We start from the raw sequence: 57,671 nt of genomic DNA on the forward strand, positions 1-57,671 counted from the left end.
CAATGTGGTCAAAAATTTTAGTTGATATTTTAATAGTTTCATCTTTATTAAAACCAAGTTTTTTTAAAAATATATTAAACTCTTTTTAAACTGATTTATAACTTCTTTTAAAGGTAGACTTTATTTCTGAAATAAATTTCATATTAAATTTCCTTTTTTATATAAGCAAAGTAATTTATTTTAAAAATATTATTTCTATTTTTAAAATCATCTACATCTTGATTGATTTTACAATTTTTAAAGTAAAGTGTCAATAAGGTATAATAAAAAAAATTATAATAATCTTTTATTAAATTTATTTTTAAAATCAACATATTTTAATATTAGTTTCATTAAAACACGATATAATATATATAATTTAAGGTAAATGAAAAAATGAAACAAAAAAAGTATCGACAGAATCCTAAAATTAAGCGAATGTTTCGAATTAAAGGTGTATATCATAAAAAGTCTAAGTCATTATCAACATAGTCTTTTACTAACTCTTTAACACGTGTAGCATCTTCATGGTAATCTAATTGGGTACTAATTGCAATGGTATATGTTTGATCATCATCATTACTAATATCGGTCATATAAATTTCATATTCAGTATAAATTAATTCATTTTGAATGCGTTTATTTTGAAAGGGATTGGTCATATAATGGACAAAATTTTGTGCTAATTTTGTTGCCTCATATACCATTGGTGAACAAATTGATGAAAAAGAACAAGCTTTTTTGAATCATTAGGATTTATTCAAAATGAAATTTTAGTTGGAATGGTACTTGATTTAACAAAATGAAAAAAAGTAAAATTAAAAGTTGATAAAAATCTTAAATTTCGACGTGTTAATGATAATAAACGATTAAATGATTTTAGTAAAATTCTTGAAAGTGCAATGGGACCAAAAAGTTGAGATTATGCATTTTATAAAACTTTATTAAAATGAATTATGTAAAATGAAGTGCAACAAATCAACTTTGAAAGGAGTTGATTTTTTATATAAAAATGATCTTCCTGTAGCAACTGGAAATATTTACTTTGAAAAAGATATTGCAATTATTGATGATATTTCAACTCATAAAAATTTTCGCCAACAAGGATTAGCAAAACTAATGATGAATCATTTAATTAATCGTGTTTATAATCAAGGTTACGATTTGGTTGGGTTGATTGCAACATCACAAGGATATAATGTTTATCGCAAATTAGGATTTCGTCCAATTAACTTATATTTAAGTGAATACATTACAAAAACAAAAAGCACTAATTTAAGTCAAATTGCAACCAAAATTAGTCGTGGTAAGATTAAACATCTTCAAACAATGAACCAAACAGCAATTAATAATATGATAAATAATTTTAGTTGTAAGAAATGTAATAAAGAAATTACTGATAATAAATATTTAATGGCTTTTAAAGGATTAAATGATTTTGCTATTAACAATTATCACCAAAACTGTTATAGTTTTTCAATAAAAGATAAATGAGTAATTTTAGTTAAAAGAGATGATAATAATTAATTTATCTTATAAATTTATCTTATAATTAATAACAAATAATCTTCAATAAAATAGACACATAAAATTTAATTTTATGTGTCTATTTTAGATATTCAAACCTTGTTATTTTTTTTGTTGATGTTTCACTTTTAAAACTTTTTTAGTTCGTAAATCTTCTTGATATTCATTAAAATATGGATCAGGCTCATCAACTAATTTGTTACGATATTTTCTTCAGTAGTAAACTAAAATTGGAATAATAATTGCTGCTGAAATTAAATCATTTAAACCAATAAAGACATAATAGAAAATTGGATTTCCAGTTGCTTGACTAACGCCAAAACCAATTCCAATTAATGGTAAAATTACAACAATTGAACGTAAACTACTTGTAAATGTTGCTAAAAAGGAACGATTAATTCCTTGGAACAACGTTAAAGCAATATAAGTTAATGAACAAAATGGATAAGTCATAAAGTTTAAAACAATTCATCAACGATATTTCGTTGCATATTTTTCATGAAAAGCAAATAACATCATCATATCTTTTGCAAAAATAATAAAGACAATTAACATTAAACAAAATCAAATAATAATTAATAAACTAACCCGTTTTAAAACTTCTCAAATTCGAGCATTCTTTTTTGCCCCATAATTATAAGCAATAATACTACGAGCCCCTTGTGTAACACCAACCCCTGCTGATAATACTAATGTCATTCATGGCACAATTGAAGAATAAAGTTCCTGCAAAACAGCAACCCCATTATGATATTCTTGGTTTGGTAACTGAACAACAAGGGATGTTGCAACATAAGATGTAACGACTAAAGCAGCATTATTAATAAAATTTGGTAATCCTGCTTTAGTAAAATTAGCAATATTTTTTCCTTCAATTTGGAATAAGTCATTTCAATAAAATTTTGAATAACTATTTTTTGTTTTAAAAACAATAATAAATCCTCAAATTACTTGTACTGTTCAAGAAAAAACTGTCCCCAACATTGCTCCTGACATTCCAAGATGACAAACTCTCATAAAGAAAATGGCAGATGCAGCATTAATTAATAATGAACTTAAAATCATAATTATTACTCATTTCATTCGTCCTTCACTACGAATTAAGGACATAAAATAATAACTTAAAAACATCATTGGTGCTGCTGCTAACATTGGAAATGAATATTCTCAACATAAACTTTCTGTAATTGGATTATAATGTTTTCCCATTTGAGAAGTAATAAATATAGCGTTTCATCCCGGAAATACAATACAAAAAATTGCAAATGCGACGATGATTGAAAAAAGAACTGTTAATGAAAAACCATTTCCTGCAATTCGACGCATACTTGGAATATCACGTTGCCCATAAGCAATTGAAAAATTCATTGCACAACCCATTCCAATCATAATACTAAACGACCATTGTAAGTTATATGTTTGTGAAGCATATTGAGTTGCAACATTAATAAATGACCGCATATCAGCTAAAGGAATTTCTGTAACACTAATATTTTTTAACCGATTATATGCATCAATATAAAATTGGTCATGAATTAAATCAGGTGCGGCAAATGATAATGCTAAACTTTTATCAACAATATTGTATAACCCTTGAAAAATCATTAAGAAAACAGTTGGAACACAAAAGTATGCTATTGTTTTTCAAGGTTTTTCAAACCGTAATTTTTTTTCACGACCTGTTAAAACTTCTGACAAATTAATTTCCTCCCCCCTAATAAAAAAATAAAAAAACCTTACTATGTAAAGTAATTTTAAAACTACATTAATAATCTTCGTTATAATTATAGCTCAAAAAAATTATTTTACTAAGGTTTTTTAACATTAATTACTTAATGCACTTGCTTTACCAAAATTTTTATTAACTGAAAAAAACAACACGATCGTAAATTTCGGTAATATTTGTTACAAATGGTTTAATAGTAATTAAAATTACTTTTTCTTCAAAAGCACGATAAGCAATTTCTTTAATTTGTTCATTGCCATTTTCTAAATGTAAAATTAAACCGTCTTCTAATTTTTCAATTATGGGAAGATTTAATTTTTTTAAAAAATTTTCTAAACTTCCTAACATTGGTTTTTCCATTACGGTAAATTGATAATAGTTTTGGGTTGAATTAATAACAGTACCCTAAAACACAACCTTACCATAATTTAGAATTGTAATCTCATCGGCCAAATCTTGCAATTCAGTTAAAATATGTGAACAAATTAAAATTGTCTTACCTTGGTTTTTAACTTTAATTAAATCATTGAATAATTCTTGGCGAGCAGTTGGGTCTAAATTAGCCGCTGTTTCATCTAAAATTAGGACCTTTGGATCCGCAATTAATGCTTGTGCTAATAAGACCTTTTTATTCATTCCTGATGAAAATGTATTAGGATTCTTAGTTCGAAATTTTCATAAATTTAGATTTTCTAAGATTTGCTTTGCTTTTACTTTTGCTTCTTTATACTTAACATCTCGTAAATAACTCATTTCAACTAAATATTTATAAACATTTAAATGTTTTGGAAACCTATCATTTTCAGGAATATATCCAATAATTTTTTTGCTGCTGGTGAGTTCGCTTTTAAACCATTAATACTAAAATTACCACTTGTTGGAATAATTGCTCCAACTAATGATTTAATTGTTGTGGTTTTTCCTGAACCATTTGGTCCAATAAACCCATGAATTTTTCCTTTTGCAACATTCATATTAATATCATCAACAGCGACAAATTTTTTAAATTTTTTTGTAAATCCATGAATCTCGATTGCTAAATCAGGATTTGGTGTAAAATTACTTTTTTTGTTTTCATAACTATACAAAATCCTTTCTTGTAATTCATCATAATGTTAATCCTGATAATGCAAGTGTTACTAATAAATAACCCGTATAAAAACCATATAAACTAGTTAATGTTACTGGTTTATTAAAGTCTCCCATTAAAAAATAATTTGTTTTTGCCTTAGAATCACTTGTCTGAAAAGCAACAGAATCAATGTTAACATCTAAATAATTATTAATTGGTAACAACATTGTTGCAGCATGGATTTAAGTATGCCATTAATTTATAATTTGTTTGAGCTTTTTTAATACTATTTAATTTATCTTGTGGTTGTTGCTCGTTATCATGAATAGCATTAGCATTATATGGATAATATATTCCTTGTTGTGATCAATAAGATATTTGGAAAATAAATTGAGTATACAATGACATAACTAAATCATTAATATAAACATTTTCACTATATAAATTACGATCTAAAAATTCACGAAAATCTCAAGAAAAATTATTAAATTTATTTTGAATAGTTTTTGACAATGTGTTAAAAACAAGCGATGCAATTCTACTTGGTGCAATGATTCCTTCTGAAAGATAACTATTTTTTGGATAACAAAAAATAGTTGGTGAAAAAATTGATTTATCATACATTGTTTTAATAATTTGATAAATATTTTTTGTTGTTTTACTTTTTAATTTTGTTTCATATAACACATTTATATTAATTTTAGCATCAGATGATGGTTTTGTTCTTGAAAGCGTAATTGGTTGTTGTAAACTTATATCATTATAAAAATCCGATAAAATATTAATTCCTTTATCACTATTATTTGTAAATGTAACTTCATTACCGATTCTAGGTTTAACAACATTAAATTTAATTGACTTATAACCAACAAATTCTAATACATTAGTATTAATTAATTTTGCTAATATTGGATAATCATTTGGTGTTTTTTTAACTTCTGTAACAACATCATTTCAAGAAATTGGGTTTCAAGTAGAAGGTAATTTAGTGACCACTAAATAAATATACCGCGCTAATGAAGTCACATCAAAAGCTTCCATATCTTTACTACTATACGAAAATGATATACTAAGTTTATCGTCAGATACACTTCATACTGGTCAACCAGTCGGATTTAATAAATAATCATATGTTTTTTTAAGATCAGAGTCCTTAAATTTAACATGATTCTTTGCTAAATCTGCGGTTTTAATCAAATATTGTGATGCTTGATCACCTTTACTTGCATTATAAATAAATGGAATCATCGCTCCAATTACTTTTAAAAAACCAATTGTAAATAAAATACCGATAACACCTTTTGCATTTAATCCTAAAGAAATTAAAATGCCAATTGTGGTTAAAAATAATTGTAAAATAAAATTTGTTAAAATCATAAAGTTAACTTTGCTTAAAATTACTTTTCCAAATGCTGTTCCTTTTGGCCCCATTCCGAATGATAAAATTGGTGGTAATAATAAAATAATTAGTGAATAAATTAAGCATAATAACTATAAAGCTAATCATTTTTCAATAATCATTCTTGTTCGTGAGATTGGAATTGATGAAAAAATTAATAATGTTCCATCATCAATTTCATCACGAATTAACTGTACCGCTTTAAAACCAATAAACATTGATGTTAACCCAAAGTATAACATATATCAAATCCATGAATAAATAGTAAATAATTATTTAGCAGCATCAATATAGTCTCCACTAGCAACATCTCTTATTCCTAAAGCTAATAATAAAACCCATAATTATTCCTACTACTAATGTTAAAACAAACATCACTCATGTTGATGGTGCCTTTAACATTTTAATTAAAGTATAACGAAACATTTTTAATGAAAAAAATGAACTATCTTTTTATTTAATTCCGCTTTTTTCACTTGCGTTGCTTCGACTGTTTCATTATGAGTCATAATTTCCCTCCTATTTCATTAATTTCATAATATATTTTGTAATTTTAAAAACTACAAAATAATTATACAAAAAAAGACTTTTGTTTCTTGTTTTAAAAAAAATAACATTAACAAAAAACATTAAGTTTTCTTTTTAATTTTTATTAAATAATTTATTTGCTCGTTCTTTTGCTTTTTCTTTTTTAATTTTTTTAATTGATTCTTTAATGTGACTCCGACGAACTTGTTTTTTAAATTCATCAATTTCCGCTTTTCGTTTTTTCTTATAACCAGGTTTAATTTTTTTATTATTATCTTTTGTTTTATAACGATGAATAATTTTATTAATTTCATTCTCAACTGCAAGAGAAGATTGTTTTTTAGGCTTATCATCACTAAGAACTGTTTCAACCAATTCTCCTTGTTGATTTCATTTCTTTGTTTTAAAAGTAATTCCTTTTGTCATTAATTGTTGCACTAAATTTAAATTTTTTGTATCATAAAGAACATAACTATAACCAGTATAATTTGCCCGTCCAGTACGACCACTACGATGAATATAATATTCTAAATCATTTGGTAAATCAATTGAAATAACATGACTAACACCAATAAAATCAATTCCACGCGCTGCAATATCACTGGCAATAACATACTTATATTCTAAATTTCGAATTCGTTTAACAACTTGTGTTCGTAATCGTGGTTCTAATCCAGCATGTAATTGGATAACAGAATAATTATGTTCTAATAACAAATCATAATACTTATTAATATCTGTTTTTTTACTAACAAAAATTAAACATAAATATGGATCAAATGTTTTTAAAAGTTTTAATAAAATTGTTTTTCGTTCTTGATTTTTTGTTGGAATTAAAATATGTGTAATGTTTTGATTTGTTATTTGATTGGCATTTAAATCTAAATAATGTGGATTTTTTAAATACTTGATTAAAAAAGGTTTTAACTCAGGCGGAATTGTTGCAGAAAAAACAGATACTTGAACATTAGGATTCACTTTGCTCAAAATATAATCAACATTTTCAATAAAACCTAAATCAAAAATCATATCACATTCATCAATAATAAAAGTTGTTAATTTACCTAAATTTAGACTTTGTTGTTCAAACAAATCTTTTAGTCGCGTTGGAGTGGCAATAATAATGTGGGGTTGAATTCGTTGCAATTGTTCAATTTGACGTTTAATATCTTCGCCACCAATAAAATAATTAACTTGTAAATTTAATTTAAATTTTTTAAAAAAACGAATATTATCATAAATTTGTTTTGCTAATTCACGGGTTGGGGTTACAATAATAGATTGATTTTTTGCTTGCTCATAATTTATATTATTTAAAATTGGTAAACAAAACGCAAATGTTTTTCCAGTTCCTGTATGTGCCTTACATATAACATTTTGATGTTTTAATAATAATGGCATTACTTTTTCTTGCACAATAGTTGGTTCAACAAATTTTAATTCAGCAAGGCCTAAATTTAAAAACCGCTTAAAACCAAATTGATTAAAATTACTCATAATTTAACCCCCTTTTCTCACCTTTCAAATTATAACATATTTAAAAAATGAAATTATTGCTAATTTCATTATATAACTTTTATTTTTTACCGGTAGTTACTAATTTTTTCACAACTGGTTTTTTATTATCATGAGCTTTAAAAAGTTCTTCTTCTTTAAGAAAATCTGTTTCAGCATTAACAATTAAATTAGCTCATCGTTCTTGTTCTCGTGCTAATGTTGTGGATGTTTCATGTCCCTTCCGAACAACTATATTCATTTTTTTCAGTGCTTTTCTAGCTTGTTTTATTGTTTTTTTCAATTTTTTCTGTGTGTCTAAATATTCAATTGAATAAGGATGTGTCATTGCTTTTATCATTTTTTTGTAACATATATTCCAATTAAGATTAAAACGGGAACTGCCACTAATAGCACAATTAATAGACTACCAACTACTTCTGCAAAATTTGTTCCGACTTCTAATTCATAATTTTGGGGTCATTGAATCACTCCACTATTTAATAAATTATTACTTGAATCAAACGAAAAATATTTTAAAGATTGAGAAAGTCACTATAATTTAATTATTAGTTATATTAATGATTGTTTAAATATTAATTATATTAATGTTGTTTTAAATAAAAATAATGAAATAGAAAAATATAACATTATTATAAATATTGAAAATTGCTCATATACAAATGCTAATGGTTCAAAAGTTAGAGATGACTTATTAAGATTATTAGGGGGCATTACAAAATAAATTAAATGATTTACAAATTAATTTTAATTGAGTATCACCGCGTTATACTAAATCAATTGTTAAAAATATGGAAAAATTTAAGTAAATATAATGATAGTTGTTTATGAAAATATGATAAAGATACTAATTTAACTTATCAATATGGTAAAGGTTGATTTTATAATAATGAAAAAATAAGTAATCATTTACTAGATGCAATTATTATTGCTAATTATTAATTTTTATGATTTTATTGATGAAAAAACAAGATTAGTATTAGGATATATTTATTATAAATTAAGTACTCATAATGCTATTGATGCTGTTAAAAAAGCAATTAGTGATTTTAAAAATATATTTGGTATTAGAATAATACGGATTAGAACTGATAACGGTTCTGAATTTATTAATAGTTATCGGAATAATCAAAAAATTAATGTTAAAAAAACTAATTTTACTCAATTTTTAACAGATAAAAATATTTTGTATCAAACAACACCAGTTCGCTCTCCACAGTCAAACGGTAAGATTGAAAGATTTCATCAAAATTATACTAAATTATTTGTATTTGAAGAAAAAATATTAAATGCAGTTAGTTTACAGAATAAATTAAATGATTATTATTATTTTTATAATTTTGAAAGAGTGCATAAGTCTTTAAATTTTCAGACACCATTTAACTTTTTGAATAGTTTAATTAAATAATTTTAAATTATTAAGTTTTTGTATTTAAACTAATTTTTAGTTTGTTTAATTTTATATTTTTTATTTATTTATTTTATGATATTTTTATAATTATAAATAAATATTTTTATTATTTTTGTTTTTTTCTTGTAATCTTTAAAATGTCTGTGGTACAACAAACTTTCTTTTTATTTTGCACTTCAATTGTTTTTCATTGAGTTGCTGTTTTTCCTAAACGTTCTGCAATTAGTCTTTCTGCTGTAATTGCAGTAGTAATGGCACTTCCATCTTTTGCCCGATAATCCGCTGCTTTTTTTGTATAAACATCTCCTAATGAACGATCGATTGATCTTTTCATAGCTGGAGTTGAATCAATAAATGCTTGTGATTTAATGAATAATCATTTTTCTTCTGTCGCATTTTTTGCTACTGGTTTTTTCGACTGGGGCACCTTTTTTCTTTTAGCTTTCAAGCTTACTGGCATACTCAATCTCCTTTCATAATGAAATCAAACCAATGTTGGTTGCTAATGTTAAAATAGCATTAATCATTAGTTTTTTGCATTAAATATTTTTTATCACAAATTGAATTTAGTATTTAAGATAATTGTAATATTTTAAGAAAAAGATAAAATTTTTACTTAAAATAGACGGGTTAATTATATCAAATTTAGTTTGATTAATAAATAAGTTTAAGATATTATTTTAAAATGATAAAAGAGATTTTTAATTATGATATTATATAAGTAGATAAAAATGGATTGGTGAAAAAATGAAAGTTGTAAAAGTGACACCTCGTGGTTATTGTCTTGGTGTTGTCAAGTCAATTAAATGAGCAAAAGAAGCTGCTGTCAAATATGCTGGACGGCAAATTTATATGTTAGGTTATCTTGTCCATAATAAACATGTTATTGATGAAATTGTTAATTTAGGTGTTATTCCGGTCAACGATTTTAAACTTAATCGCCTTGCGATAATGCAAACACTACCAGATAATGCTGTTGTGATTTTAAGTGCACATGGTAGTGATGACCGGATTAAAGATGTCGCAGCAAAGAAAAACATTACACTTGTTGATACTGAATGTGAATGAGTAACTGTTACGAAAAATTTAATTAAGGAATATTTAGCAAAACCTGATTATCAAATTATTTTTATTGGAAAACACTTTCATCCAGAAACAAATGCAATGTTAGCGCTTAGTCCAAGCATCAATCTTGTGACAACAGAACAAGAAGTTGATAACATTTTGCCTAATCTTGACCCAACTAAAAAGATTTTAATTACAAACCAAACAACCCTTTCTAAAATTGATATTGAAGCAATTGTGAAAAAAATTAAAACCCTTGTTCCAAATGAAATTCTTTTTAAAAATGATTTATGTAATGCAACATTAGAACGACAAAATGCTGTTCTAAATTTAGATCCAACAACAATTGACCTTTTACTTGTTGTTGGTGATGAACGAAGTAGTAACACCTTAAAGCTAGTTGCAATGGGCGAACAAATTGGGATTGAATCATATCGCATTAATGATAAAAATGATATTCAAGCAACTTGGTTGGCAAATAAAACCTGTGTTGCTGTTACTGCGGGGGCATCAACACCTAGCATCATTCAGTTAGAAGTAATTCGTTATTTAGAGCAAATATAAAAATATCATTAACGATAGTTAATAATATTTTTGATATGATATGGAATTATTGTTAAAGTTGGAAACTTTCGGGTTAAATATCCAGCAAAAGCAGCAGTAAAAAAATCTTCCATATAATGGTTGAAGCAAATAACTGCTAATTGTTTTTCATTTGCTAATACTCATTGATCTCATTTTACTTCCCCAGTAATAAACAGGTCAATATTTTGGTTAATTTTTGCAATCACATCACCTGCGGTTCCTGCTGCTAAGGCAACTGTTTTAATAGGTTGCTCTAACGTCGATAAATTGTGCTGCACTGTTGTAATTTTAAAAATTGCTTTTAATTTAGTAATAATTTCATCAGCTGTTAAACTTACATACCCAATCATTGTTAAATTATCATCAAAGGGAACAATTTTTTGAGGATTTAATTCTTGTAAAATCAATTCATTCATTAAACCATCATAATTTGTGTGTAAAGCATAAACAGTTATCTGATGTTTATTAAGAAGATCAATAATTGCTCGTTTGTAAGGAATCTGTTGAATTCTTTTTTTCTTGCCAAAACAAAAAGGATGATGAGTTATAATAACATTAATTTGCTTAGCGACTGCTGCTGTAATTACTTCGCTTGTTAAATCTAAACTAACCATAATTTTTGCTACAAAATGATTTTTGCTTCCATATTGATGACCACTATAATCTCACTTACAAGCTGCTTTTAATGAAAAATCAGTTTCAATTTCTTGATATAATTTTTTAATTAACATTATATCACCTTATTAATCATTTTTAGTTTTGCTTTAACTTCTTGATATCGCTTAGTGTTTTCAGGAATCTTGTTTAACAATGTTAAATAATAATCATTTTTTAACAATCATTTCTCTTGAAAAAGTTTACTATGTTCTTTGCGAAGATAAGGACCGAAGTATAAGTCTTTTTTATTTTTGACTTTTTGACCAGCAGTTTTATTAACAACAATAATCTCATAAATAATATCATTTTCCTTAATTAATAATTCTTTTTCAATAAAGTACTTATGTTTTTTAATTCATTCTCGTAATAAAAATGGATCATCATTAGGGCATAAAATATAACGATCAATTAAATCAGAATCTCGTTGCAAAATGGTTAAAATTGTTGTACTCCCTAATCCTGAAATAATACATGTATCAATCTTAATGTCCGAAACTCCTGTTAAACCATCTGCTAAAATTGAAGTAATAAGTTCTTCAGTATGATATTTTGCAATATTTTTTTTCGCTTGGGCTAAGGGTTGTGCTGCAATGTCGCACGCATAAGCTTTGGTAATTAAATTTCCTTTTGCTAAATAAATTGGAATCATTGCATGATCTGTCCCAATATCACAAATAATGTCTTTTTCATTAACTTGTTTGGCAATTAATAATAAACGTTCTGATAATATATCCATTTTTAAAACCCCTATCCTTTAAAAAAGTCTTTTAATACTTTTGCTTTCGAATTAGCTTGGTTTGGCTTAAACTTACGAATTGTTTTTGCTTCAATTTGGCGAATTCGTTCACGTGTTACTTTAAATTCTTTGCCTACTTCTTCTAATGTTTTTGGTGAATCATATTTTGATAAATGCTTATCAATTAAAGCATTTTTTTGACTTTGTACTTTTTCAATTGGTGTATCATAATGAATATCAAGAACTTTAACTGTTTGAACTAATTCGGGGAAAGTTTCATCTTCACATTCTTTTGCTAACCGTAATACTGTTCGTAACTTTGTTGGTAAAAGTCCAAACCGCATTCTAATTACTTTTTCTTCTCGTGCTGATAAAATTTCATGGAAAACTTCATCAATTACTTCTCGTAATGATTCTTTTTCAGCATATTCATCCGGTGTAAAAATATCTTTATCATCAACAAAATCACCAAAATGAGTATCATCCTCATCACCAATTGGTTTTTCTAATGAAACTGGTTCAATTGATAGTCTCTTAATTTCACGAACTTTTTCGCCAACCATTCCTTGCCCCATTTTTTCAGCAATTTCATTGTAACTTGGTTCGCGTCCTAACTCTTGTGTTAATTGCCGTTCAATTCTTGTTAATTTATTAATTGTTTCAACCATATGAACAGGAATCCGAATTGTTCGCGCTTGATCAGCAATTGCCCGGGTTGTTGCTTGTCTAATTCATCATGTGGCATATGTTGAAAATTTAAAACCACGCTTATAATCAAACTTATCAACAGCTTTCATTAACCCAATGTTCCCTTCTTCAATTAAATCCGAAAAATCTAATCCCCGGTTTAAATGTTTACGAGCAACTGAAACAACTAACTTCAGGTTAGAAGTAATTAATTTATCACGTCCAAAACGTCTTTCTTCTGGATCAGATGATTCTAACATTTTAGCATATTTAATTTCTTCCTCACGAGTTAAAATCTTACTTGTTCCCAAAATATTAAAGTAAGCTTTAATAATATCTTGAATTTTTGTTTCATTTGAAATCCCACCAACTTTGTAACGTAATTTTTCATCTGGTTGTTTTTTCGTTACTTTTATTGGTTCAGGAACTTCATTTTCTTCTAACTCTTCTAAATTAATATCACTAAATTCAACACCATTAGCAACTAATTCTTCGAAATATTCTTCAACATCATTATCATCAACTTCAAAATGATCATTAATTAATGTTATTAATTTTTCTTGTTCAATCTCATTGTTATTTTCTTCTAAATATTTATTAATATATTCTTTAAATTCATCAAAAGATTTCATATCTCTGACTTCTTTTTTTGATAATCCCATTTTTTCTACCCCTTTTTAAATTTTAATCGTTGATTCAACTTGTCAATTTCCATTGAAATTGCCTGTTGTTCAATTAGATTACTTGCTTTTTCTAACTTATTTCATAGCATTGCAATCTCTTTTTCATTAGCAAAATCATCAATTAAGAGCGCATAGTCTTCTAATTCTTTCTTATTATATTTAATTTTAATCGTTGATTTATTAATAATATCCATTAATATTTTTTTTAAATTTGGATCACTTATTTCTTGACACAACATATTAATTTTAACATTTTCTGCCCCCAAATGTCCATTATAATAAGTAATTATATCATTTGCTAACAAACGATAACCATCAAAATTTAAATTTCCAATTTTTCTTTGATAAAAATCTGCTGCTTTTCGAGAACCAAGTAATTGTAAAACCATATTTTGTTCTGCTAAAAGATATCGTTTTAAATTTTTAATTTTATATTTTGTATTTTTAACTACAACAGTCTTACTTTGCTGTGGTTTGAACCTTGGTGGCGACTTTTGCTGATAATTATTATCATTTGTTCCATTAGGAATTGGTTCTGACACAGCAGGTGAAAAAACTGCTTTTTGATATGTTTTAATTTGTCCAATTTTTGTTGTAATTGTTTCTTTAGATATTCCTGTTATTTTAACTAAATTATTAACTGCTAATTCTTGTTCCAATTGATTTGGACTAGCTTTAATTAAAGGTGCAACAATATTAATAAATTCTTCTAATTCATTTGCTGCTTGTAAATTAAATTTATTTTGAAAATAATCAAGAGCAAAATTAATTGGATGTTGGGCATTTGCTAACATTGTATGAATTAATTCTCCCTGACCACTATTAACTAATTCGTCAGGGTCTTGTTGCGTCTCATTCAAAACAATTTTAACTTTTAGATTATGACTTAATAATTTAATTGTTGCTTTTAAACTAGCATTAATCCCAGCCTTATCACCGTCTAAAAAAATTAAACACTCATTTGTTAATCTTTTAATTTCTTTTAAATGATATTCACTTAAATTAGTTCCCATTAAAGCAACGGTATTTTTAAGATTTAATTTTTCTAAACTAATAACATCCATATATCCTTCAAGTAAAATTAAATTATTTTGCTGGCGAATAAACGGTTTCGCCCGGTGAATATTATACATTAGTTGTTCTTTTTTAAAAACCTTAGTTTCAGGAGTATTAAGATATTTTGCTACCTGGTTATTAACCCCAATTACTCGTCCAGAAAAACCAATAATATAACTATCTTCATTTTTAATCGGAAACATTAAACGATTATTAAAATAATCATACACCTTGCCATTTTTTATTGTAATTAAACCCGCTTGTTGAATATCATTAATTGAATATTCTTTTTTAATTAAAAAATGGTACAAATGATCAAAGCCACTCTCAGCATAACCAATCTGAAATAATTCAATTTCAGTATTATTAATGTTCCGCTTTGTTAAATATTCCTTTGCATCATAAGCCTTTTTGGTTTCTAAATTATTACTAAAGTAAGCGCTTGCTAAGGCATTAATTTCAAAAATTAACTGTTCACTTTTATCATATTTTGGTTTTTCTTGATAAGTAGTCAATTCATATAAGGAAATATTGGTCATTACCGCAACTTTTTTTAAAGCTTCAATAAAACTAATATTTTCATATTCTTGTAAAAAAGTAAAAACATTGCCTCCAGCTGAACAAGCAAAACAACGGTAAATTTGCTTTTCTGGTGAAATACTCATTGAAGGATGTGAATCTTGATGAAACGGACAAACTGCTCAATAATTACGACCCCGTTTTTCAAGCGATAAATATTTTGACATTACGGTAACAATATTTACTTTTGACTTAATTAAATCAATTTTTTCATTACTAATTAATGCCATACCTTTCACTCCTTTTAATTATTTTAATGTTGCGGTAAAATAGCTTTCTAAATTAGCAATTGCCACTCGTTCTTGTTTCATTGTATCACGATTACGAACTGTAACTTTTTGGTCTTTTTGACTGTCAAAATCAACTGTTACACAAAACGGTGTTCCAATCGCATCTTGACGACGATAACGCTTTCCAATATTTCCTGTTTCATCATAAGTGCATTGAAAACGACCTAAGAGTTTTTCATATAACTGATAAGCATCGTTGTTTAATTGTTTACTTAATGGAATCAGCGCAATTTGATATGGAGCTAATAACGGGCTTAATTTTAAAACAATTCTTGTCTCATTATCAGCAACTTTTTCAACATGGTAAGCATCATATAAAATCGCTAACATCAAGCGCCCAACACCAACCGATGGTTCAATTACATGCGGGATAATTTTTTCATTTGTTTCTTGATTTAAATACGACAAATCATTTTTACTCATTTCACTGTGGCGACGTAAATCATAATTCCCCCGGTCAGCAATCCCTCATAATTCACCTATGCCAAACGGAAACTTATATTCAATATCAATAGTTCGTTTTGCATAATGGGCTAACTCATTAGCGTTATGCTCACGAAAATGATAGTTTTCTGGTTTTAAATTAATTAATTCTAAAAACTTGGTTACTTCTTTAATTCAATATTCAAATCAATCAATCTTTTCGTTAATATCATAAAAAAATTCTAATTCCATTTGTTCAAATTCACGTGTACGAAAAATAAAATTTCCTGGGGTAATTTCATTCCGAAATGACTTTCCAATTTGACCAACACCAAAAGGTAATTTTTGTCGCAAAGAACGTTGAACATTTTTAAAATTAACAAAAATTCCTTGTGCTGTTTCTGGTCGTAGATAAACAACTGATTTTTCATCTTCAATAACACCTTGGTTTGTTTTAAACATTAATTCAAACTGACGAATTTCAGTAAAATCATGCCCCCAACAATTTGGACATAAAATATTTTTTTCGGTAATAAAAGTCTCTAATTGTTCATTAGTTCAACCACCACAATTTAATTTCGGATAATTATCTTCAATCAGTTTATCTGCCCGCATTCGGCTTTTACATTTTTTACAATCTAATAATGGGTCAGCAAAATTGCCAAGATGTCCAGAAGCTTTTCAAACATTATTGTTCATTAAAATAGCACTATCAAGACCAACATTATATTTTGATTTTGTAATAAAATGTTGTCATCATAAATTTTTTAAATTTCGTTCTAATTCAACCCCCAATGGTCCAAAATCTCAGCTGTTTGCTAAACCACCATAAATTTCACTCCCTTGAAAAACAAAACCTTGTGTTTTTAAATGATTAACAACTTCTTCTAATGTATATTGCATTAATGTAACTCCTTCTTATTTCTCTATCCTCAATTATACTATGTTATTCTTTAAAATAAATTGATTTTTGTCGCATTTCATAAATACTCCACAAAAATATTCCAACTTTTATTAAATAATACTCACATAGCATTTTAAATAATATTATTAAAACTTTTATATTAATCTTAATTAATCTTATTGTAAAAATAAAAATTAGTATGAAAATTACTATTAAAAACTTTCACTAATTCAATTGGAAAAAGATAATCTCTTGGTAATAAACAATTTTTACAAAGATATCCTTCCTCAAGAAAACTAATTGTTTTAATGTGTTGTTTGCTGCCACACCGTTTACACATCGTAAAGTCTCATTCTAATCCATATCATTTTAAAGCACGAAACATAAAAGCAATTACAATACTTAAATTATCTTCTCATGCAGCTAAATTGTCTAATGTTGTTGTTAATAATTCGTACAATTCATTATCATCTTGACGGTCAACAACCGCTTGCTCAGCAATTTCACAAATTAATGTTGCTAATAAATAATCATCATAATTTTGTGCTAATTTAATTCTTGTTTTTAATAAATTTCCTGTCTTTAATTTACTTAACTTATTGTTATGATATGATAAAAATATTTCAAATTCACTTGTTGCTAAGAATTGTACTGCATACTGATTTTTTGATGTATTTTTTTGTACCCCAGGTGCAAAAAAAGCTAATTTTCCTAATTCTTGTGACAAAATCGTAATAATTGCACTGTTATCATCATAAGGTCGTTTATGCAATACCATTCCTGTTAATTTTTGAATCATTTTAATAACTTTCTTTGTTATAACCTAGACGGGCAATCATTGAAGGTTTATCCCGTCATTTATCCACTACTTTAACAAATAATTCTAAAAATATTTTTGTTCCTAAAATTTGTTCTAATTCTAAGCGGGCTTGCGTTCCAATTTGTTTAATTAAACGGCCTTGTTTCCCAATAATAATTCTTTTTTGCGAATCCCGTTCAACGCAAATTGAAGCCATAATTTTTAATAGTTGTGGTTGATCATCAATTTTATCAATTAAAATGGCAACACTATGCGGAATCTCATCTTCTGTCAACAACAAAATTTTTTCCCGAATAATTTCACGAATTAAAAACTTTTCTGGTTGATCAGTTAACATATCATCAGGATAATATTGTGGTCTTACTGCTAAATGTTTTTTTAATAAAGTTAATAATGTTTCAAGATTTTTATGTTTGACGGCTGAAACGGGAATGATAGCGGTAAACTGATGAATTTTTTCTCATTCAGCAATTTTTACAATTAAATCACCTTTGGAAACTAAATCAATTTTTGTTACAAGTAAAACAATTGGAATTGCGCGCTCTTGTAGTGCTCTGATAATATAACGATCATTATCACCAATGTATTCATTTGCTGGAGCTAAAAATAAAATAACATCGGCTGCTTTTGTTGCTGATAAAGCAACTTTATTCATAAATTTCCCCATTTCATGATGAGCTTTATGAATGCCTGGCGTATCCATAAAAACAATTTGTGATTCTTGATCATTATAAATCCCTTGAATACGGTTTCGTGTTGTTTGTGCCTTTGCTGTTACAATTGCTACTTTATTATTTAAAATTGTATTTAATAATGTTGATTTACCAACATTTGGTCGCCCAACAATTGCAACAAAACCTGATTTAATTGCCATTTTCTTCACCTCTTAATTATTATAATTATAAAGGAAAATATCATAAAAAATTATCTTATTTAAAACTCAAACGCAATTTGATCATCTAATGATAAATCTTTTAAAATTCCAAGTTCTTCAAATGATTCTAAATGAGCTTTTGTAATATTTGTTCGTTTTTGTAAATCAGCAATTGATAAAAATGGTTTTTCATGGCGAGCATTAATAATACTATCGCCAACAGCTCCGCCCAAACCATCAATTGCAGAAAATGGCGGTAAAATAATTTTTTCATTATTTTCATTTGTAATAACGGTAAAATTTTTATTTCGACTTATTTTTAAATCAATATTGCTCATTTTAATTCCTCGGGCATACATTTCTAATGCTACTTCATAAACGGGAATTAAATCTTTTTCTTTTTGTGTTGGTTTATTGGGAGCATTAAAATCTTTATTATCCAAACGAGTTTGAATATCGCGTAAAACTTGTTTGATTGTTTCTGCTCCTTTTAAAATTGTTTTAATATCAAAAACATCTGTTCGAGTTGAAAAAAATGTTGCATAATATTCAACTGGATAATTAATTTTATATCATGCTACTCGTCACGCCATTAAGACATAGGCTGTTGCATGGGCTTTTGGGAACATATACTTAATTTTATTACACGAATCAATATATCATTGTTCAACATTATTATCCCGCATTAATTGTTCATGTTCAGTTGTTAACCCCTTTCCCTTTCGAACATCTTCCATAATCTTAAAAGCACTTTGAGCAGGTAACCTTTTATAAATTAAATTAACCATAATATCATCACGACATCCAATTACTTCTGAAATACTAATATTTTGATTTCGAATTAATTCTTGGGCATTGCCAATTCAAACATCTGTTCCGTGTGACAATCCTGAAATTTGGACTAAATCTGCAAATGAAGTTGGTTTTGTATCTAATAACATCTTACGAACAAAAAAAGTACCAAATTCAGGAATACCAATTGCACCAGTATTTTCACCATTAATATCTTCTGGTTTAATGTTTAAAACATCTAAACTTCGAAAAAGACTTAAAACCGCTTCATCATTTGTTGGAATTGTTTTTGGATCCACTCCCGTTAAATCTTGCAGCATTCGCAAAGCAGTTGGGTCAACATGACCTAAAATATCTAACTTTAAAACATTATCATGAATTGCGTGGAAATCAAAATGAGTTGTTAATCAATTTGATTTGATATCATCAGCAGGAAAATTAACTGGTGTAAATGCCTCAACTTCATATTCATTTGGAATAACAACAATTCCACCTGGATGTTGTCCAGTTGTTCGTTTAACTCCCTCACAACCCTTGGCAATTCGTTCTAATTCTGCGCGACGTTTTAAATGTAAAATATTTTTACTTTCAAAATAACCTTTCACATAACCATATGCAGTTTTTTCTGCCACCGTTGAAATTGTTCCGGCACGATAAACACTACGTTCTCCAAACATTTCTTTAGTAAAGTCATGTGCAATTGGCTGATATTCTCCTGAAAAGTTTAAATCAATATCCGGAACTTTATCTGCTTCAAACCCTAAAAATGTTTCAAAGGGAATATCATGCCCTTCCCCTTTTAATGGTTTTTGACACTTTGGACAAGTACGAACTGGTAAATCATATCCACACTTAACTGAACCATCAACAATAAATTCACTATAACTACAATAAGAACATAAATAATGTGGTTGTAATGGATTTACTTCAGTAATATTACTCATTGTTGCAACAAAACTACTACCAACACTTCCCCGTGACCCGACTAAATAGCCATCTTGCAATGATTTATCAACTAATTTATGTGCAATTCAGTAAATAACAGCAAAACCATGCTTAATAATAGCATTTAATTCACGTTCTAAGCGTGATGCAACAATTTCTGGTAATGAATTACCATAAATTTTATAAGCATTTTTATAACATAATTCTTTTAATAATTGGTCACTACCCTCAATTTTAGGTGTATATAATTTATCTTTAATAATTTCAACTTTTTCAATTTGGTCAGCAATTAAATTTGGATTTGTTACTACAATTTCATAAATTAATTCATCATTATTTAAAAACTTAAATTCGTTCATCATTTCCATTGTTGTTCTTAAAAACTGATCAGGATTATCAGTTACGCGTTGCTTATAATCATATAAAGGATGGGGGCGGCCACCAATTCCTTTTGCATTAATATAAACTTCACGGAAAATTTTATCTTCTGGGTTAAGATAGTGCACATCACCAGTAGCAACAACTAATTTATTTAATTTTTTTGCTGTAAAAATAATATCTTTAATGACTGTTAATAATCGTTCTTCTGATAAATCCCCCATTTGAACTAAATGTTTATATACACTAGGAGGTTGAATTTCAACATAATCATAAAACTTAATTGTTTCTGCTAATTCCGATGCATCTTTATTTCGTGCCACTTCAAAAACATCACCATTAACACATGATGACCCAATCAATAAATTACTACGATGTTGTTCAATTACACTTCGTAATAATTTTGGTGATGAATAAAAATATTTAGTATGCGCAGCAGTTATTAGTTTAAATAATTCTAATAAACCTACCTGATTTTTTGCTAAAATTGTCATATGTTTTGGTCGCAGTTTTTTATAAACAGCAGGGTCATGAATTTTCTCAATATCATCATCAAACTCAATATTGTAAGTATTAATCATTTTCCGTAGCTGATGCTCATAGATGTCTGTTAAAACAATTGCATCATAATCGCCACGGTGAGCAACTTCTTCATTATAAATAACATTATAACAACGAGCAATTGTTCCCAACCGATAATTTTTCAAATGTGGTTCTAAAATCCGTGATAATTGTAAAGTATCAATTACTGTGTTATTAATTTCTGAGCGTCCAGCTTTTTTTAACCACGATTGAATAAAACCAAGGTCAAACTCAGCATTATGTGCAATTAAAATTGCATCCTTAAAATATTCTAAAATTTGGTCAATTGATTCAATAAAAGTTGGTTTATCGGCTAATAATTCATCTGTAATTCCTGTTAATTCAGTTGTAAATGATGATAACTTAACGGATGGTTTAAACAAATGATTAATTGTTTGACGTTCACCACTAATACCATCCATAATAACCGCACCAAATTCAATGATTTCATCATAGCTACTACTTAAGCCAGTTGTTTCTAAGTCGAAAATAACATATTTTGCAGTTCGTAAATTATGATGATGCGGGTTTTTAAAATATCAGACTTTATCATCTAAAACATCTGCTTCAACACCATAAATAACTTTAACATCAGGATATTTCTTATTAAGATTATAAATTTCTGGATAAGCTTGAACATTTAAATGGTCAGTAAAAGCAATTGCTTTATGATTCCAATGTACTAATGTTTTAAAAAGCATTGCAAGATCTGTTACTCCATCCATAACACTCATTTTAGTATGGAGATGTAACTCCACGCGTTTTTCAGGCGCATTATCTTCACGATATAAATCTTCACGCTCTAAACGAGAAATTTTTTTAATAAAAAACATTTGTTCATTAGCATAAGTATCATACCGAATATCGCCAAAAAGACTAACTCATTCATTCGTTTTTAATTCTTCAATAAAATCATCTGGTTGTTCTGTTCGAGTAAAAAATTTTGCGCCAATTGTATCACTATAATCAGTAATTGTTATTACATAAATAAATTTCTTTGTTGAAATTAACTGTCGTTCTTTACTTAAAATTTTTCCATAAATTGTCACATTCGGAGCATCTTGATCAATATCAATTAACCGTTCATAACTTGCTTCTCCATTTTTTGCTCTCTGATAACTATTTAATTCTCTTCAAACTGGATTAGTCCCATTGGTTGGTTTAGAAATTAACTGTTCTGTTTTTTGCGCTGTTTCTTTATATTTAATTAATTCTTGTTCATTAATTTCTAAAATATTATTTTCTCGTAAATGAAACACTAGGGCTAATTGTAAATCACTAAAACCATAGCGGCGAAGTTTTTTTTGATAATAATTACAATGTTCACCCACTAATTTTTGTTCACTTTCCGAATGAACAGTAATTTTTAAAATATTATCAGTTAAAGCAAAACGTTCTGGGGATAATTTACTAAAAAAACTATTTTTTAATTCCGATTTATTTAATCGAATATATTCTAAGTAACTAAAAATAGTTTCTAATTCGTATTGTTCTTTTCGAACCCGTAAAGAAATCTTTGTGGGTAATGTTTCATTTTCTAATAAAGTTTGTTCTAATTTTAGTAAAACTTCTAGTGGTAAAAAATCATTAATTTCAATCACAACACGAAAAAAACCTTCACTAGTACTATATTCTGCTTTAATGACTTTAGCATCATCAAAATAATTTCCAATAAATTCTAAATTATTTGCTGTAAATAGTTTTATCAATTGTTGGTCCATCATCTAATCCTCACCTAGCTTTTCTGCTTAAAAAAAGACATCTTTAATTGTTATTCCAATAAATAATAAAATAAAGACTATTGCTCCCGTTACATTAATAATAATCTTTGCCTTATGCGGTAACTGTCATTTTTGCTCTTTTGCTTGATATTCTCCTAATAATACTTTTTGTTGCGCTGGATCATAGCGTTTCTTTCAAATCCTTACCCGACCATTTAAGCGTTTTACTCCACCAACTATTCCTTCAATTGATGTTTCAAAAAACTTGTATCCATCTAATGGCGGGATTGGAATTAAGTTCAAAACAAATAAATTAGCAGATAACATGGCCACATAAATAAAGAAAAGAGCTGGTCCTTCTGTTAACATTGAAGAAAATGTTCTTGCAATTCCAACTGGACCAGATAATTGTCCTCACTGACCAGTAAATAATAATCCAAATGATTTTAAAATTGTCACTGATTGTCTAAATGTTTCTCCTCAACCATAGCTATATGCTTGCGCAGTTGAAGAAAACTGACGATCAGGAGCTCTAATTCCGACTGTATAAGTATTGTTGGCTTCTGTTAACTTAACTGGTTCAGTTTGAAATAAACCATCCGAAGCCGTTATAACTTCTTGTTTACTATTTACACGAGCAAAAGCAAGAGTAATATAATTAATTTTTTCATCATTATTACTATTATCATATTGTTGTTTTAAATTTTGAATAAAATCAAAAACTGTTGTTTGATAATTTGGAATCTTATCTACTGTTCCCACATGACTTGCTAAAATATGATTCTCCTTATTATCAGCTTTATCTTCCTTATTAACACGATAATATTCTTGTACTACTTTAAGTTTTTCAATATTAGGACCTAATCAATAATCTAAAATCACAATATCTTGAGCAACATTTTGGACACTCGTTTTTAGAGCAGCATATGCTGCACCATTAGAATCATACTTAGCTCCTCAATATGTCATATCAGATGGTTTATAATTTAATGCCGCAAAAGTTGTGGTAAAAATAAAAACAGCAATAAAAAAATTCATTAAAGCTCCTGCGACAATAAAAATTAAGCGTTTTCATTTTGCAATATTTTCCATTTTTTGTTCTTCAGGAACTTCTTCCTCTTCACGCCCTTTTGGTGGATCAACTAATTGACTTGCAATATAAACATATCCTCCAAAAGGAAAAAATCGGATTGAATAACGAGTTTCTTTTTTTCCTCAAGAAAAAATTTTGGGACCAAAACCAATTGCAAATTCATAGACATATGCTCCCGCTAATTTCGCAATAATAAAATGTGCAAATTCATGAATTGTAACTAACATTAATAAAATTATAATCCCAATTACAAAACCTAAAACTACCATTCCTGCTGACATTTATTTCTTAACTCCTTACTTTTTTTATTCAGAATAACATTATTTTTCTGAAAAATAATTAATAATATCTCTTTTAATGATATCATTTAATTCTTTGATTTCACGATAATTAACTAATTTTTGCGGTTTAATTTGATTCATAAAATATTCAATATAATCAACAATTTGATAAAATTTAATTATTCCGGATAAGAAAATCGAACGTAATGTTTCATTTGCTGCATTAAAAGCAATGGCTAATGAATTATTTTCATTTAAGCAACGATAGGCTAATTGTAGCGCTTTTCAACGAGATAAATCAGCTTTTTGAAATGTTAAGGTTATTAATTTCTCAAAATTTAATGGTTTTAAGAACGAACTATTTTTTCGAATTGGATAATATAAAAAATAATTTAAAACTTGTAACATTGAAGGTTTTGATAATTGTCCAATAATTGAAGAATCTGCATATTGTACGGCTGAATGTAAAATAGCTTGTGGATGTAAAATAACAGTGATTTTTGAAATTTTAAATAAATGATAAGCTTCTATAATTTCAAATCCTTTGTTTACCATTGTTGAAGAATCAATGGTAATATTTTGTCCCATCTTTCAAGTTGGATGTTGCAAAGCTTGTTGCTCATCAATTGTTTTTAAATCAGCTAATGTTTTATTAGCAAACACCCCCCCTGAAGCTGTTAAAATAATTTCTGAACACGGGTTGGTTTGGTCTAAACATTGAAAAATAGCACAATGCTCAGAATCAATTGGATATAATTGATTATTATTTTCAACTAATAAATTGTTAATTAAATCCCCTGCTACTACTAATGATTCTTTATTTGCTAATAATAACGTACGATTTTTACCATATAAAGTTTGTAATGTTGGGTATAATCCTGCAAAACCACTAATTGCATTTAAAACCAAAGCTGTCGGAAAAGCAGCTAACATTGCATTAATTCCTGTTTCTCCAGTTACAAAAGTTATATTTGGATATTGCGCTGTTAAAATAGCTTGTTGTGTTTCATCACCAAGATGAACAATCCTAATTGTGCGATGTTTCTCTAAAATCTTAATTAGAACTGAAATATTATGATAAATACTAACGGCGGTAATTTGAAAATCATTTGGATTTGATTCAATAATTTGTAACGCTTGTTGACCAATATTTCCAGACGCACCAAAAACAATAATATTTCGCATCATAAATTATCGTTGTAACACTATATTTGAAATAATAAACATTACAAAAAACACTAATGAAAATGAATCCAAACGATCTAAAATACCACCATGGCCAGGCAATAAATTACTAAAATCTTTAATATTATAAAGACGTTTAATTCATGAAAATGATAAATCCCCCAATTGTGAGAAAATGCTTAATACAAACGCTAACAGAACATAAATGACATAACGCATTACATTTTGATCATTATCATTTGAGAAAAAGTTAAAAACCCAATGGTTACTAGTTGCAAAATGAAACATTAAAATAGCATAAGTAATTGCAATTCCTGCTGCTAAGATTGTTCCCGTTACAGCACCTTCTCATGTTTTGTTTGGAGATATTGTTGGCGCTAATTTATGTTTTCCATAAGTAACACCGCCAACAAACGCAAAAGTATCAGTTAAAATAATAATTAATGCTAATCATACCACACTACTTCAACCATAAGCAGGATTTAACATAAATTTATTCATTGCTTTTAAAGCAAAAGTTAAATACAAGGTAAAAATTAAAACTAATGTCATTTTACCAAAAGTAATTTCTTTTGAACTAAATACTAGACAATAATATCCTAAAATCGCACATAAATAAATAACAAAAATAATTCAGGGTTTTAATCAATTTCAATTTAATAATGTATAAAATGGGTAATTAATTGAACCAATTCCACCATATTCTGTTGCGATTGATTCAGCTGGAAACAAAAATAAAAAAATTATTAATAAATATGTAATGACTTGCGTATAAATTGGTCACTTTGTTCCTCCAACTAACCGCAAAATTTCATAGTTAACTAAACCTAAAATAACAGCATTAATGCCAATAAAAACATAATTAGCAATTTCAATATGTGGAACATTACCATGTCATTCTGTTGAAATTACCCCTGTGAATAAATATAAACATAAAAAGACTAATAAAAAATAAAATGTAATATGACGAGCAACATATTTTTTTTGAAACATACCTTTATGTTCCTTACTTTTTGACGCTTTATTTGTTAAATTATCATCTCCTGTTGATTTTTCATTTTCATTAACAAGAACATTATCTTCCTGATTGTTTATCACTTTCAATTCCTCCAAATCTTCTATTTCTATTATTATAATCTAATATTGCTTCAGTTAAAGCATTTTCATCAAATTCTGGTCAAAATGCTTTGGTAAAATATAATTCAGCATAACGATTTTGTAATAATAAAAAATTACTTAACCTTTGTTCACCACCACATCGAATCATTAAATCAACATCTGGTAAATCTGCGGTATATAAATGGTGAAATAATGTCTTTTCATCAACAGTTGCTAATTTTTCACTTATCATTTGATTAATTGCTGTTAATAATTCTTCAATGGCTCCATAGTCAAAAGCAAATGTTAAAACCATTCCATTATTATCTTTTGTCCGTAAAACAGCATTATCAATTGCTGCTAATGTTTTAAGTGGCATTTTTGTACGCCGACCAATATGATTTAAAACAATATTTTCATTCTTAAAATTATTAACTTGTTTATTATTTAATAATCGCTCTGGCATCGCCATTAAATATGCAACTTCTTGTGCACTTCGTTTTCAATTTTCAGTTGAAAAACAATAAATCGTTAAATACTTAACACCAAGAGCATTTGCTTTTAATGCGACATCTTTAATCCGTTTTGCTCCTTCTTCATGGCCAGTTGTTCGTTCTAAACCTTGCTTAGTTGCCCAGCGACCATTACCATCTAAAATAATTGCAATATGTTGTGGTATTTTCATGCCTTATGTCCTTCTTCCCCGTTTTGTTAATTATACCGAGAGTCATAAAAAAAAAAAAATGAAAGTTTTAAACTTTCATTAGTTCTTTTTCTTTTAGAGTTGCTTTTTCATCAATTTTTTTAATAAATTGGTCCGTTAATTTTTGAACTTCCCCTTCATAATATTTTTTATCATCTTCAGTTAATTCAGAATCTTTTTTAAGGTGTTCATTACTATCTCGTCGTTCATTCCGAATTGCTACTTTAAACTGTTCACTAGCTTTTCACATTTCCTTAACCAAAATTTTACGACGTTCTTCAGTTAGCGGAGGAATATTTAACCGAATTAAATCTGTTTCTGAATTTGGTGTTAAACCTAAATCTGCTTTATTAATTGCTGTTACAATTAAATTAATAATTGAACGATCATATGGTTTAATAACTAATTGTCGTGCTTCTGGAACCATGATATTAGCCAATTGTTGAATTGGTGTTAGTGTTCCATAATAATCAATCATAATATGTGATAACATATTTGGATTGGCACGACCAGTACGAATTTTAATTAATTCATTTTCAAATGAAACGATTAATTTTTCCATCTTTTCTTTTGTTTGATTAATAACTTCTTGCGACATTTATTTTTTTCCTCCTGTAACAATTGTTGAACGCGCATTACCATGTGCTGCCTTATAAATATTATCTGGTTCATTAATATCAAAAACAACGATTTTAACATCATCTTCCATTGCTAAACTAGATGCTGTTAAATCCATTACTTTTAATTGTTTTTTTTGCAATTCATTTAAACTAATATTATCAAAGCGAACTGCATCAACATTATGGCGCGGATCTTTATCATAAATACCATCAACCCCATTTTTTGCCATTAACATAACATCTGCATCAATTTCAATTGTTCTAATTGTTGCTGCTGTATCAGTTGTAAACTTTGGTTGGCCAGTTCCTCCAGCCATAATAACAATTGCTCCTTTTTCTAAAGCAGCTTTTGCTTTTTTAAACAAATATGGTGAAGCAACTTCCGGAACTTGAATTTTTGAAGTTACAACAACATTCTGACTACCTTCATTTTTTAATACAGCCTCTAATGCTAAAGCATTCATTACTGTTGCTAACATCCCCATATAATCTGCACTAATTGGATTCATTTTAATTGTGTCAGCACGATTACCGCGTCAAATATTACCACCACCAACAACAATAGCAATTTGTAATCCTTCTTTTTGTAATTTAACAATTTGTTTTGCAATATTATAAATTTTTTTCGCATCATATAAATCATCAGAATTCCCTAATGCTTCACCAGATAATTTTAGTAAAACTCGCTTATATTGTAATGCCATTATAACTTTCCTCTCTTTTTTCTATTTTATTCTAATATATTATAAATTGTTTTAACAAATAATCAAAATAAAATTACAAATTAGTAAAGAAATTTACTTTATCAAAAAGTACTTAATATTAACTTAAACTTGGCAAATAAAATGTTAAAAACTCATGTCAAAATTCTCATGCTTTTGTTTTTAAAACATCACTTGTTAAAAGTCAATATACAAATCCCTCCGCAAAAAATTCAAAATTATCTCTAAATGAAAATTTACTAAGATGAAATAATTGAAAAATCTTTTCTTTTGTTAAACTTTGTTGCTGGTGAAAGTTATTAATTTTTTTTAATAAAAATGTTTTTAATTGTTCAATCACATTAATTTTATAATCTAATTTATAACGATAGTGCAGCAAGTGTTCAAGTTCATGACATAGAGTGTAAAAAATACACTTTGTTATGAAATTCCACCTTCAATCCAATTTTGCTTTCATATCTCTTCATAGTTACAATTTATTGCATCATATGCAATTGCAATTTGCCGGTTGTTTAAATTTGTATAACCCTTTGTTTCTAAAAATTGTCCGTCTTTAATAGAACTTAAAACTTTATTAATTTCTTGTTTTGTTCAAAGAAAAGCACAAATATTATAAAATAATATAATAATTTCTTTTAATTTATTTTGATAAGTTGAATAATAATGATTGATAAATTGTTGTCAAGAATGTCGAACTGGTTCATCTAAAAAGGACAATAATTCATCATAAGAAATAAATGCTTTTTGATCATAGAATGGTAAATTAGTATAATTAGCTTTACTTAAAAAAGCATTTGTTAAATTTTGTTCAAGTTTTGTTGCAATATTATTATTAATTCACATTCCTCGGTAACCTCGATTTTGTACTCAAGTTTTATTTGGAGCATATTGTCGATTTAAATCAATTTGATTAGCAATTGATTTATCAAGAGTATAATAAAGAATCACTGATCCTCGATAAAACGAAAAATCACTTGAAACAATTGTTTCTGATGAAGAACTAATGTTATCTTTAATTTTTATTTTATTAATATTTAAATTAGAAAATTGTTTTTTTATTTTTTTTAATCTGTATTTTTTTCGGAATATGTAAGCCATTAGTTTTAAGGGTTTTTAAATTGGGGGGTCAGTAACAATTGTCCCTAACTCAAGTGGTCTTGGATTTAAATAACCAAGATATCAGACATACAGAACAAAACTGACAAAAACCGTTACCATTAAAAATAATGTTGAATTAATCATTCACCATTTTTTGCTATTTTTTTCATATGTTTTTCCTTTTCTAAAACTTTTAATAATTTATAATGTTTAATCTTGGATAGTCATTTTATTATTTAGAAATAATTTTGTTAAAACAACATTATTTTGTATCACAAAATAAAAACTGTTTAAAAAACAGTTTTCTTAAATAGATTAATTAAAACCCATTCCGCTTAGACCACCCATCCCAGGAATATTTGGCATACGCCCTGATTTAATTTGACGAGCAATTTCATCAACTTGTTTTTTTGTTTTTTCAAATTGATTAATTAGCTCATTATATTCTTTTTCAGTTCGTCCTGAGCCTTTTAAAATCCGATTTTTTCGTGATAAATGTTTTAATAATCGTGGTTCACGACGTTCTTTCACTGTCATTGATGATAATAATACTTCGGTTACTTTTAATTTTCGTTCAGCATCATCAATTTTTTCATTACTTAATTTTGGCATTCCAGGTAATAATTTAATAATTCCGCCCATTTTACCCATTTTTGAAATTTGGCGCATTTGGTTTAATAAATCTTGCAAATCAAACTGTCCCATCATCATTCGATTCATTGTTTTTTTGATATCACGTTCATCTAATACATCTTTTGCTTTTTCAACTAAGGTTTGAACATCTCCCATTCCTAAAATTCGATCAGCCATTCGGTCAGGATAAAAGATTTGTAAATTACTCATTCCTTCTCCAGTTCCAATAAAAGTAATTGGTAATTTTGTTAAATGTGTAATTGACAAAGCAGACCCGCCACGAGCATCACCATCTAGTTTTGTAACAACTACTCCTGTTAATTTTAATAACTGATTAAATTCAGTCGCAACATTAATAATGTCTTGCCCTGTCATCCCATCAACAACAAGAAGAATTTCATCCGGGGTAATATTATTTTTAATTTCTTTTAATTCTTGCATTAACTCAGCATCAATATGTAAACGTCCAGCTGTATCAATTAAAATAACATCATTTTTATTATCTTTTGCATAAGTAATTGCTTGTTGCGAAGTCGTTACTGGATTTTGTGTTCCGCGCTCAAAAACTTCAATATTTAAATTTTTTCCAATTGTTTTTAATTGTTCAATCGCTGCTGGTCGATAAATATCACAAGCAACTAATAATGGTTTTTTGTGATATTTCTTTTCAACTAACTTAGCAATTTTCCCCGTTGTGGTTGTTTTACCACTTCCTTGTAAACCAACCATCATTACAATTGTTGGTTTTGAAGTAAATGATAATTCTTTAACTGTTTTTCCAAATATATTAACTAATTCTTCATGCACAATTTTAACCATCATTTGTGATGCATTTAATCCATCAAGAATATATTCACCCCGCGCTTTTGTTTCAACAGCTTTAATAAAATCTTTAACTACTTTATTATTAACATCAGCCTCCAATAATGCTAATCGAATTTCACGCATTGTTTCAGTAATAGCATCAGTCGTTAAAGTTGATTTTTTCATATTTTTTTCAATTGATTTTTTCAATCGATTCGCTAAAAAATCTCCAATCATATTTTTTCTCCTTTAATTTTTATAACAAATACACTCTTATTAATTAATTATACTAAAATTAACATAAAAAAAGAATAAAAATTTTATTCTTTAAATAACAGTTTCCGTAACTCGTAATTCACGGATAACTGTAATAACAATATCACCAGGAATTGCCTTTGCTTGTTTAATTTTTTCCTTAATATCAAGCGCAATTTTATGAGTACGAGCATCATCATTAATAATTGGATTAACAATAACTCGAATTTGTCGTCCTGCTTGTAAAACATAAGCTGATTGGACACCATGGACTGTTTGGCAAATTTTTTCTAACTCATTCATTCGAGCAATATAATTTTCAACAGTATTATTACGACTGCCTGGACGAGCAGCTGACAACGTATCAGCTGCTGATACTAAAACAGAATAAGGATTAGTTACTGGTACTTCGCCATGATGCGAAGCGATTGCATTAATAATAATTGGATGTTCATTACATTTTGTTGCAATTTGAACACCTAAAGTAACATGACTTCCTTCATTTTCAAAATCAACTGCTTTTCCAATATCATGTAATAACCCAGCACGCATTGCAATTGCAGGGTCTAACCCCAGTTCACTTGCCATTATTGCTGCTAATTTTGCTACTTCGACAGAATGTAATAAGACATTTTGACCATAACTAGTTCGATATTTTAAAATTCCTAAGTGACGAATTAATTCAATATCTAAATTATCAATTGCTAATTCAGCCGCAATTTCTTTTCCTGCTTCAAGAATTGTCATTTCGATTTCTTCTTGTTCTAATTTGATTGTTTCTTCAATTCGCGTTGGTTGAATTCGGCCATCAAGTAATAATTTTTCTAAAGTTTTTTTTGCAATTTCCCGACGAATTGGGTTAAAAGATGAAATTTGTACAACATTAGGTGTATCATCAATAATTAAATCAACCCCTGCTGCTATTTCAAATGTGCGAATATTACGTCCATCTTTACCAATAATTCGTCCTTTCATATTATCATCTTCTAAATAAATTGAAGTTGTTGTTTTTTCTGCCACAACTTTTGCTGCATAACGTTCAATTGCAGTAGTAATAATGTTAATGGCTGTTTGTTTGGCATTAATTTTTGCAGTATTTTCAGCATTTCGTAAAAATTCACCAATTTCCTTTTGATACCGATCACTTATTTTTTTAAAAAGAACATCTTTTGCTTCTTCAAGTGAATATCCAGCAACTTTTTCAAGTTGATGAAGATTTCGTTCTACCATTTCTTGATAATAGTTAATCTTTCCTTGCAATTCTTCTTTCTTGCGAAACACTTCTTGCTCTTTGCCATTTAATACTTCTTCTCTCTCAACAATTAAACGTTCTCTATCTACTAAAAATTTTTCGGTTGCTAAAAATTCTTCACGTTTGCGAGTTAATTCATCTTTCATTTCTTGTCTAATTTGTGCTGCTTCAACGCGTCCATCTGCTTTAGCAGCATTAATAATTTTTTTTGCTTTATCTTCTGCTTGTTTAATTTTTAATTTTGTTTTTTTGATTAATTTAAATCTTAAATATTTTTCAAATAAATATCCAAGAAAGTAAGAACCTATTGCAACAGCAATAAGGATAATTACTCATATGTGTGTTTGCATAATTATTTCTCCTTTACTTAAAAGATTAAGTAAGAAGTATTAATTTTAAATATATAAGTGGAATACTAGCAATGAAATCATTGCCACATATTATTATACTCTTTTTTAGAAAAATTTTCGCAGAAGATTTCAATTTTATACGAATATTTTTTCATTTCAACCCTATATTTTAATATTTTTTTATTATTTTTATTAACTTTTAATCAAATTTTAATCAATTTCAACATCATATTTCTTTTTAATTTCATTAGAAAAAAATCATTTAATATTTTTCAATTATCTGTTTGCTTTTCTTCTTGTGTTGCTAAAATTCAATAAGCAAAGGCTTCAGCAAATAATTCCGCATTGTTTTCTGATCCATAGCGATATTCTACTATACTAAATAAATTTTCAAATAAAAAATTTACTAATCAACTAATAACATTAGGTTCTTTTACATAATCATAATTGTATCGAGCATACTTGGAATTGATAATTGAATAAGCAAGCTCTTTTTTATTTTCTCAAGATTCATCTTCTTTACCCTTTGCTTTTGCTAAATATGTAATTAAATAATCACTTGGTAAAACATTATAATACATCTCTTTATTTAAAAAAACTTGCTTAAACTTATTCCATCTTTTAATAAATTTCGGTATCCCTTTTTAAACGAAAAATATGTTTCAAAGGCATGCGCAAATTCATGTGCTATTATATGAAGATTAGTTTTACTATTAGTTGAAACATAATTTTGGTCTTTAGCTAAAAAACCAATCTACACAGTATTAACAAAATCTAACATATCAAACGCTATTGCATGAGAATATAAAATATCATTATTTGTTTTAACAAAATGATTATAGGTACATCCCATACCACACATTTGTGTTCTAATTACATTTAATTTTTTATTTAATGTGAATAATCATTCTGGTCATAAATCAGAATACATAAAATAGTTTTCATATTTTGGGGCATCCACAACAGAATTTTTTTTAACTATATTATTTAAAGTTTTTAAACCATATGCTTTTACAAATTTATTCATTAAATTAACAAAATCACGTTCTGCCTCAATCGTATCTGTTACAAAAGGAACTTTTTGATTATCATCATCAAGATAAGAATATGCTTTTACTCTTGTATATGTTTTTAATGTTGATAATTCAACATTATTACTTTCAAAATTTTCAATAACTGCTTGAAAATATTGAAAAAATTCATTTTCAAAATTACTTGTTGATAATTTATCTTCTTTTTCATAAGAACTTATGGCAACAAGTTCTGGCATCATAGTAACAAAACTTGTGGCAGTTAATAAACTTAAAATTTTTTTCATTCTATTTGTGTCCTTTCTTTTTTTATTTATTATTTTTTAGAAGCCATACTAAGTTGTTTGATATTAAATGATTAATAACCTAACTCTTTTCATTTGAATTTAGTAATTTTATTATACATAAATATTAAATATATATTATTACTTATTTAATATTTTTTGTTGCATTTGCAATTACAATTTACAAATGAAAAAATGTTTTTTCTTTTTAAGAAAAAACATTTTTTATGCATGGGGACTAAAAGGGTCAATAACTGTTAAAGTATCTGGTTCTTCTTTTTCTCCCATTTTTCGATCAATTTTATAATAACTATTATTTGACATTTTAATTCATTCAATAATATCTTTTACTTCAGCTAATTCTTCATAAAAGTCAATAATAAATCAATCATAAAATTTATAAGTAACTAAATCACCAACTGTATTGGCATGCTGTGCTAATTTATTTGTTAATTCAGCAAAATATGCTCGCTTTGTTTGATAGGTTTCCATTAATTCAATAATATTTTTAATATCTTTATATTCTTCAACAATATTTTTAATTTGATAATGTCCATCGCGGTCTAAAACAAAATTCATAATTCGACGTTGATGTAAAACTTCATCTTGTGCTTGAACTTGAAAATAATGGCTAAAACCAGGAAACCCTAACTTATCAGCGGCTGAACTTAAATTATAGCAAAAAAATTGCATTTTGATGTGTTCATCAATATAATGTTCTAAATCTTTTTCAATGTCGTTTGTTAACATAATTTTTCCTCTCTTTCTATTCTTATTGTACACTCTTAAAAGTTAATTATTCTCATTTTAATTTAAAAGCAATTTTTTTATTAAAGTAATAAAATTGATTTTCTTTAAATTGGAATTTTGATATTTCAATTTTTTTTGCTTTTGGATTAATTTTTAATTCATCAAAAACAATTAAATCATTCAAATCAAGATCAAAAATTGTTGTTTTTTGTTCATTAATATGAGGATAAAATTGATACCATCCCGTTTTAATTTCATTTCCCTTTTCAGGAGTATGAATAATAGCATTTAATAATAATCCCAATTGTTTTTTCGTCAAGGTAAAATAATTATTATCATCAGGTTTTGATAAGATTAATGTTGTTTGTTGTAAAATTTTACTTAAATTAAATTTAAAAGTTTGATTAACAACTAATTCATCAATAAATTTATTATTTGTTTCTGGTAAAGCAACTATTTTAAAACTATAATTAATAACTTCGTGCTTGCTTGCTTCTTGTTCATTTGTTTTAACATATTTTAATTCAAAATATTTTTCAAAAGGTTCACCTTGATATCCTAAGAATTCCATAACTTTTGTCTTAATGACTACTGGTAATTTATTAACATAATTATCTTCGCCAATAATGATACTATTATTTAAATATTTTTCAAATTTTCATGTTTGCAAACTATGAAAATCAACATATTCTTTTTCATACATAAATCCATTTTTGCGGAATTTTTTCGGCGCTCCTCATTGCGCATAAATTGCTAATCCTAAACCAATTAGGGCAATTAAAATTAAGACCATATAATCTAGCGTACGATGATTTTTAATAAATAAACTTGTATCATCATCACGTTGTGTTTCTAAAATAAAACGAATAAAATTTCATAAAAAGAAATAAAAACCAGTTTGCACCCCGCTACGTGTGATTGCATAACGCCCCGGATTATTTAATTTTGTTAATGCAGCACTATCATTATGTCATCATTTTTTAATTCTATTGGTAAAACCAGTTTGTTCTTTTGAACTATCTATTTGCCCACTTTTTTTAGCCATTTCATCTAATTGCTTTTGGTTTGGTACATAGTTAAAATATGCTTTATCCCAAAATTCTTTTCAAGTCATTTTATCAGGTTTAAGATATTTTCGATTAAAAAAATGAATAAAATTATATTTTAAATCAAAAGGATATTCTTTAGGGTCTTTTTTCCATGGTTTTTTACTAAATAATTGTCCAGCAACAGGAATAAAAAAAGTAATAAATAATCATGCTAAGAAATTAAAGAATGATTCATATAAAAAGATCGGTTGGCGAAAGAAAATTTCACCAATGTTATTTGTTTCTGGTGATAAACCATCTCACTGCCATAAGTTATCCCGAATAAAAGCTGGTAATCAACGTAATGAATCATATGAAGTAACACTTCCTAATAATTCATGATTAAAAAAATTACCTCAACGACCTAATACTTGTCCTAATAAAATGTTTGGAATAATACAATCCGTATAAACTCAAAGTGAAACTTTTGCTTTTCGACCAACAATGCCAAAAACAATTAAGCCAGTAATTGTTCCGAACAAAACACCACCATGAATACTCATCCCAGCTTTTCAAAACGCAAATAAAGACCAAAATGGAACATCACCTGGTTCTAAAATTCAAGGATGATTAACATCATTATTAAATTTTCCAAAAAAACTTGCTCCAAATAATGAAAATGGAATAATAGCAAAAATTGATCAAATTAATGGTTCAATCGGAACTTTTTTAAATTTTAGTCGAATAAAACAGGCTAAAACCGAACAAATCATTCCTATTGTAATAAAAACAGCATACATATGAATTCATCCGCCATATGTTGCCAAAATATTATGTGGTGTATTAATTGGATTAATTCATTCTGGATTTGGTGGTACGCTTGTTAATAATAAACTGTTCATTTATTTTTTCACTCCTTAAGTGTTTTTATTTTCTAAATTATAAAACAATGCATAATTATTATATACCAAGTTCAAATAAAAAAGTCTATTTATTTTTAGGACTTAATTGTAATCTTACTTTTTTTAAATTATAATTTACCTAAAACAATATTACTTTTTTTAGAAAGCGATGTGAAATAACAAATGACTAGCACTGCGTTATCAGAAACAGCAGTTAATAAAATTAAAGCACTTCACCAAGAACATATACAAAATCATTATCGAAAAAATTACTAGTTTTTGACGTAAATCAATCATTGTTGATGTTATTTTCAGTTCATTAATCTTAATTTTTACTACTGCTTTATTTATTGGTATTATTCTTACTTTTATTGCTAATAATAATGACCCTGAACTTACATTTTATTTAATATACTTACCTTTACCGCTGTTAGTAATAACAATTATTGTTTATATGTTGATTAAAGCCGGTGCTATTAGTATTAGTCTTTTTCTTAATCGATTAGATTATAATGAATATTACCGAATTGCAATTGCTGATCTTTGAAAAGATGAAGTTATTTTAGATGAAATAAGTAATAATTTTAAGATTATCACAGAACCCAATTTCACTAGTTTTAGTAAAAATCCCAAAAAAATAATTTATTACAACAAAGTTTAATTCGCGTTAGTAGCTTAGAAGAAAAAATTAATAATAAAGTTATCAATGGCACAATAAAAAATGTAATATATATTATTTTGAAGTTTTTAATAAAATTAAGTAATTAGAAACAAATTATGTCTCGCTTATGAATAAATGATAACAAAATTTATAAAAAATTCAACTTTTTTAAAAATTGATATTTTTAATTGAATAAATAATTTTATAAAATGAATTATGTAAAATGAAGTGCAACAAATTTTTATTAATTAAATAATATAATAAAAATTACAAAAATCAACCATAAATTTAAAAAAATTAAAAATATTTTAATTTTTCTTTTATTTTATAAATATTTAAAACAAACTAAAAAATAATTTATTAATTTTAATTAATAAATACATATTTTATTATTTTAATGACATATTTTATGAGTTAATATACATTTTTAAATATTTATTGTTTATATATTCTGCAAAAACATTTCTTTAGCACTTATTCAATTTAAACACGGTCGGAGTTTATCATTTATTAAATTATTAACTACTCAATTAATTCGTTTTTGACTAACATTATTAAAATCAGTTCCAGGAGGAAATCATTTTCTAAACTCACCATTTATATTTTCAATTAGAGGTTTTTGACGAGGTTTACCAGCATCACAAAAATATACTTGTGTTTCAGCAAATATTTCCATTTCTCGTCATTCACTAAATTCTTTACCTCTATCTGTTATTATTCCTTTTATTTTTCCAATTAAATTATTATTTATAACAATATCTTTAAACTTTTTCTCAACTTCCCTAGCAGTATGATTTTCTAATTTTATTGCAAAATATTTTTTACTTGATTGTTCTACTAAAACTAAACAACTAGATTGATGGTTTTTTCCAACAACAGTATCCATTTCTAATCAACCAACATTAGAAACTTTATTTTCAATATCTCAAATTGACTTAAAATCAGTTAATTTACCACGATTATCATATTTTCCTTTTGTTTTATATTTTTTACCACGATGTCGCAAATTATGTTTTAAAAAACCATAAAAACCTAAACGAATTCATTTATACAATGTTTTAACACAAACCGGAAATTTAACACTAAATTTTAAAAAATAACGATAAATAAATTCTCTCGGAGAATCACAATATTTATTAAGTCTAATTTTCATAAAATTAATCTGCTCTTCCGTAAATTTACATCTTTTATTATTCTTTTTTCTTTTCTCATAATACATTTTATCTGACTTATAAGCACTATATTCATCAGTAGTTTTAAAACGCTTAATTTCTCGTAAAATAGTACTACGATGTCTATTCAAACATTTAGCAATTGCAGAAATATTATGTTCACCATTCTTTTTTAAAAAAATTTTTGATAATAATGATTGTTCTAATTTAACTTTATCCATAAAACTTAAATGACTATACATAACATTTATTGTAGAAACCACATACATTTTGTATTTTTGGTTTTTACAGTTTTGGAAAGTAAATTTTTTTAATATTTTTAATTGAGGAGTTAAAATTATGCAAACAAAGCAATATTTTATTTTGTGGTCGTTAGTGAAAAAGTATGGTAAAGATAATGTTATTAATACTGTTAATAAGATTGCAAAAGATATTGAAATTAAAAAGTAAAAGAATAAATTATTCCGCGTAATTTATTAGCGGATAATTTATTCAGTAGTGTTTTTAATGGAGCGAAGCGACAACGAGCGGAGCGAGTTTGCAAATTTCAATTTTTTAGTTTTTAGAAAGGAGATGTATTATGCCAACTTGATTAACGACAATATTTAGTGTTGTTATTGTATTAGCAATTTTTCTTTATTTTGGTTTATCAATTTATCAAAAAATTAAACAAATTCGAGGAAAGAAAAAAGAAAAAAAAGAAATTGAAAGAAAGGAGAGTAATAAATAATGCTAGGTATGTATTTAACAACAGCGTTTAATTTTTTAACAGCACCTACACCTAAAACTATGACTGAGGGTATGACTGGTATTTGAACTGGTTTATCTAGTGCATTATGAAAAGTTAAAGAAGGTATAACAAATATTTTACCTGAGATAATGGTTTTCTTAGGTGAAGCGTGAATTATATTAATTCCATTTGCTATATTTTGTATTATTAAAATCTTAAACTTTTTCCGTGTTATGGTTAAAGGATTTTAATATTTATTATAATCGATTATATATCTTAGTTAAGGCACACTAGGAAGTTTTAGTGAAATAATTGTTTTAATTGGTGATACCATTCATGATAATCAAAAAATAGATGGTATCACATTTGTAAAAAATGAATTTATTAAATAGAAAAATGAACTTATTATATTTACTATTAAAGTTCTTAATAGTTATTTTCAGTGTGCCAATTTTTATTATTTTTATATTTAACAATATTTATTAACAGTGTTTATTAAACATTAAATAAACAATATATTAGCATTATTTATAACATTGTTAATAATCAGTGTTTATTACAATTAAAAAACATTATATAAACATTATTTATAACATTGTTTATTAAATAAATATTTAGTTAGGAGACTATATTATGGATATGAAATTTAAAACAACTAAGGAATATAAAAAATTAAAAAAAGAATTTATTATTATTAATTTTGTTTTTGTTTCTATTTATTTTGCTATATTAATTATTTCTGGTCTTTGTATTGTTTCTTTAATTTGGTCTTTAAATGTAGGAGATATTATAGGTATTTCAGGTTGTTTAATGCTTTTTGTTGTACTTTTACCATTTGTAATTATGGAGCATATATCAGAAGTTAAGGAATTTAGAGTTGCAGTATTTAAGAAACAATTATTACCGTTAGAAAATATAGTTGGAAAATTAGGAGAAGGTAAAATGCTAAGAAGTGGAGATGATAAAATTGAGTAATTTTGTTAAGAAAAATCAGAATGTAGAAAATTATTTTATTAGTAAGGAATTTATCCCTTTTACAACAGAAAAAGCAAGTTTTATAAATTTGCCTAATCATAATCGCCATATTGGTTTTTGGTTGAGTAATAAGTTTATTTATTCGAGTGAAAAACATTCGGAACAAGTAGAAATCGGTTTGATTTATGATAATTCTTACCCTATTGTAAAATATGATGAAAATTTAAAGCGAAATATTTGAAAATATTTAACTGGAACAGAATTAATCAATTTATATAATCAATATAAACAAAATTATTTTACTAAAATGAAAAAAGCTTTATTTTTAAGTGAACCTAAAAAAGTAAAAGCAAATAATAACAATAATAATTTAACAAATTGAAGTGTTGAAAAAGAACAAGAATTAATTAATGATTTAGAAAGTTTAAATTAAATGAGTTTATATGATTATTGAGTTCAATTTGTTAGTTATATTATTGGTGCAAATGCCCCTGAGTTTTTATATGTTATATCGTTTGTGTTATTTATTGTTTTGTTTTTTGGAATGTTTTTTAAACTTATTCAAAAAATGTGGAGTTTTTAAAAATGCAAAATGATTGAATTAAATTAAAAGAGTTTTTTATTCATGTCTTTTTGTTTATAGATAAAACGAATGTTGAAAGTATTACAATGTGGAATTTAACGCAAAATGAATATTTAACTTTAATGGTTGGTGTTTGAATTGTGATTTTGTTTTTAATTTGGTTTTTCTTGTGAATGGTTTTTAAAATAGTTGGGTATTTTAAATAATGAAAAAATTTATATTTTTCTTTAAAAATTGTTGTTATATTAGTGGTTCAATGCTTTTGTTTAGTTTAATTGATTTATTTACTTTGGATAATTTCTTTGTATTGTGTTGGTTTAGTATTTTGAATATTATTTGCTTTGCAATGTGTATATTTTGTGTGATGATTGTGAAAAAATATTTTTTATCAGTTAAATGCTTTTCGGTTAGTGAATTTTGTTTGAGATAATCCGTTATCGGTAATTATTGGTAAGTTAGGAACTGGTAAAACATTACTTTTAACTTATTTGTCGCAAACTATGAAATTATTGACAGATGAAATTTATAGTAATTATCCGTTAGAAGATGATAAAGTTAAAGTTTTAACATTTAAAAATTTAGATTTTACCGATAGAACAAAACCGGTCCCCCCAGATGATAGTGTTATTTTATTTGATGAAAGTTATTTGTATATTGATGGAACTAGTCCTCACGATGAGAAAAAAGTTCATAGTGTTAAAATACCGTGAATTGTTTTAGCGAGACATTTTGGGAATCGTGCGTTGTTTACTGCTCAGCGTGAAGGTATGATTTGAAATAATATTCGCCAGTTAGCAAGTGGAATTATTATTCCAATTTCATTGAAAAAACCCGTTGCTAAAAAAGGATTTAATTTTTTTAATCGTTTCTTTATTATGCGAATGGGAATTTTTCAAGATATAACGGATTATGAAATTTGAAAAACAAAATCAGTAGAACGAACAGCAGAAGGTAAAAGAGTAAAACATAAGTCGGATGTTGGGTTAGGAATTCGGTTTTTTAAAATAATTATTCCCCTTGAATTCGCTAATAAGTATGATAGTCAATGGTTAAAGTTTGTGCGTGATTTAAAGAATGATGAAATTGTTAATAAAAAAAGAATATTATTGGTCAGAAATCACAAAATTAAGCGTTAAAGAACGATTGGAGTTATTTGATATTGATATTTTGAAAAAGAATTTAAAACCTAAAAAAGAGAAAGGAAATAGTAAAGATGATTAATTTATTAGTTGAAAATAATAATAGTAATTGAGACAAGATTTTTAGTTTTGTTTTTGATATATTTTTGTTTATTTTTGATGTAATTTGAAATACAAAATTACCGATGACAAATACGTCAATTGCTTATTTTTTAATCTTTTTTATGGTTATTAAGTTATCGATTTATGCAATTCACGGTACATCAACACAATATAATAATTTAGGTTCGACAGTTAATAATGGTGTTTCGCAAGTATATTCGTCAACTGTACGAAAAGGTATTAATTTTGGTAAAAATGTTTATCAGAATAGTAATAAGCAGCAAGTTAAAAAAGAACTTAAACGACAAAGTATTAGATATCAAGCGAAAAATATTAGAAGTACTAAATTTAAAGGAGATAAAAAGTAATGATTAAATTAGTTTTATTGGTGGCGGCGATTGCGATATTTGGTACTGGTTTTATTACTGTTATTATTAATCAATTTACATCAGCAAAAAATATTATTATGGATTTATATAATTCTGATACTTGGTTGATTTGATTATTTGGTAGAATGGCAGTTTTGTTTAGTCATCCGTTAATGTTAACGATATCAAGTTTATATATTGTTGGGTTTATTGTTTCAAAAACATTGTATAGTTAGGAGTTGAGTTTATGAAAAAATCGTTATCTTTATTTGCCATATTTATTTTAAGTTTTTTGGGTTTGGTTATTCCATTTATTACTTTAACGGCGTTTAGACCCTTAAATGAGGAGCATTATATGCTTAAACAAGAGAATAAGTACTGGTAAAGGTATTAATGAAAATGATTTTATTAATACAATGTTTTTACGCAGTATTTTTTTTGAAAATTGGTCGGAAACAAATTATTTTATTAATCCAACTTTAAAAACATCAAAAAATTTATTGTTTAATGATAAATGGTATTTAGATTTTTTACAAGATAGTTATGACCGCGTAAAATATTCGGTTGGTATAAAATTTCCAAAAACTAAGAAAAAGATAGATATAAAATTCTATCTTTTTTAATTAGGTTAAAATTGTCGTTAACCTTGCTTAGTTTAAGAAAATAACAGCAAAACCAACCGAATAAAACTCTCCTACTTGGAATGTCGTAAAACCAAGCAAGCGAGGATAAACAATACAAGGGTGGCCGTACCGCTACGACATAATGCAGGCAATTCTTTTAGGCAATATAAAAGAGTTATCGTGGTTTGGGGATAAATCTTTAACCTGCAATGGTTAAAGGGTAAGTGTTCCACAATAAAAAAATTTAGAAATCTTACTATTTATAAGGAGGATTTGAAAGTGTCTTTAAAAGAACTCTGTTGAAAAGAGTTAAAAATTAAATTAAAAAATAAGAGAGTATTAATTAATAAATGTCAGTGTTATATCAATGAGGACTTTACAAAATTAACCAAAAACAAAAAAGGCGGCTGAAATTATAAAAAGTATGCTCGGCATTGCTTAGCAAAATTAGAATTTATTAATAAACAAAAAATAAGTTATAATCTTTTATTTTTGACTTTACAATGCAAAAATAATCACCAAATTATTAAAAAATTAATTTTTAAGAAAAATAAATGATGAATTATTAATATCAAAAATTAGAAAGGAGAAATTATATGGTTGAAAATAATATCAAAAATACGATTAGCGAGTTAATTAACGAGATTAAAACAACAACAGAAAACAATTTAAGCAATTTAGAACAAATTATGGAAGCTTTAATTGATAAAGTTAATAATATTGAAAATATTTTAAATCAAATACGATAAAAAAATTAAACCAACTATTTATTAAAATTAGTTGGTTTTTTATTTTTGATAAATAAAAAATAAAGGAGATAAAAATAATGAGGAAAAGTTGTCCTAAATGTAGATCAAAAATAGATGGTGATAATAAAAATTTATGATGCACAAATGTTTATTGTATTTTTGCAAAAAACCCATATATCTTTAAAAAGAAAAAATAGATAAATATGTTTGTTTGTGACTCTTTTTTTTTTTTTTTTATTTAAGTTTTTAGATGATCACTTAGTTATTTAAAATGTTGTGAAATATTAGAAAATTTGGAGGAATTATAAAATGAAAACATTACAAGAATTAATTAAAGAATTAACAGGAGTTACTGTTGAAAAACAAAAAATTAATGAATATTTAGAATATGAAACATTAGATTTACAAGGTGTTTATTTACGTTGGACTAATTTACAAGGTGCTAATTTAACTCGTGCTGATTTACGAAGTGCTAATTTACAAGAGGCTAAATTACAAGGTGCTAATTTATGATGTGCTGATTTACGAAGTGCTTATTTATCTGGTGCTAGAATTACAAAAAAACAATTAGACCAATTAATTATTATTGAGGAGGATAAATAATGGGAAAAAGAAAATATTGTGAAGATTGTCAAGAAGACGGATTAAATATTCCTTATGATGGTTATTATTGGTCTTTTTCAGATGAAAGATATACAAAAAAAGAAATTGATTTTATTGTTAGCGAATGTTCTGCTAGAGAATTAAGACAAAATTTTAAAGCTAAATTGCATTATGTATGTGCTAATTGCCTTATTTCATATTGCTAGTGAGGAGGAAGAATAATGAATGTAACAGAAACAATTAAATTTAACAAACTAAAAGAAGAACTTGCTGAAAAAGATAAAGAAATTAAAAAACTAAAATCAAAACATTTATTTAAAGAAGATTTTTATTTACTTTGTGAAGAAGATAAACTTACATATGATTGAGAAAGTTTACAAACTGATGAAATAACAATTGAAATGCACTTAAAATATTGTGAAAGTAATAATCATAGATATTGCCTAATTAAAGATATTAATAATTTACCAAGTAAGGAGGATAAATTAAATAATGAATATAACAGAATCAATTAAATTTAACAAAGTTAAAGCAGAAAATGAAAAACTTAAAAATAAACTTGATGAATTAAAGCAATTTCAATTAAAGAAAAGTGATATAACTTTACACTATATTGAACCTCCTTTTAGGAGTTGTTTTATTTCAAATAAAAAAACAACTCTAACAAGAGTTGCTTTTTTGCCGCTTCATCGTACACGATGCCTATCTAAACTACCATCTTCATTTTTAATTGGTTCATTTTCTTCATTGATAAGAACATATTTTACATTTTTTAATGCCATTGTTTTTCCTCCTATTTTTTAATATTTGTATTTGTTCTTTTTCTAATCGCTTTTTGTATAATTTCAAAACTATCTACTCGAAAAGATAAAAAATAGCGTTTAGTTTTTATATTTAACTGATTAAATACTGAGCCTTTAATTTTTATCTCATCTTCTTTTTTTAATTTCAAAAATTCAGTTAAAACAGATGGGTTATATATTGATAATGTTGAATAATTTAATCCGTCTCACTGACATTTAGCCGAACAAACATCAACTTCAACGCCACCAGCAACAAGTGCTTTAATTTTAGTTTTAATAGGATTTTCATGTAATTTAACAGTTAATTCTAACTTATTAACTTTTTTATTTTTTATTTTAGGTTTATTAGTTATTAATTTTTTAGATAAATTACTTTTTGTTTGTGCCATTTTTATCAACTCCTTTTAATAAAAAATATTGTAAATGTTTCCAAGCATCTAATTCATGCTCTGTCATTTTAATATTTCCTTTATAAATATAATTTTTCTTAACAACGGCGATTGTAAAACATAATTTAAATTAAATAAATATTTACATAAAACTTTTAAACCACCAATAAATTTAGGAGTAGATAATGGGTTTTTTATTTTTAAACCTTTATGAAGTTGGTAATCTTCAATTATTACAATAACTTTGCTTAAATAAGAACAAATTTTATTTTTAAAATCATTTAATATTAAATACATATTATTTATTGCTTCTTCTTCATATTAGAATTAAAAGTAATATTATTAATTATTTTCTTTTTCAAAAAATTATAAATAATAATACCAGTTTGTCCAATTCCAGCAGGGTCAATTGAAATAATATATTTTAATTTACTTGATTTATTTTTTTCTCAAATTGTAATATTTTTCATCCATCTGATGCTAAATCTAAAATATCGTTAATTTTGTAATGTTCCATATAAGAAGCAATAAGATTTCACTTGTCTTTAAATAAATTTAAGTACATTTTTGCTCATTCTAAACATTGCAAATCATAATGTTTTTTATGATGTGAAATACGACAATTAATAGGTTGACAATTAACTCAATCAAATGATGTTGTTATTTCATTTCAAGTTTTATTAATATACAAACTTTTATATTCTGTCATTTTATCTATACTCCTTAATTCTTTTTGCGTAAACCTAATGTTCAGTGTTCATCAGTAATTTTGTCTTTTGAAACTGGATAACTTCTGAGCATTAATTCATTTATTTTGTTAATAGTTTTTTTATTTAACTTTTTCATATTTCACATCCTTACTAGGTAATTTGTAATATTCAAAAGTATCTTTTAATAAATATTTTCAAAATATGGCATGTCCTTTATTAAGACAACTATCATAAAAACACATTAAACATTGATTTGTAAAATCTTCTTTATATAATATTTGTTGTTTTAATTCATCAAGTTCTTTTTTAAGTGCTTCATTTTCTGCTTTAAGTTTGTCAAATTTAATTGATTCTGTTATATTCATTATTCATCCTCCTCAATAACAATTAATTGCTCTAATTGTTTTTTTGTGATTTTAATATCTTTTAAATCAGCATCTCGTAAATTAGCAGCTCATAAATCAGCACATCGTAAATCACTCCTATATAAATTAGAACCTTTTAAATCAGCATCAATTAAATTAGTCTCTTCTAAATTGGTATCTTCTAAATCTAATGTTTCAATTCTTAAATATTCTTTTATTTTTCAATTTTCAACAGTAACTCCTGTTAAATCTTTAATTAAATCTTGTAATGTTTTCATTAAATATTTTCCTTTCTGTAAAAAAACATAATATTCCTTTATTGATTAATATTTTGATATTTAGTAGATAATTTATTTTAGTATTTAATTACTTCGCCGCCCGCTTAACTTCGGGGGTGAGCGGGGGCGGATAGGATATTTTGATAGAGTTTACCCCCCCACGGAAATAAACAAAAAACAGCTTACCCAGTTATTAATTACGCTTCATCCATCCCTACACAACTTTATATAAAGAAAATAACCTTTTGGAGCTCCTCCCTCTTGTTTTTTAGTGTCCAATATTGTTTTTTGGTTTAACAGTACTCTTTTTATGAAACAAGCAAAAACACACGCTCTGACATTTCGCGGGCGACTAACCCCGCCGAGAATTAAAGAAATAAATAGGAGTAGTAAATCCAATCGCTTTCACACTTTCTTTAAGGCTTCGTACCATAGATGAGTTATCCATCTTTAAGCATCAAAATATTAAGTTTTAGTATTGCATTATTCATCAGATAGTACCTTTATTAAAAATGATATTATTAGTTGTTTAAATATCTCATTATCTCTATTAATAAACCGAAAAAATATAATAAATCAAAGAAAGGAAATTATAAAAATTAACTAATTTGTAGGGAAAATAGGTTAAATTTTTAATTGAAATAACTAATAAAACAAAAAATCAATTAATTATAGATAATACAAATTTATCTAGTAGAATTGTTGAATTAGAAAAAATAATTCAACAATTTTAAAGGTACTATCTGATGAATAATGAAATTAAAAAAAATCGCTCTTATAAGCGATTACTTTAATTTGTATTTAATTAATTTATTTATATTTTTTATAAAAAATCAACTTTTTTCTTACTACCATAAAAAATAATACCTTTTCATTAGGTATTATTACTGTTAGTAAAACAATGGTTTTTTTTAAAAACATTAATTTTTTGTCTTTTTATTGGTTTAATTGTTTTAGCTTCGCTTTCTAATAGTAAATCAAAAGACCAAAAAACATCAAATAGTATTGCAAATGGAATTAATATCACCTATTTATTATTATGAATTGAAATGAAGCGTTCTAAAAATTACTTTTTCTTTGCAGCTACTTTACCAAAAAACCTTGAAATTGAAGTACAAGGTGCAACACCAAAGTAAATTTAAAAAATTTATTTTAAATAATAAAGAAATTGAATTAGAAGGAACAGAATTTCCTAATCTTTTTGATACTAATACAACAGACTTTATAAAATTACGTAAAATTTTAACCCCAAAAGCAATGGCTAATTTAATCGATAATAGTAACAAATATCAAGAAGTTTTATCAATGTCATTTGTTAACGATAAATTTACTCTTTTATTAGATAAATACTTCTATAGCACAAAAGCCCACCATCAAAACCAAATTTGAAAACCAATAATTGTAATAAATAGAAATATCCAAAATTTTATTGATGACTTAATTGCTAAAATTGAACTAGATTTATTTCATTTAAAAAAGGGTTTGATTATTTAAATGGTTTTAACATTAAATAATCAAACACAAGAACTTGATAAGGATTAATTTTTTTATCAAAAGTTGAGTAATTGTTATACATCGTTTTTTTAGGCAATAAATTATCTGGCATTGGAATTGTTTGCGCAGATAAATTAATTAATACTAAAAATTTGTTTTGTTTATAATAACGATAAAAGCTTAATATTACTGGATTAATTTCAACAAATTCAATCTCGCCATAACTAAAGGCAAGATTATTTTTGCGAAGTTGAATTAACATTTGATAAGCTTTAAAAATTGATTGTGGACTATGATAATCTTTTTCTCAATTAATTTTTAAATAATTCATATTAACATCAATTCATGGTTTATGTGTACTAAACCCAGCAAATTGCTGATTATTTCATTGCATTGGAGTACGAGCATTATCGCGTGAACGTGCACTTAATACTTTTAAAATAGCATCTGGTTGTTCTCCTTCATTTTGAAGAATGTGATAATAATTAATTGATTCAACATCTTTTAACTGTTCAATCTTGGTATAATTATTATTTTCCATGCCAAATTCTTCTCCTTGATAAAGATATGGCGTTCCTCGTAGTAACAAGACAACAGCTGCTAAAGCTGTAGCTGATTCAAAACGATAATTTTCCGGATCACCAAAGCGTGATAATGCGCGTGGTTGATCATGATTATTTAAAAAATTAGCTAACCAACCACCTACTGCTTGCACCGGGATCTGTCATTCCTTAATTTTTGCTACTAGTTTAGCCGGCTCATAGGGAGCTAATTTTCATTTTTCATTATTTAAATAATCAATTTTTAAATGATGGAAAGTAAAAGCCATATTTAATTCTTGGGCCACTGGCTTTGTATATAAAATTGCTTGTTTTATTGATGTTGATGATAACTCACCAACAGTAATAATATCATTTGTTTTCAAATAAGTATTTTGAGTCATTTCTTGTAAATATGTATGAACTTGTGGTGTGTCAGTATAATATTTCCGACCATCACCAGTTAAATCATTTTCAAAAGTATTTGGTTTACCAATTAAATTAATAACATCAAATCGTAACCCTCGAACTCCTTTTTGTAATCAATAGTTAACAATTTGATAAATATCTTGGCGTAGACTTTCATTCTTTCAATTTAAATCAGCTTGTGTTTTATCAAATAAATGTAAATAAAACATTTTTAATTTATCATGATATTCTCATACTGAACCACCAAACTTACTTTGCCAATTATTTGGGCAATTTGCTTTGTCACCAGGAAGAAAGAAGAATCGTTGCAAATAATCTGGATTTCCTGTCTGTGCTTTTTGAAATCATTCATGTTCTGTTGAACAATGATTAAAAATCATATCCATCATAATAAAAATGTTCAGTTTTTTTGCTTCTGTAACTAGCATTTCAAAATCATACATTGTTCCAAAAAGCGGATTAATATTTTTGTAATCTGAAACATCATAACCATTATCTTTTTGTGGTGACACATAAATTGGATTTAATCATAAATAATTAACTCCTAGCATAGCTAAATAATCTAATTTTTGAATAATTCCTTGTAAATCACCAACTCCATCATGATTGCTGTCATAAAACGATTGTGGGTGAATTTCATACACAATCGCTTCTTGAAAATTTATTTTATTCATTGATAATCTCCTTTATCGTTTCAAAAATTTATTTATTAATATTTTCAACCACTTTTGGTTGTTTTTTAAAACTAATTAAACTTGTCCCCTTAACTTGTAATATTTCATCTCGTAATTTTGTAAAACGTGGAAGTTTTTCTAAAAATAATGTTAAGGCCATTGTTGCGATCATTGTTAGTAATGCACTAAGAATAAATCACGCATACCCCGTACCAATAAATGTTTGAACACCTTGGATTTGACTAAATGATTGAATTGATAAAATTCCTAATCATGCACCATTTCCAATTCCATTTGAAGTTACGCCTGCAACGGTTAATAACATTGAACCACTTGCTGAACCAACAATTGCTGCTAAGAATGGATACAGAAAGCGTAAATTAATTCCATATAACGCTGGCTCAGTTACTCCCAATCAAGCCGACGTTGTGGCAGAAATTCCAATTTCTTTCATTTTTGGGTCCTTTCGGTTATTAATAGTAAACATTAAAGTGGCACTTCCTTGGGCAATATTTGAAATACATAAAATTGGAAAAATAAATGTTCCCCCAATTTGAACTGTATCTTGAATCATTACTGCATTAAGCATCGTATGAGCACCAGTAATTATGATTGGCGCATATAATAATCCTAAAATTGGTCCAAAGAAATATTTTGCAATCGGATTAACTAACGCTCAACTTAATCCAACTGAAATTGCACTTCCAATGATATAGCCAATTGGACCAATTAAACATAATCCAACTGTAAAAGATAATAAAATTGTTAATAATGGTACAAAAATTTGTTTTAGAACAGCGGGAACAATTCGATTTAATCCTTTTTCTAAATAAACCCCAAAAAAGGCTACTCCAATTGCCGGAATTACTTGCCCTGTATATTGAATTTTTCAAGGAAAACTTCATGCTCCAAAGTCAAATGTTGGTGCCACATCAAAAATTCATAATGAATTATTAGCACCTTTAGCAATTTCAAAAATATCGACTAACGGTGGTAATAACAATGTTAAACCAATAATAATCCCAAGAACTGGCGAACCTTCCATTTTGGCAAATATTGATCAACAAATTGTAACTGGAATATATCAAAAGACAGCTTGGGCTGGAATTCACAAAAAATCATCTAACCCTTTAGCAAATCCTGAAATACTTACCAATGAAGTTCCTTCCCCATTTCAATTTGCTTCTAAAATGTTACGAAATCCCAAAATTAACCCCCCTGCTATTAAGGCTGGGACTATGGGAATAAATATTTCTGAAAAATGTTGTAATAATCGTTGATATCATTTTCCTTTTTTTACTGTTGATTCATTTGTTATATTTTCTCCTAATTTTTCTGTTTTAGAAGTTAAGTATTTTTTAAATTCAGCAAAATAATTATTGACATCAGGTCCAATTACAATATGATATTGCCCAATTGGTTGAACCGTTCCTTTAACATTATCTAATCCTTCTATTTCCTTTGAATTCGCTTTTGTATTGTCTTTTAAAACTAATCTAATCCGGGAAACACAATGAGTATATGAAATAATATTGTCAATTCCTCCCAATAATGGAATTAACACTGCTATTTCAGTAGTATATGTTTTTTTTGTCATAATTTTTTATCTCCTGTATGGAATCATTTCCATATCTTGATTATAATACACATTTTTTAAAATATAAACTTATTTTAAAAAATGTGTATTATAACTTAAACATTCAATTGTTTTATTTTTTGTCATATTATTTCCATCTAAAATTTGCTTTAACTTGAGAATTGTTTTTGTTGCTAATTCACCATAGTTAATGGCAATATAATAATGTTTTGGTAAAATTGGCAGAAAAAAGTCATTACTATTACAAATATCTGTTAGTAAACTATTAGTAATATTATTTTTCATTAAAAAGGAAATAACAACTTTATAGCAGGTATGTGTCCCTGCAATAATAATTTTATTATTTAAATCAATTGTTTTAACTAATTCTCAAATTATTCGTTCTTGATTCTCAGAAAAAAAGTACGATTGAAATTGATAATTACGACGTTTAAATCAATCAACAACAGTATCATATCGTGCAAATCCAGTTGGTAAATTTGTTACCGGATTCTCACCAATATAAAGAATTTCTTTTTGCTTGTCAAATTCATGATTCAGTGCCATTTCTTGGAGCAAAGCATACATCATTTCATTATCATTATTAATAAAAACAGTATCCCCCCATTGACGACCATACACAATAATTGAAACATTAATTGTCTGTAAAAAGGGGCGGATATTTTGGTCATTACTAATCGTAAATAAAATTAAAGCAGCTGGTTTACGGCGAACAATTGCTTGTAAATGTAATAAATAACGATCCTAATCATAAGTTGTTTCAACAACAAAAGGAACTACTTTAGCAAAATCATCATTAATTTGTTTTAAAATTGATTTAACAATAAATGTATTACTACTTGTTAAATCAGGAATTAAAATATATACTTCTAACATTTTCTTTTTAATTGAATGCGCAGCAAAATCAGGTTGAAAATTATATTTTTCCACAACTTTTTGAATTAAAAGACGCTTTTTTTGACTAACATAACCGCCATTAAAATAACGTGATACTGTCCCAACACCAACGCCACATTCAGCAGCAATTGTTTTAATTGAAATTTTTTTATTTTTCATTAAAACCTTTTTTTAAAAACCAATTTTGCTTAATAATGGGACTAAATAATAAAAATAGTACACAATAAAGCATTATTATTGCAATAATAAAAATAAAGAAATAAGGAAAATCTCATCGTTTAATATATAAAAATTGAAATAACAGTCCAACTATAATTCCAGTCATAAGAAAAATTAGATGATAAAACCATGGGATTTTCTTAAAAATTTTTTGTCAAAGGCCTTTTTCTTTTGTCAATGAAAAACTATTCATGTTAACCACTCCTTATTTGTCATAATTATATGCTAATTTAATAAAAATAGTTTTAATAAGTTTATTAATAAGTTTATTAATTTAAAATATTTTAACTATTCATTAAAATTTAATAATTTTAAAAATAATGCTCAACATTCATCACGGGCAATTTTATTTCGACTTGATGTTTTAATAAAATAATCACTATCAGCAAAATTTAATTTAGCTTTAATAATCTTTTCATGCTTTTGAATATCATTCTTTTTGACCTTATCAATTTTTGTTCCAATTAAAACGGTCAAAATGTTAAAATGTTTTAAATATTGATACATTTCATAATCATCTTGAGTTGGTGGATGACGTAAATCTACTAACAAACAGACAAATTTTAAATTTTGGCGTTGAGTTAAATATTCTTCCATCATTTTTGCAAAATCCATCTTATATTGGTTACCAACTTTTGCAAATCCATATCCGGGTGCATCAACAATTCGAAATTGATTATTATTAATTGCAAAAAAATTTAACATACGGGTTTTCCCAGGAATTTGAGAAACTTTTGCTAATTGGCGCTGATTTGTCAACATATTTAAAAAACTTGATTTACCAACATTACTTTTCCCTAAAAAAGCAATTTCTAATAAATCATCATTAATTCAACCTGCTTTATTAACCGCTGATGTAACATAACTTGCATTTTTAAACTTAAACATTATTTTTCCTCCATCTGACGATTAATTTCATACATTAAAATTGTTCCTGCCTGAGCAACATTTAATGACTCAAGTTGTGAATTAATTTTAATTTGGACATTATAATCACTAATTTCTTGCAATGTGGTGGAAAGGCCATGCCCCTCATTACCCAATGCTAAAATATACCGGTCATTTTGCTTAAACTGACAATCTTGTAAATAAACACTTTTTTGATTTAAACCTGTCGTAATAATTTTATATTGGTTTAATTGGAAGTTTTTAATTTCATTTAAACAAATCTCTTTAATTGCAACTTTAAAAATCGCACCTTGACTAGCACGTAAGACTTTATCATTAAAAAGATCAACAGTATGATTATACAAAATAATATTTGTAAAACCAAAACCAAGGCCAGTTCTGATTAATGTTCCGACATTACCTGGATCTTGAATGTTTTCTAATAAAAGAATGTTTTGATTAAATTGAAAATTATTTTGTTCCTTAACCTTCGTTAAATAAATCACACCGATAATATTTTGACTATTTTTGCTTTGACTCAACTTAGTTAAAATTAATTCCGGAACTATTGTTAATAAAATATTATTAAAATTCTTTAATTTTGGGTGATTTGCTTTTGTTGTTAAAATTTCAACAACAATATTTTGTTGTAATGCTTCATCAATAATGTTTCATCCTTCAATTAAGGCTAAATTAAATTCTTTTCGGTATTTTTTTTCTTTTAATTTTGCCAATAATTTAATATGTTCATTTTGCGTTGAATTAATTTCTCGATAATTCATAAGATGGGGATGCTTTCTTAATTGACATACATAAAACCAACAAGGTATTTTTTGGTTTTTGGGTCATCTCATTTTTCTTTTGTCTTTGCTGTTTCGCGCATTACAACAGCCATTGCTCGGGGACGTTTTGGTGGATCTTGCATTTTCCCTAATAAAACCGCTAATCCAGACCTATTATTTTTATCATTAATTTCTTTATTATAATCTTCGGCATCCTTAACTCCAATTTGTTTTGCCATAATTTTAACCTTGTTTTTTTCATATCAACGCTGAAATTTTTGATATTTTTCAAAAGACCATTCTTTTTCTTCTCAACCTAAGAAAATGCGGTCTTTCTCTTCATCTCAACTAGTTAAATAATCACGAAAATTTGTTTGTGCAGTTGGTCCTTGTTCCATCATTTTAAAAGTTTGATTAATTGTTTCTTCTAATGTATCATACCCATAACCAATAAAAGCATTACCAATTCAATGATGTTTATAAATTGGTTTTAATGGATTAAGAGGTTCAGTAAATGTAAGAGCATATGCTCAATATTTGTCGTCTGCTTTACTACGAAAAAGTTCATATCCAAATTTTTGATGCTTAATAACAACAACATCTTTTTTAATTTTACAAACTAAATGCTTAAAAGCTGTTACAATAGCATTAATTTCCCCATCAGTTAATGGTGCCTTTAATTTTGGCTGTTTTAATTTTAAAATATGTTCTGTATAATATGATTGCATTCCCTCAACCTCCTTTTTAGTTAAAATTAACTACTAATTATAATTTTATCTTGGATATTTTGTTAAGTAAAGTAATAATTTGAAATTAACAAACAATCCATTATAATCATAATTTCATAATAATTAAAAAATGAAATTAATTTCCTTTTTTAATTATAAAATTTATTTTACTTGAGCATTTAAATAATCTTTTAAACATTTTAATGAACAAACATTAACATTATCAATGCGCATTATTTTTGGTTTAAGTTTATCACATTGATAGCAAACAAATGCTTTTGATTCATTTAAGTGATGACTACAAGTTTTTTCTTTATGAACTCAACATTCAGTAATTGCTTCTCCTAATAATTCAAAATTATCACCATTGTCATTCACAATGCGTAAAAAATTAAGTCCTTTCGCAATATCATGCCCACAAGTTGTTTTAATTAAAACTGATAATATTTCATATGATGAATTAGCAAAAAGTAAATTTGACGATTTATTTTCATAATTACATGTATTACAATCAACATATGTGATATTCGTTAGTGTTTGAATTTTTACTACTGATTCAGCTATTTTATCTAATCATTTATTGTTATTCAAAACATTGGTTTTCATAACTTACTCTCCTTCTTTAATTGTTTTATTCAGATATTTGCGTAAACATTCTCGTGAGCAATAATTATTATTATCAAGTAATAAGTGTTCGTTATGTTGGTAAAGTAATTTCTTGCAATAAATACATGCAACATTATTTTGTAATACTTTAATATATGAATTAGTAACATCATTCATTTGATTACATTCGTTACATAACTCAACAATAAAATGATCAATTGTTTCTGTTTTAACATTAATCTTATCAAAACTAAATCCGAAAAAAAGATCATAAATATTTAAATCATCAACATCTTTCCCCTGTTGACAATTATTACAATAAAATATCTTAATCTTACCAAGTTTTATTATCTCTAATAAGTACTCAAATAACTCATCTTTAAATTTGATTCAATATTTATAATGTTTTTTAACAAGTTCTTCGTTATTTTTTAAATTTGTAAGGTTATTATTGTTATGTGAGTTTTTTACATTCATTATTATTTCCTCCAAAAAATGAGCATAATTATTATATCATAAATTAAAATAAAAAAAAATTTTGAATTAGATAATAAGTTTGTAATAAACATTATATAATTATATATATCTGAAAAGAGGATTTATTATGGCCAAAAGAATGCTATCATCGCTTTTTAATATTCTTTTTTGTTGATTAAATGTTATTTTATGAATTTTCAATGTTAATCCTGTTGGGACTTTAATTTTTGGAACAGACTGTCCAAAGGATCGAAAAGGAAATTTTATTTACGGATTATGTTCCTTTTTACAATGAATTTTAATGGCAACAGTTATTGGAACCGTTTTTGTTATTATCTTCTGAGCAAAAGGTGAACCATCAATTGCCCAACATCTTGCTAAAACAGTATAATAAAATAAAAAGATAATATATTTAATATTATCTTTTTTAATAATTATATTTATTTGGTTCAAAATATGATTTGTTTGGAAGAAATGGTAATATTTTTTTTAATTTATTTTCATTTGTAATATTTTTTTGATGATACAAAGGATTAATCTCTTTTTTTGACATCTCACTGATGGATATTATTAAAATTCTTTTCAGTAATAATATTTGTTAAAACTTTTTCTAATTTTTGATTTCATTTTTGGACTTTTTTATGAGAATTAAAATATTGTTTTTCAATATCATATAATGAATTAAATCATTCTCATGAATCATTTTCATATTTAATTAAAAAGACATTATTTAATCTAATAACATATTTGTTAACAATATCATTTTCTTCTTTTAATAAATTTGAAAATTTTTGTTCTTCTTCGACTGACATTTCAACTAATAAGCTCACAGTATTAGGATTAATTTCTAATTTATTATTATAAAAATGAGAAGCAAATTTTAAATATTCTTTAACTTGTTCAAACTTAATTTCATTTTTTAACAATAAAACGGCAGTTGTAAACGAAATTGATAATAATTCAATGACTAAAAAATTATTAATAATATTTAATTTACTTTTGCTTTCCATTTCTTCTAATTTATTTAACTTATCTAAATAAATTTTAAATAAAATTTCATATTTTTCA

71 protein-coding genes and 3 pseudogenes (1 of these 74 only partly in view) are annotated in these 57,671 nt (G+C 26.4%); 22 read left to right on the top strand and 52 right to left on the bottom strand.

Annotation, left to right across the window (positions count from 1 at the left end; all coding sequences use genetic code 4):
• Positions 1 to 332 precede the first annotated feature (332 nt).
• Positions 333 to 686 (bottom strand): hypothetical protein, encoded by a 354-nt coding sequence (locus SDAV_RS12890; protein ID WP_245938473.1) that lies wholly within the window; start codon positions 684 to 686, stop codon positions 333 to 335.
• A gap of 75 nt (positions 687 to 761) precedes the next feature.
• Between SDAV_RS12890 and SDAV_RS12895 the strand changes: the two genes are divergently transcribed.
• Complete coding sequence (locus SDAV_RS12895) at positions 762 to 941, top strand: hypothetical protein (RefSeq protein ID WP_245938474.1); 180 nt, start codon at positions 762 to 764, stop codon at positions 939 to 941.
• 1 nt (position 942) lies between these two features.
• Positions 943 to 1,506, top strand: a complete 564-nt coding sequence (locus SDAV_RS12900; RefSeq protein ID WP_245938475.1) for a GNAT family N-acetyltransferase — start codon at positions 943 to 945, stop codon at positions 1,504 to 1,506.
• 102 nt (positions 1,507 to 1,608) lie between these two features.
• Here SDAV_RS12900 and SDAV_RS02710 read toward each other — a convergent pair whose 3' ends face one another.
• The 9 genes and pseudogenes from SDAV_RS02710 to SDAV_RS12930 all read right to left on the bottom strand — a co-directional run bounded on the left by SDAV_RS02710 (position 1,609) and on the right by SDAV_RS12930 (position 8,217).
• Positions 1,609 to 3,204, bottom strand: a complete 1,596-nt coding sequence (locus SDAV_RS02710) for an MATE family efflux transporter (RefSeq protein WP_114564445.1) — start codon at positions 3,202 to 3,204, stop codon at positions 1,609 to 1,611.
• 163 nt (positions 3,205 to 3,367) lie between these two features.
• Positions 3,368 to 3,592 carry a hypothetical protein gene (locus tag SDAV_RS12905; protein ID WP_245938476.1) on the bottom strand — a complete coding sequence of 75 codons (225 nt, stop codon included), beginning with the start codon at positions 3,590 to 3,592 and terminating at the stop codon, positions 3,368 to 3,370.
• A gap of 45 nt (positions 3,593 to 3,637) precedes the next feature.
• Positions 3,638 to 4,206: pseudogene (locus SDAV_RS12910) on the bottom strand (ABC transporter ATP-binding protein).
• A 106-nt stretch (positions 4,207 to 4,312) separates the two neighbouring features.
• Positions 4,313 to 4,531 carry a hypothetical protein gene (locus SDAV_RS12915; RefSeq protein ID WP_245938477.1) on the bottom strand — a complete coding sequence of 73 codons (219 nt, stop codon included), beginning with the start codon at positions 4,529 to 4,531 and terminating at the stop codon, positions 4,313 to 4,315.
• The gene (locus SDAV_RS12920) at positions 4,515 to 5,735 is read right to left on the bottom strand and encodes a hypothetical protein (RefSeq protein WP_245938478.1); all 1,221 of its coding nucleotides are present in this window, start codon (positions 5,733 to 5,735) and stop codon (positions 4,515 to 4,517) included. Before SDAV_RS12920 ends, SDAV_RS12915 begins: the two co-directional genes overlap by 17 nt.
• 60 nt (positions 5,736 to 5,795) lie before the next feature.
• Positions 5,796 to 5,945: a hypothetical protein gene (locus SDAV_RS12925; RefSeq protein WP_245938479.1), complete on the bottom strand. Its 150-nt coding sequence runs from the start codon at positions 5,943 to 5,945 to the stop codon at positions 5,796 to 5,798.
• A gap of 400 nt (positions 5,946 to 6,345) precedes the next feature.
• Positions 6,346 to 7,728 (bottom strand): DEAD/DEAH box helicase, encoded by a 1,383-nt coding sequence (locus tag SDAV_RS02725; RefSeq protein ID WP_114564446.1) that lies wholly within the window; start codon positions 7,726 to 7,728, stop codon positions 6,346 to 6,348.
• A 79-nt stretch (positions 7,729 to 7,807) separates the two neighbouring features.
• On the bottom strand, positions 7,808 to 8,086 hold the full coding sequence (locus SDAV_RS02730) for a hypothetical protein (RefSeq protein ID WP_245938480.1): 279 nt from the start codon (positions 8,084 to 8,086) through the stop codon (positions 7,808 to 7,810).
• Positions 8,080 to 8,217: a hypothetical protein gene (locus tag SDAV_RS12930; RefSeq protein ID WP_245938481.1), complete on the bottom strand. Its 138-nt coding sequence runs from the start codon at positions 8,215 to 8,217 to the stop codon at positions 8,080 to 8,082. The genes SDAV_RS02730 and SDAV_RS12930 overlap by 7 nt, the downstream gene beginning before the upstream one ends.
• A gap of 309 nt (positions 8,218 to 8,526) precedes the next feature.
• Between SDAV_RS12930 and SDAV_RS11845 the strand changes: the two genes are divergently transcribed.
• Both SDAV_RS11845 and SDAV_RS02740 read left to right on the top strand, forming a co-directional pair.
• Positions 8,527 to 8,688, top strand: a complete 162-nt coding sequence (locus SDAV_RS11845) for a hypothetical protein (RefSeq protein WP_186823455.1) — start codon at positions 8,527 to 8,529, stop codon at positions 8,686 to 8,688.
• The gene (locus SDAV_RS02740; RefSeq protein ID WP_245938482.1) at positions 8,675 to 9,154 is read left to right on the top strand and encodes an integrase core domain-containing protein; all 480 of its coding nucleotides are present in this window, start codon (positions 8,675 to 8,677) and stop codon (positions 9,152 to 9,154) included. Before SDAV_RS11845 ends, SDAV_RS02740 begins: the two co-directional genes overlap by 14 nt.
• 109 nt (positions 9,155 to 9,263) lie before the next feature.
• On the opposite strand, the gene SDAV_RS02745 is transcribed toward SDAV_RS02740, so the two are convergent.
• Positions 9,264 to 9,617 (bottom strand): hypothetical protein, encoded by a 354-nt coding sequence (locus SDAV_RS02745; protein ID WP_114564448.1) that lies wholly within the window; start codon positions 9,615 to 9,617, stop codon positions 9,264 to 9,266.
• Positions 9,618 to 9,904: 287 nt separating this feature from the next.
• Here SDAV_RS02745 and ispH point away from each other — a divergent pair, with 287 nt between their 5' ends.
• A complete protein-coding gene (gene ispH, locus SDAV_RS02750; RefSeq protein ID WP_114564449.1) occupies positions 9,905 to 10,786 on the top strand; it encodes a 4-hydroxy-3-methylbut-2-enyl diphosphate reductase in 882 nt (293 codons plus the stop codon).
• 8 nt (positions 10,787 to 10,794) lie between these two features.
• On the opposite strand, the gene SDAV_RS02755 is transcribed toward ispH, so the two are convergent.
• From SDAV_RS02755 to SDAV_RS02855, 22 genes are all read right to left on the bottom strand, one after another.
• Positions 10,795 to 11,538, bottom strand: coding sequence for a Nif3-like dinuclear metal center hexameric protein (locus tag SDAV_RS02755; RefSeq protein ID WP_114564450.1), 744 nt, complete (start codon positions 11,536 to 11,538; stop codon positions 10,795 to 10,797).
• Positions 11,538 to 12,200 carry a tRNA (adenine(22)-N(1))-methyltransferase gene (locus SDAV_RS02760; protein WP_114564451.1) on the bottom strand — a complete coding sequence of 221 codons (663 nt, stop codon included), beginning with the start codon at positions 12,198 to 12,200 and terminating at the stop codon, positions 11,538 to 11,540. The genes SDAV_RS02755 and SDAV_RS02760 overlap by 1 nt, the downstream gene beginning before the upstream one ends.
• Before the next feature lie 11 nt (positions 12,201 to 12,211).
• On the bottom strand, positions 12,212 to 13,549 hold the full coding sequence (locus SDAV_RS02765; protein ID WP_114564452.1) for a sigma-70 family RNA polymerase sigma factor: 1,338 nt from the start codon (positions 13,547 to 13,549) through the stop codon (positions 12,212 to 12,214).
• Positions 13,550 to 13,554: 5 nt separating this feature from the next.
• Complete coding sequence (gene dnaG / locus SDAV_RS02770) at positions 13,555 to 15,435, bottom strand: DNA primase (protein ID WP_114564453.1); 1,881 nt, start codon at positions 15,433 to 15,435, stop codon at positions 13,555 to 13,557.
• A gap of 18 nt (positions 15,436 to 15,453) precedes the next feature.
• Positions 15,454 to 16,821, bottom strand: a complete 1,368-nt coding sequence (locus SDAV_RS02775) for a glycine--tRNA ligase (RefSeq protein ID WP_114564454.1) — start codon at positions 16,819 to 16,821, stop codon at positions 15,454 to 15,456.
• Between the two features lie 167 nt (positions 16,822 to 16,988).
• The gene (gene recO, locus SDAV_RS02780) at positions 16,989 to 17,621 is read right to left on the bottom strand and encodes a DNA repair protein RecO (protein WP_245938483.1); all 633 of its coding nucleotides are present in this window, start codon (positions 17,619 to 17,621) and stop codon (positions 16,989 to 16,991) included.
• Between the two features lies 1 nt (position 17,622).
• Positions 17,623 to 18,516, bottom strand: a complete 894-nt coding sequence (gene era / locus SDAV_RS02785) for a GTPase Era (RefSeq protein ID WP_114564455.1) — start codon at positions 18,514 to 18,516, stop codon at positions 17,623 to 17,625.
• 59 nt (positions 18,517 to 18,575) lie between these two features.
• The gene (locus SDAV_RS02790) at positions 18,576 to 22,937 is read right to left on the bottom strand and encodes a PolC-type DNA polymerase III (protein ID WP_408641549.1); all 4,362 of its coding nucleotides are present in this window, start codon (positions 22,935 to 22,937) and stop codon (positions 18,576 to 18,578) included.
• 24 nt (positions 22,938 to 22,961) lie between these two features.
• On the bottom strand, positions 22,962 to 24,308 hold the full coding sequence (rseP, locus tag SDAV_RS02795; protein WP_114564457.1) for an RIP metalloprotease RseP: 1,347 nt from the start codon (positions 24,306 to 24,308) through the stop codon (positions 22,962 to 22,964).
• 39 nt (positions 24,309 to 24,347) lie between these two features.
• Positions 24,348 to 25,496: a 1-deoxy-D-xylulose-5-phosphate reductoisomerase gene (gene dxr / locus SDAV_RS02800; protein WP_245938484.1), complete on the bottom strand. Its 1,149-nt coding sequence runs from the start codon at positions 25,494 to 25,496 to the stop codon at positions 24,348 to 24,350.
• 3 nt (positions 25,497 to 25,499) lie between these two features.
• A complete protein-coding gene (locus SDAV_RS02805) occupies positions 25,500 to 26,591 on the bottom strand; it encodes a phosphatidate cytidylyltransferase (protein WP_114564459.1) in 1,092 nt (363 codons plus the stop codon).
• Positions 26,569 to 27,276 carry a polyprenyl diphosphate synthase gene (gene uppS / locus SDAV_RS02810; protein ID WP_114564460.1) on the bottom strand — a complete coding sequence of 236 codons (708 nt, stop codon included), beginning with the start codon at positions 27,274 to 27,276 and terminating at the stop codon, positions 26,569 to 26,571. The genes SDAV_RS02805 and uppS overlap by 23 nt, the downstream gene beginning before the upstream one ends.
• A 67-nt stretch (positions 27,277 to 27,343) precedes the next feature.
• Positions 27,344 to 27,892, bottom strand: a complete 549-nt coding sequence (gene frr / locus SDAV_RS02815) for a ribosome recycling factor (protein ID WP_114564461.1) — start codon at positions 27,890 to 27,892, stop codon at positions 27,344 to 27,346.
• A complete protein-coding gene (pyrH, locus tag SDAV_RS02820; RefSeq protein ID WP_114564462.1) occupies positions 27,893 to 28,618 on the bottom strand; it encodes a UMP kinase in 726 nt (241 codons plus the stop codon).
• Positions 28,619 to 29,056: 438 nt separating this feature from the next.
• Complete coding sequence (locus SDAV_RS12935) at positions 29,057 to 29,734, bottom strand: hypothetical protein (protein WP_245938485.1); 678 nt, start codon at positions 29,732 to 29,734, stop codon at positions 29,057 to 29,059.
• Positions 29,735 to 29,749: 15 nt separating this feature from the next.
• Complete coding sequence (locus SDAV_RS13920; protein ID WP_281268834.1) at positions 29,750 to 29,878, bottom strand: hypothetical protein; 129 nt, start codon at positions 29,876 to 29,878, stop codon at positions 29,750 to 29,752.
• Between the two features lie 171 nt (positions 29,879 to 30,049).
• Positions 30,050 to 31,408 (bottom strand): signal recognition particle protein, encoded by a 1,359-nt coding sequence (ffh, locus tag SDAV_RS02830; protein WP_114564463.1) that lies wholly within the window; start codon positions 31,406 to 31,408, stop codon positions 30,050 to 30,052.
• A 90-nt stretch (positions 31,409 to 31,498) separates the two neighbouring features.
• Positions 31,499 to 33,028, bottom strand: coding sequence for a ribonuclease Y (rny, locus tag SDAV_RS02835; RefSeq protein WP_114564464.1), 1,530 nt, complete (start codon positions 33,026 to 33,028; stop codon positions 31,499 to 31,501).
• Between the two features lie 65 nt (positions 33,029 to 33,093).
• Positions 33,094 to 33,609, bottom strand: coding sequence for a hypothetical protein (locus SDAV_RS02840; RefSeq protein WP_114564465.1), 516 nt, complete (start codon positions 33,607 to 33,609; stop codon positions 33,094 to 33,096).
• A 173-nt stretch (positions 33,610 to 33,782) separates the two neighbouring features.
• Complete coding sequence (locus SDAV_RS02845) at positions 33,783 to 34,346, bottom strand: hypothetical protein (RefSeq protein ID WP_114564466.1); 564 nt, start codon at positions 34,344 to 34,346, stop codon at positions 33,783 to 33,785.
• Between the two features lie 222 nt (positions 34,347 to 34,568).
• Positions 34,569 to 35,093 carry a ferritin gene (locus SDAV_RS02850; protein ID WP_114564467.1) on the bottom strand — a complete coding sequence of 175 codons (525 nt, stop codon included), beginning with the start codon at positions 35,091 to 35,093 and terminating at the stop codon, positions 34,569 to 34,571.
• 46 nt (positions 35,094 to 35,139) lie between these two features.
• Positions 35,140 to 37,023: a prolipoprotein diacylglyceryl transferase gene (locus SDAV_RS02855; RefSeq protein WP_114564468.1), complete on the bottom strand. Its 1,884-nt coding sequence runs from the start codon at positions 37,021 to 37,023 to the stop codon at positions 35,140 to 35,142.
• A 169-nt stretch (positions 37,024 to 37,192) separates the two neighbouring features.
• Between SDAV_RS02855 and SDAV_RS02860 the strand changes: the two genes are divergently transcribed.
• Positions 37,193 to 37,684, top strand: coding sequence for a hypothetical protein (locus tag SDAV_RS02860; protein ID WP_245938486.1), 492 nt, complete (start codon positions 37,193 to 37,195; stop codon positions 37,682 to 37,684).
• A gap of 442 nt (positions 37,685 to 38,126) precedes the next feature.
• On the opposite strand, the gene SDAV_RS02865 is transcribed toward SDAV_RS02860, so the two are convergent.
• Entirely contained in the window at positions 38,127 to 39,098 is a 972-nt protein-coding gene (locus SDAV_RS02865) for an IS30 family transposase (protein WP_114564469.1), read from the bottom strand.
• A gap of 338 nt (positions 39,099 to 39,436) precedes the next feature.
• On the opposite strand from SDAV_RS02865, the gene SDAV_RS02870 reads away from it, so the two are divergent.
• From SDAV_RS02870 to SDAV_RS02930, 14 genes and pseudogenes are all read left to right on the top strand, one after another.
• The gene (locus SDAV_RS02870; RefSeq protein ID WP_105298620.1) at positions 39,437 to 39,586 is read left to right on the top strand and encodes a hypothetical protein; all 150 of its coding nucleotides are present in this window, start codon (positions 39,437 to 39,439) and stop codon (positions 39,584 to 39,586) included.
• Positions 39,586 to 39,837 carry a hypothetical protein gene (locus SDAV_RS02875; protein WP_114564470.1) on the top strand — a complete coding sequence of 84 codons (252 nt, stop codon included), beginning with the start codon at positions 39,586 to 39,588 and terminating at the stop codon, positions 39,835 to 39,837. Before SDAV_RS02870 ends, SDAV_RS02875 begins: the two co-directional genes overlap by 1 nt.
• Before the next feature lie 382 nt (positions 39,838 to 40,219).
• Positions 40,220 to 40,561 (top strand): hypothetical protein, encoded by a 342-nt coding sequence (locus SDAV_RS02880; RefSeq protein WP_114564471.1) that lies wholly within the window; start codon positions 40,220 to 40,222, stop codon positions 40,559 to 40,561.
• Positions 40,545 to 40,994 (top strand): DUF3627 domain-containing protein, encoded by a 450-nt coding sequence (locus SDAV_RS02885; protein ID WP_114564472.1) that lies wholly within the window; start codon positions 40,545 to 40,547, stop codon positions 40,992 to 40,994. The genes SDAV_RS02880 and SDAV_RS02885 overlap by 17 nt, the downstream gene beginning before the upstream one ends.
• 152 nt (positions 40,995 to 41,146) lie before the next feature.
• The gene (locus SDAV_RS02890; RefSeq protein ID WP_114564473.1) at positions 41,147 to 41,350 is read left to right on the top strand and encodes a DUF2649 family protein; all 204 of its coding nucleotides are present in this window, start codon (positions 41,147 to 41,149) and stop codon (positions 41,348 to 41,350) included.
• A pseudogene (locus tag SDAV_RS02895) lies at positions 41,350 to 42,365 on the top strand (hypothetical protein). The gene SDAV_RS02890 and the pseudogene SDAV_RS02895 overlap by 1 nt, the downstream one beginning before the upstream one ends.
• Positions 42,358 to 42,753 (top strand): hypothetical protein, encoded by a 396-nt coding sequence (locus tag SDAV_RS02900; RefSeq protein ID WP_114564474.1) that lies wholly within the window; start codon positions 42,358 to 42,360, stop codon positions 42,751 to 42,753. The pseudogene SDAV_RS02895 and the gene SDAV_RS02900 overlap by 8 nt, the downstream one beginning before the upstream one ends.
• On the top strand, positions 42,753 to 42,989 hold the full coding sequence (locus SDAV_RS02905) for a hypothetical protein (protein ID WP_015967964.1): 237 nt from the start codon (positions 42,753 to 42,755) through the stop codon (positions 42,987 to 42,989). Before SDAV_RS02900 ends, SDAV_RS02905 begins: the two co-directional genes overlap by 1 nt.
• A gap of 11 nt (positions 42,990 to 43,000) precedes the next feature.
• Positions 43,001 to 43,337, top strand: a pseudogene (locus SDAV_RS14595) (spiroplasma phage ORF1-like family protein); the annotation flags it as partial.
• Between the two features lie 318 nt (positions 43,338 to 43,655).
• Positions 43,656 to 43,958, top strand: a complete 303-nt coding sequence (locus SDAV_RS02915; RefSeq protein WP_114564475.1) for a hypothetical protein — start codon at positions 43,656 to 43,658, stop codon at positions 43,956 to 43,958.
• 14 nt (positions 43,959 to 43,972) lie between these two features.
• The gene (locus tag SDAV_RS11850) at positions 43,973 to 44,125 is read left to right on the top strand and encodes a hypothetical protein (protein WP_158500439.1); all 153 of its coding nucleotides are present in this window, start codon (positions 43,973 to 43,975) and stop codon (positions 44,123 to 44,125) included.
• A gap of 309 nt (positions 44,126 to 44,434) precedes the next feature.
• On the top strand, positions 44,435 to 44,728 hold the full coding sequence (locus tag SDAV_RS02920) for a pentapeptide repeat-containing protein (protein WP_114564476.1): 294 nt from the start codon (positions 44,435 to 44,437) through the stop codon (positions 44,726 to 44,728).
• Positions 44,728 to 44,934: a hypothetical protein gene (locus tag SDAV_RS02925; RefSeq protein WP_114564477.1), complete on the top strand. Its 207-nt coding sequence runs from the start codon at positions 44,728 to 44,730 to the stop codon at positions 44,932 to 44,934. Before SDAV_RS02920 ends, SDAV_RS02925 begins: the two co-directional genes overlap by 1 nt.
• A gap of 15 nt (positions 44,935 to 44,949) precedes the next feature.
• A complete protein-coding gene (locus tag SDAV_RS02930) occupies positions 44,950 to 45,243 on the top strand; it encodes a hypothetical protein (protein WP_114564478.1) in 294 nt (97 codons plus the stop codon).
• A 93-nt stretch (positions 45,244 to 45,336) separates the two neighbouring features.
• Here the strand turns inward: SDAV_RS02930 and SDAV_RS11855 are convergent, their stop codons facing one another.
• The 7 genes from SDAV_RS11855 to SDAV_RS02960 all read right to left on the bottom strand — a co-directional run bounded on the left by SDAV_RS11855 (position 45,337) and on the right by SDAV_RS02960 (position 47,273).
• Positions 45,337 to 45,510, bottom strand: a complete 174-nt coding sequence (locus SDAV_RS11855; protein WP_186823456.1) for a hypothetical protein — start codon at positions 45,508 to 45,510, stop codon at positions 45,337 to 45,339.
• A gap of 11 nt (positions 45,511 to 45,521) precedes the next feature.
• Positions 45,522 to 45,920 carry a hypothetical protein gene (locus tag SDAV_RS02940; RefSeq protein WP_114564480.1) on the bottom strand — a complete coding sequence of 133 codons (399 nt, stop codon included), beginning with the start codon at positions 45,918 to 45,920 and terminating at the stop codon, positions 45,522 to 45,524.
• A 302-nt stretch (positions 45,921 to 46,222) separates the two neighbouring features.
• Positions 46,223 to 46,390 (bottom strand): hypothetical protein, encoded by a 168-nt coding sequence (locus SDAV_RS11860; RefSeq protein WP_186823457.1) that lies wholly within the window; start codon positions 46,388 to 46,390, stop codon positions 46,223 to 46,225.
• The gene (locus tag SDAV_RS02950) at positions 46,345 to 46,629 is read right to left on the bottom strand and encodes a hypothetical protein (RefSeq protein ID WP_114564181.1); all 285 of its coding nucleotides are present in this window, start codon (positions 46,627 to 46,629) and stop codon (positions 46,345 to 46,347) included. The genes SDAV_RS11860 and SDAV_RS02950 overlap by 46 nt, the downstream gene beginning before the upstream one ends.
• A 14-nt stretch (positions 46,630 to 46,643) precedes the next feature.
• The gene (locus SDAV_RS13925) at positions 46,644 to 46,766 is read right to left on the bottom strand and encodes a hypothetical protein (protein WP_281268808.1); all 123 of its coding nucleotides are present in this window, start codon (positions 46,764 to 46,766) and stop codon (positions 46,644 to 46,646) included.
• A complete protein-coding gene (locus SDAV_RS02955; RefSeq protein ID WP_114564482.1) occupies positions 46,750 to 46,995 on the bottom strand; it encodes a hypothetical protein in 246 nt (81 codons plus the stop codon). The genes SDAV_RS13925 and SDAV_RS02955 overlap by 17 nt, the downstream gene beginning before the upstream one ends.
• Positions 46,995 to 47,273, bottom strand: coding sequence for a pentapeptide repeat-containing protein (locus SDAV_RS02960; RefSeq protein WP_114564483.1), 279 nt, complete (start codon positions 47,271 to 47,273; stop codon positions 46,995 to 46,997). Before SDAV_RS02960 ends, SDAV_RS02955 begins: the two co-directional genes overlap by 1 nt.
• 1,011 nt (positions 47,274 to 48,284) lie before the next feature.
• On the opposite strand from SDAV_RS02960, the gene SDAV_RS12945 reads away from it, so the two are divergent.
• Positions 48,285 to 48,767: a DUF3137 domain-containing protein gene (locus SDAV_RS12945; RefSeq protein WP_245938488.1), complete on the top strand. Its 483-nt coding sequence runs from the start codon at positions 48,285 to 48,287 to the stop codon at positions 48,765 to 48,767.
• On the opposite strand, the gene treC is transcribed toward SDAV_RS12945, so the two are convergent.
• The 10 genes from treC to SDAV_RS03010 form a co-directional block, all read right to left on the bottom strand.
• Positions 48,760 to 50,409, bottom strand: a complete 1,650-nt coding sequence (treC, locus tag SDAV_RS02970) for an alpha,alpha-phosphotrehalase (protein WP_114564484.1) — start codon at positions 50,407 to 50,409, stop codon at positions 48,760 to 48,762. The genes SDAV_RS12945 and treC overlap by 8 nt on opposite strands.
• A 28-nt stretch (positions 50,410 to 50,437) precedes the next feature.
• Positions 50,438 to 52,006, bottom strand: a complete 1,569-nt coding sequence (locus SDAV_RS02975) for a PTS transporter subunit EIIC (protein ID WP_114564485.1) — start codon at positions 52,004 to 52,006, stop codon at positions 50,438 to 50,440.
• Positions 52,007 to 52,075: 69 nt separating this feature from the next.
• Entirely contained in the window at positions 52,076 to 52,627 is a 552-nt protein-coding gene (locus SDAV_RS12950; protein WP_245938489.1) for a type 1 periplasmic-binding domain-containing protein, read from the bottom strand.
• A 123-nt stretch (positions 52,628 to 52,750) separates the two neighbouring features.
• The gene (locus tag SDAV_RS12955) at positions 52,751 to 53,062 is read right to left on the bottom strand and encodes a LacI family DNA-binding transcriptional regulator (protein WP_245938490.1); all 312 of its coding nucleotides are present in this window, start codon (positions 53,060 to 53,062) and stop codon (positions 52,751 to 52,753) included.
• Positions 53,052 to 53,315: a TIGR04570 family membrane protein gene (locus SDAV_RS02985; protein WP_114564486.1), complete on the bottom strand. Its 264-nt coding sequence runs from the start codon at positions 53,313 to 53,315 to the stop codon at positions 53,052 to 53,054. Before SDAV_RS02985 ends, SDAV_RS12955 begins: the two co-directional genes overlap by 11 nt.
• A 95-nt stretch (positions 53,316 to 53,410) precedes the next feature.
• Entirely contained in the window at positions 53,411 to 54,010 is a 600-nt protein-coding gene (gene yihA, locus SDAV_RS02990; RefSeq protein ID WP_114564487.1) for a ribosome biogenesis GTP-binding protein YihA/YsxC, read from the bottom strand.
• Positions 54,010 to 54,792 carry a TrmH family RNA methyltransferase gene (locus SDAV_RS02995; protein WP_114564488.1) on the bottom strand — a complete coding sequence of 261 codons (783 nt, stop codon included), beginning with the start codon at positions 54,790 to 54,792 and terminating at the stop codon, positions 54,010 to 54,012. Before SDAV_RS02995 ends, yihA begins: the two co-directional genes overlap by 1 nt.
• 17 nt (positions 54,793 to 54,809) lie before the next feature.
• Positions 54,810 to 55,520, bottom strand: a complete 711-nt coding sequence (locus SDAV_RS03000) for a hypothetical protein (protein ID WP_114564489.1) — start codon at positions 55,518 to 55,520, stop codon at positions 54,810 to 54,812.
• 162 nt (positions 55,521 to 55,682) lie between these two features.
• Positions 55,683 to 56,126, bottom strand: a complete 444-nt coding sequence (locus tag SDAV_RS03005; protein ID WP_114564490.1) for a hypothetical protein — start codon at positions 56,124 to 56,126, stop codon at positions 55,683 to 55,685.
• Positions 56,127 to 56,129: 3 nt separating this feature from the next.
• Complete coding sequence (locus SDAV_RS03010) at positions 56,130 to 56,603, bottom strand: hypothetical protein (protein ID WP_114564491.1); 474 nt, start codon at positions 56,601 to 56,603, stop codon at positions 56,130 to 56,132.
• A 127-nt stretch (positions 56,604 to 56,730) separates the two neighbouring features.
• Between SDAV_RS03010 and SDAV_RS03015 the strand changes: the two genes are divergently transcribed.
• Positions 56,731 to 56,994: a hypothetical protein gene (locus SDAV_RS03015; protein WP_114564492.1), complete on the top strand. Its 264-nt coding sequence runs from the start codon at positions 56,731 to 56,733 to the stop codon at positions 56,992 to 56,994.
• A 142-nt stretch (positions 56,995 to 57,136) separates the two neighbouring features.
• Here SDAV_RS03015 and SDAV_RS03020 read toward each other — a convergent pair whose 3' ends face one another.
• Positions 57,137 to 57,671, bottom strand: partial view of a hypothetical protein gene (locus SDAV_RS03020; RefSeq protein WP_114564493.1) — the 3' portion only. 35 nt of this gene lie beyond the right edge of the window; only the last 535 of its 570 coding nucleotides appear in the window; the start codon falls outside the window, past its right edge — the gene reads right to left on this strand; its stop codon occupies positions 57,137 to 57,139.

Origin of the sequence: Spiroplasma phoeniceum P40 (assembly GCF_003339775.1) — a bacterium.
Taxonomy (GTDB): Bacteria; Bacillota_I; Bacilli_A; order Mycoplasmatales; family Mycoplasmataceae; genus Spiroplasma; species Spiroplasma phoeniceum.